General features: G+C 72.5%; 54 protein-coding genes and 3 tRNA genes (2 of these 57 cut by a window edge). 21 read left to right on the forward strand and 36 right to left on the reverse strand.

Features of this window, described 5'->3' with window-relative positions:
- The 5 genes from ACQEUX_RS18425 to ftsY all read right to left on the reverse strand — a co-directional run.
- Positions 1–1079, reverse strand: the start of a protein-coding gene (locus ACQEUX_RS18425) for a [protein-PII] uridylyltransferase (RefSeq protein ID WP_433049025.1). 1198 nt of this gene lie to the left of the window's left edge; only the first 1079 of its 2277 coding nucleotides appear in the window; its start codon is at positions 1077–1079; the stop codon falls past the left edge of the window.
- A gap of 17 nt (positions 1080–1096) precedes the next feature.
- Complete coding sequence (locus tag ACQEUX_RS18430) at positions 1097–1435, reverse strand: P-II family nitrogen regulator (RefSeq protein WP_433049966.1); 339 nt, start codon at positions 1433–1435, stop codon at positions 1097–1099.
- Between the two features lie 25 nt (positions 1436–1460).
- Entirely contained in the window at positions 1461–2873 is a 1413-nt protein-coding gene (locus ACQEUX_RS18435) for an ammonium transporter (RefSeq protein WP_433049028.1), read from the reverse strand.
- 276 nt (positions 2874–3149) lie between these two features.
- The gene (locus ACQEUX_RS18440; RefSeq protein ID WP_433049031.1) at positions 3150–4013 is read right to left on the reverse strand and encodes an aminoglycoside phosphotransferase family protein; all 864 of its coding nucleotides are present in this window, start codon (positions 4011–4013) and stop codon (positions 3150–3152) included.
- A gap of 6 nt (positions 4014–4019) precedes the next feature.
- Positions 4020–5201 (reverse strand): signal recognition particle-docking protein FtsY, encoded by a 1182-nt coding sequence (gene ftsY, locus ACQEUX_RS18445; RefSeq protein WP_433049034.1) that lies wholly within the window; start codon positions 5199–5201, stop codon positions 4020–4022.
- Between the two features lie 83 nt (positions 5202–5284).
- Between ftsY and ACQEUX_RS18450 the strand changes: the two genes are divergently transcribed.
- The 5 genes from ACQEUX_RS18450 to ACQEUX_RS18470 all read left to right on the forward strand — a co-directional run bounded on the left by ACQEUX_RS18450 (position 5285) and on the right by ACQEUX_RS18470 (position 10299).
- Positions 5285–7012: an alkaline phosphatase D family protein gene (locus ACQEUX_RS18450; protein WP_433049037.1), complete on the forward strand. Its 1728-nt coding sequence runs from the start codon at positions 5285–5287 to the stop codon at positions 7010–7012.
- Positions 7013–7022: 10 nt separating this feature from the next.
- Positions 7023–7463, forward strand: coding sequence for a MarR family winged helix-turn-helix transcriptional regulator (locus ACQEUX_RS18455; RefSeq protein WP_433049040.1), 441 nt, complete (start codon positions 7023–7025; stop codon positions 7461–7463).
- Positions 7464–7610: 147 nt separating this feature from the next.
- Complete coding sequence (locus ACQEUX_RS18460) at positions 7611–9230, forward strand: MDR family MFS transporter (RefSeq protein ID WP_433049043.1); 1620 nt, start codon at positions 7611–7613, stop codon at positions 9228–9230.
- Between the two features lie 8 nt (positions 9231–9238).
- A complete protein-coding gene (locus ACQEUX_RS18465; RefSeq protein ID WP_433049046.1) occupies positions 9239–9733 on the forward strand; it encodes a universal stress protein in 495 nt (164 codons plus the stop codon).
- Between the two features lie 44 nt (positions 9734–9777).
- Positions 9778–10299, forward strand: a complete 522-nt coding sequence (locus tag ACQEUX_RS18470; protein ID WP_433049049.1) for a DinB family protein — start codon at positions 9778–9780, stop codon at positions 10297–10299.
- A gap of 7 nt (positions 10300–10306) precedes the next feature.
- Here ACQEUX_RS18470 and ACQEUX_RS18475 read toward each other — a convergent pair whose 3' ends face one another.
- From ACQEUX_RS18475 to ACQEUX_RS18485, 3 genes are all read right to left on the reverse strand, one after another.
- Positions 10307–10927, reverse strand: a complete 621-nt coding sequence (locus ACQEUX_RS18475) for an HAD family hydrolase (protein WP_433049052.1) — start codon at positions 10925–10927, stop codon at positions 10307–10309.
- Positions 10927–14541 carry a chromosome segregation protein SMC gene (gene smc, locus ACQEUX_RS18480; protein WP_433049055.1) on the reverse strand — a complete coding sequence of 1205 codons (3615 nt, stop codon included), beginning with the start codon at positions 14539–14541 and terminating at the stop codon, positions 10927–10929. The genes ACQEUX_RS18475 and smc overlap by 1 nt, the downstream gene beginning before the upstream one ends.
- Before the next feature lie 356 nt (positions 14542–14897).
- Complete coding sequence (locus tag ACQEUX_RS18485; protein WP_007456482.1) at positions 14898–15092, reverse strand: hypothetical protein; 195 nt, start codon at positions 15090–15092, stop codon at positions 14898–14900.
- A 371-nt stretch (positions 15093–15463) separates the two neighbouring features.
- On the opposite strand from ACQEUX_RS18485, the gene ACQEUX_RS18490 reads away from it, so the two are divergent.
- Positions 15464–16639 carry a CAP domain-containing protein gene (locus ACQEUX_RS18490; protein WP_433049060.1) on the forward strand — a complete coding sequence of 392 codons (1176 nt, stop codon included), beginning with the start codon at positions 15464–15466 and terminating at the stop codon, positions 16637–16639.
- 117 nt (positions 16640–16756) lie between these two features.
- Complete coding sequence (locus ACQEUX_RS18495; RefSeq protein ID WP_433049063.1) at positions 16757–17599, forward strand: endo alpha-1,4 polygalactosaminidase; 843 nt, start codon at positions 16757–16759, stop codon at positions 17597–17599.
- Between the two features lie 55 nt (positions 17600–17654).
- Here the strand turns inward: ACQEUX_RS18495 and ACQEUX_RS18500 are convergent, their stop codons facing one another.
- The 9 genes from ACQEUX_RS18500 to rsmD all read right to left on the reverse strand — a co-directional run bounded on the left by ACQEUX_RS18500 (position 17655) and on the right by rsmD (position 25609).
- Positions 17655–19874 carry an MMPL family transporter gene (locus ACQEUX_RS18500; RefSeq protein ID WP_433049066.1) on the reverse strand — a complete coding sequence of 740 codons (2220 nt, stop codon included), beginning with the start codon at positions 19872–19874 and terminating at the stop codon, positions 17655–17657.
- A 220-nt stretch (positions 19875–20094) separates the two neighbouring features.
- The gene (mutM, locus tag ACQEUX_RS18505) at positions 20095–20952 is read right to left on the reverse strand and encodes a bifunctional DNA-formamidopyrimidine glycosylase/DNA-(apurinic or apyrimidinic site) lyase (RefSeq protein ID WP_433049069.1); all 858 of its coding nucleotides are present in this window, start codon (positions 20950–20952) and stop codon (positions 20095–20097) included.
- Positions 20945–21868, reverse strand: coding sequence for a ribonuclease III (rnc, locus tag ACQEUX_RS18510; RefSeq protein ID WP_433049072.1), 924 nt, complete (start codon positions 21866–21868; stop codon positions 20945–20947). Before rnc ends, mutM begins: the two co-directional genes overlap by 8 nt.
- On the reverse strand, positions 21865–22851 hold the full coding sequence (locus ACQEUX_RS18515; RefSeq protein ID WP_433049075.1) for a phosphate acyltransferase: 987 nt from the start codon (positions 22849–22851) through the stop codon (positions 21865–21867). The genes rnc and ACQEUX_RS18515 overlap by 4 nt, the downstream gene beginning before the upstream one ends.
- 114 nt (positions 22852–22965) lie before the next feature.
- Positions 22966–23139, reverse strand: a complete 174-nt coding sequence (gene rpmF / locus ACQEUX_RS18520; RefSeq protein ID WP_030335284.1) for a 50S ribosomal protein L32 — start codon at positions 23137–23139, stop codon at positions 22966–22968.
- A gap of 5 nt (positions 23140–23144) precedes the next feature.
- Positions 23145–23708 (reverse strand): YceD family protein, encoded by a 564-nt coding sequence (locus ACQEUX_RS18525; RefSeq protein ID WP_110562455.1) that lies wholly within the window; start codon positions 23706–23708, stop codon positions 23145–23147.
- Positions 23709–23818: 110 nt separating this feature from the next.
- Positions 23819–24316: a hypothetical protein gene (locus ACQEUX_RS18530; RefSeq protein WP_088946596.1), complete on the reverse strand. Its 498-nt coding sequence runs from the start codon at positions 24314–24316 to the stop codon at positions 23819–23821.
- 250 nt (positions 24317–24566) lie between these two features.
- The gene (gene coaD, locus ACQEUX_RS18535; protein WP_091393067.1) at positions 24567–25049 is read right to left on the reverse strand and encodes a pantetheine-phosphate adenylyltransferase; all 483 of its coding nucleotides are present in this window, start codon (positions 25047–25049) and stop codon (positions 24567–24569) included.
- On the reverse strand, positions 25046–25609 hold the full coding sequence (rsmD, locus tag ACQEUX_RS18540; RefSeq protein ID WP_433049082.1) for a 16S rRNA (guanine(966)-N(2))-methyltransferase RsmD: 564 nt from the start codon (positions 25607–25609) through the stop codon (positions 25046–25048). Before rsmD ends, coaD begins: the two co-directional genes overlap by 4 nt.
- 468 nt (positions 25610–26077) lie before the next feature.
- Between rsmD and ACQEUX_RS18545 the strand changes: the two genes are divergently transcribed.
- Entirely contained in the window at positions 26078–27220 is a 1143-nt protein-coding gene (locus ACQEUX_RS18545; protein WP_433049085.1) for an LPXTG cell wall anchor domain-containing protein, read from the forward strand.
- A gap of 176 nt (positions 27221–27396) precedes the next feature.
- Here ACQEUX_RS18545 and recG read toward each other — a convergent pair whose 3' ends face one another.
- Together recG and ACQEUX_RS18555 are read right to left on the reverse strand one after the other, a co-directional pair.
- A complete protein-coding gene (recG, locus tag ACQEUX_RS18550) occupies positions 27397–29595 on the reverse strand; it encodes an ATP-dependent DNA helicase RecG (RefSeq protein WP_433049088.1) in 2199 nt (732 codons plus the stop codon).
- On the reverse strand, positions 29592–31205 hold the full coding sequence (locus ACQEUX_RS18555; protein ID WP_433049091.1) for a DAK2 domain-containing protein: 1614 nt from the start codon (positions 31203–31205) through the stop codon (positions 29592–29594). Before ACQEUX_RS18555 ends, recG begins: the two co-directional genes overlap by 4 nt.
- A 287-nt stretch (positions 31206–31492) precedes the next feature.
- On the opposite strand from ACQEUX_RS18555, the gene rpmB reads away from it, so the two are divergent.
- A complete protein-coding gene (gene rpmB, locus ACQEUX_RS18560; RefSeq protein WP_007456456.1) occupies positions 31493–31684 on the forward strand; it encodes a 50S ribosomal protein L28 in 192 nt (63 codons plus the stop codon).
- Positions 31685–31810: 126 nt separating this feature from the next.
- On the opposite strand, the gene ACQEUX_RS18565 is transcribed toward rpmB, so the two are convergent.
- Positions 31811–32272 carry a GNAT family N-acetyltransferase gene (locus ACQEUX_RS18565; RefSeq protein ID WP_433049094.1) on the reverse strand — a complete coding sequence of 154 codons (462 nt, stop codon included), beginning with the start codon at positions 32270–32272 and terminating at the stop codon, positions 31811–31813.
- Between the two features lie 29 nt (positions 32273–32301).
- Entirely contained in the window at positions 32302–33234 is a 933-nt protein-coding gene (locus ACQEUX_RS18570) for a thiamine-phosphate kinase (protein ID WP_433049969.1), read from the reverse strand.
- A gap of 153 nt (positions 33235–33387) precedes the next feature.
- Between ACQEUX_RS18570 and ACQEUX_RS18575 the strand changes: the two genes are divergently transcribed.
- Positions 33388–33621 carry an Lrp/AsnC ligand binding domain-containing protein gene (locus tag ACQEUX_RS18575; RefSeq protein WP_007456453.1) on the forward strand — a complete coding sequence of 78 codons (234 nt, stop codon included), beginning with the start codon at positions 33388–33390 and terminating at the stop codon, positions 33619–33621.
- 9 nt (positions 33622–33630) lie between these two features.
- A complete protein-coding gene (locus ACQEUX_RS18580; RefSeq protein WP_433049098.1) occupies positions 33631–34314 on the forward strand; it encodes a DUF3515 family protein in 684 nt (227 codons plus the stop codon).
- Positions 34315–34353: 39 nt separating this feature from the next.
- Here ACQEUX_RS18580 and ACQEUX_RS18585 read toward each other — a convergent pair whose 3' ends face one another.
- Positions 34354–35454 carry a D-alanine--D-alanine ligase family protein gene (locus ACQEUX_RS18585; RefSeq protein WP_433049101.1) on the reverse strand — a complete coding sequence of 367 codons (1101 nt, stop codon included), beginning with the start codon at positions 35452–35454 and terminating at the stop codon, positions 34354–34356.
- Positions 35455–35649: 195 nt separating this feature from the next.
- Entirely contained in the window at positions 35650–35868 is a 219-nt protein-coding gene (locus tag ACQEUX_RS18590) for a hypothetical protein (RefSeq protein WP_406067078.1), read from the reverse strand.
- A gap of 276 nt (positions 35869–36144) precedes the next feature.
- Between ACQEUX_RS18590 and ACQEUX_RS18595 the strand changes: the two genes are divergently transcribed.
- Positions 36145–36990, forward strand: a complete 846-nt coding sequence (locus ACQEUX_RS18595) for a helix-turn-helix domain-containing protein (protein WP_433049104.1) — start codon at positions 36145–36147, stop codon at positions 36988–36990.
- Between the two features lie 5 nt (positions 36991–36995).
- Positions 36996–37196 (forward strand): DUF397 domain-containing protein, encoded by a 201-nt coding sequence (locus ACQEUX_RS18600; protein WP_363614075.1) that lies wholly within the window; start codon positions 36996–36998, stop codon positions 37194–37196.
- A gap of 63 nt (positions 37197–37259) precedes the next feature.
- Here ACQEUX_RS18600 and ACQEUX_RS18605 read toward each other — a convergent pair whose 3' ends face one another.
- From ACQEUX_RS18605 to ACQEUX_RS18625, 5 genes are all read right to left on the reverse strand, one after another.
- A complete protein-coding gene (locus tag ACQEUX_RS18605) occupies positions 37260–38309 on the reverse strand; it encodes an ROK family protein (RefSeq protein WP_433049107.1) in 1050 nt (349 codons plus the stop codon).
- Between the two features lie 208 nt (positions 38310–38517).
- Positions 38518–39306, reverse strand: a complete 789-nt coding sequence (locus ACQEUX_RS18610) for a putative protein N(5)-glutamine methyltransferase (protein WP_433049110.1) — start codon at positions 39304–39306, stop codon at positions 38518–38520.
- A gap of 144 nt (positions 39307–39450) precedes the next feature.
- Positions 39451–40569: a cystathionine gamma-lyase gene (locus tag ACQEUX_RS18615; protein WP_433049113.1), complete on the reverse strand. Its 1119-nt coding sequence runs from the start codon at positions 40567–40569 to the stop codon at positions 39451–39453.
- A gap of 7 nt (positions 40570–40576) precedes the next feature.
- The gene (locus ACQEUX_RS18620; protein WP_433049116.1) at positions 40577–41584 is read right to left on the reverse strand and encodes an NAD(P)H-dependent glycerol-3-phosphate dehydrogenase; all 1008 of its coding nucleotides are present in this window, start codon (positions 41582–41584) and stop codon (positions 40577–40579) included.
- A gap of 67 nt (positions 41585–41651) precedes the next feature.
- Entirely contained in the window at positions 41652–42389 is a 738-nt protein-coding gene (locus ACQEUX_RS18625) for a lysophospholipid acyltransferase family protein (protein WP_433049119.1), read from the reverse strand.
- A gap of 127 nt (positions 42390–42516) precedes the next feature.
- Here ACQEUX_RS18625 and cofC point away from each other — a divergent pair, with 127 nt between their 5' ends.
- From cofC to ACQEUX_RS18650, 5 genes are read left to right on the forward strand one after another with little or no spacing between them, the layout of a single operon-like run.
- Entirely contained in the window at positions 42517–43164 is a 648-nt protein-coding gene (gene cofC, locus ACQEUX_RS18630) for a 2-phospho-L-lactate guanylyltransferase (protein WP_433049122.1), read from the forward strand.
- 48 nt (positions 43165–43212) lie between these two features.
- Positions 43213–43410 (forward strand): cold-shock protein, encoded by a 198-nt coding sequence (locus ACQEUX_RS18635; RefSeq protein ID WP_030335323.1) that lies wholly within the window; start codon positions 43213–43215, stop codon positions 43408–43410.
- Positions 43411–43464: 54 nt separating this feature from the next.
- A complete protein-coding gene (locus ACQEUX_RS18640) occupies positions 43465–45813 on the forward strand; it encodes an RNA degradosome polyphosphate kinase (protein ID WP_433049126.1) in 2349 nt (782 codons plus the stop codon).
- A gap of 24 nt (positions 45814–45837) precedes the next feature.
- The gene (locus ACQEUX_RS18645; protein WP_433049129.1) at positions 45838–47358 is read left to right on the forward strand and encodes a CHAD domain-containing protein; all 1521 of its coding nucleotides are present in this window, start codon (positions 45838–45840) and stop codon (positions 47356–47358) included.
- Positions 47346–48224: an NUDIX hydrolase gene (locus ACQEUX_RS18650; RefSeq protein ID WP_433049132.1), complete on the forward strand. Its 879-nt coding sequence runs from the start codon at positions 47346–47348 to the stop codon at positions 48222–48224. The genes ACQEUX_RS18645 and ACQEUX_RS18650 overlap by 13 nt, the downstream gene beginning before the upstream one ends.
- 5 nt (positions 48225–48229) lie before the next feature.
- On the opposite strand, the gene ACQEUX_RS18655 is transcribed toward ACQEUX_RS18650, so the two are convergent.
- The 4 genes from ACQEUX_RS18655 to leuC form a co-directional block, all read right to left on the reverse strand.
- A complete protein-coding gene (locus ACQEUX_RS18655) occupies positions 48230–50260 on the reverse strand; it encodes an endonuclease/exonuclease/phosphatase family protein (RefSeq protein ID WP_433049135.1) in 2031 nt (676 codons plus the stop codon).
- A 141-nt stretch (positions 50261–50401) separates the two neighbouring features.
- Complete coding sequence (locus tag ACQEUX_RS18660) at positions 50402–51124, reverse strand: HU family DNA-binding protein (RefSeq protein ID WP_433049138.1); 723 nt, start codon at positions 51122–51124, stop codon at positions 50402–50404.
- Positions 51125–51296: 172 nt separating this feature from the next.
- Entirely contained in the window at positions 51297–51884 is a 588-nt protein-coding gene (gene leuD / locus ACQEUX_RS18665; protein ID WP_433049141.1) for a 3-isopropylmalate dehydratase small subunit, read from the reverse strand.
- A gap of 14 nt (positions 51885–51898) precedes the next feature.
- Positions 51899–53344, reverse strand: a complete 1446-nt coding sequence (gene leuC / locus ACQEUX_RS18670; protein WP_433049144.1) for a 3-isopropylmalate dehydratase large subunit — start codon at positions 53342–53344, stop codon at positions 51899–51901.
- 49 nt (positions 53345–53393) lie between these two features.
- Between leuC and ACQEUX_RS18675 the strand changes: the two genes are divergently transcribed.
- Entirely contained in the window at positions 53394–54080 is a 687-nt protein-coding gene (locus ACQEUX_RS18675; RefSeq protein WP_007456408.1) for an IclR family transcriptional regulator, read from the forward strand.
- A 164-nt stretch (positions 54081–54244) separates the two neighbouring features.
- Here the strand turns inward: ACQEUX_RS18675 and ACQEUX_RS18680 are convergent.
- From ACQEUX_RS18680 to ACQEUX_RS18695, 4 genes are all read right to left on the reverse strand, one after another.
- Positions 54245–54317: transfer RNA gene (locus tag ACQEUX_RS18680), tRNA-Glu, on the reverse strand.
- 162 nt (positions 54318–54479) lie between these two features.
- A tRNA-Glu gene (locus ACQEUX_RS18685) sits at positions 54480–54552 on the reverse strand.
- 134 nt (positions 54553–54686) lie between these two features.
- Positions 54687–54758, reverse strand: a tRNA-Gln gene (locus ACQEUX_RS18690).
- Between the two features lie 108 nt (positions 54759–54866).
- Positions 54867–55670: a fumarylacetoacetate hydrolase family protein gene (locus ACQEUX_RS18695; RefSeq protein WP_433049148.1), complete on the reverse strand. Its 804-nt coding sequence runs from the start codon at positions 55668–55670 to the stop codon at positions 54867–54869.
- 174 nt (positions 55671–55844) lie between these two features.
- Here ACQEUX_RS18695 and ACQEUX_RS18700 point away from each other — a divergent pair, with 174 nt between their 5' ends.
- A complete protein-coding gene (locus ACQEUX_RS18700; protein WP_433049150.1) occupies positions 55845–57275 on the forward strand; it encodes a hypothetical protein in 1431 nt (476 codons plus the stop codon).
- A gap of 34 nt (positions 57276–57309) precedes the next feature.
- Positions 57310–57671, forward strand: partial view of a 3-methyladenine DNA glycosylase gene (locus ACQEUX_RS18705; protein WP_433049153.1) — the 5' end (the start) only. It continues 505 nt past the right edge of the window; only the first 362 of its 867 coding nucleotides appear in the window; the start codon lies at positions 57310–57312; its stop codon lies off the right edge, out of view.

Here is a 57671-nt window from a genome sequence, read left to right on the forward strand (position 1 = left end):
AGCGGAGGGCAGTACGCCGCCAGCCACTCGCAGGTGGCCCGGGCGATCGGGATTCGGGTCGCGGCCGCCGCGGCGGCCATCCGCAGGGAGAGGCTCGGGTCGGGGCGTGCCCCGATCGCCGTCCGGGCGAGCACCAGTTCCCCGTCGTGTTCGACCACGTCGCGGGCCACCGGGCGGCGGGCGGGTCGACCGTTCCCGCCGCGGGACCGGCCGGAGCGCAGCCGGTCGGCGGCACGGAACGCGTCGTCCAGGGCGTGGCTGACCGTGCGCGCGTCACCGGCGACCCGACGCAGGAGGGCGTCACCGTCCTCCAGCCCGAGCAGCGTGGCCACCCCGTCGCGCTCCTGGGCCACCAGCCGGTCGACCCGGCGGCCGACCTGCCGGTGCAGGGCGTCCCGAGTGTCCAGCAGGCGCAGGTGGGCGGCGCGTACGGCGGGGCGCAGCGCGTCGGTGATGCCGGCGGCGGAGATGGCCCGCAGCAACCCCACGTCGCGCAGACCGCCGGCGGCCTCCTTGAGGTCGCCTTCGAGCAGGAAGGCCAGCTCACCGTGGGCCTGCCAGCGGGCTTCGGTGACCTCGCGCAGGCCGGGCAGATGCCGGACGGCGGTGCGCCGCCAGTGGTCGGCGGCGGTGCGGATCAGCGCGTCGGCCAACTCCCGGTCGCCCACGACCAGCCGGGCGTCGAGTAACCCGAGGGCGACCTTGACGTCGTCCTGGGCCACCGAGAGCGCCTCCGAGACGGTCCGTACCGAATGGTCGAGCCGCAGGCCGGCGTCCCAGATCGGGTACCAGACCGAGGCGGCCAACTCGTCCGTGCCCGGCACACCCGCGTGCAGCAGAACCAGGTCGAGGTCGCCGTACGGCGCGCACTGTCGCCGGCCGAGCCCACCGACGGCGATCAGCGCGACCCCCTCCCGCGCGGGCAGCAACCCGCGCAGAAAGGTGTCGTACGCGGCTGCCCGCCGCTGCCGGGCGGACTCCCCGATCCCCCCGGGAACGCCGACGACCTCGTTGATCAAGAGGTTCGCGTCGCCGTCATCGGCGTGCCCTGACGCGTTCTTCTTGATCAACGAGGTCATGTCAGTCGTGGTCGAGGTCAGAGTGCGTCGAGGCCGCGCTCGCCGGTACGCACCCGGACGACCTCGTCGACGCCGGTGACCCAGACCTTGCCGTCGCCGATCTTGCCCGTACGGGCTGCCCCGACGATGGCGTCCACCACCTTTTCCACGTCGATCTCGTCGGTGAGCACCTCGACCCGGATCTTGGGCAGGAACTCGACCGTGTACTCGGCACCCCGGTAGACCTCGGTGTGCCCCTTCTGCCGCCCGTACCCCTGGACCTCGCTGACGGTCAGCCCGGCCACCCCGAGGGCGTGCAGGGCCTCCTTCACCGCGTCCAGTTGGTACGGCTTGATGACCGCGGTCACCAGCTTCATGTCCAACCCCTCCATCCCAGGAACGTTAACCGGCGACCTTCTCGCTGACCGGCGCGGCGGGCTCCGCCTCCGGCTTGGCACCGCTCGTCGTACCGCCACCGGGGGTGCCGATGCCGGCCATCGCGAACGCGCTGCCCGCACCGCTGCCCGACGGAGACAGGTCGTATCCGCTCTCGGCGTGCTCGCCGATGTCGATGCCGTCGACCTCGGCCTCACCCTTGACGCGGAACCCGATCGTCTTCTCGATGACGAAGGCGAGCACCCAGGCGATACCGAACGACCATACGGAGACGATCAGGCCGGCGAGGGCCTGCCGCCCGAGCTGGGTCGCGCCGCCGCCGTAGAAGAGACCGTCGGAGGCACCCACCACGTCGGTGATCGCGGCGTTGACCGAGTTGGTGGCGAAGAGACCGAGCCACAGCGACCCGATCCAGCCGCCGACGAAGTGCACGCCGACCACGTCGAGGGAGTCGTCGTAGCCGAGCTTGTACTTGAGGCTGACGGCGAGCGCACACACGGCCCCGGCGACGATGCCGAGCAGGACGGACGCCCAGGGGGCGATGAAACCACAGGCCGGGGTGATCGCGACCAGGCCGGCGATGGCGCCGGACGAGGCGCCGACCATCGTCGGCTTCCGGTCCTTGATCCACTCGACCGCGATCCAGCCGAGCACCGCGGCTGCCGTGGCGAGCTGGGTGTTGATGAACGCGAGGCCGGCGACCGAGTCGACGGTCAGCTCGGAGCCCGCGTTGAAGCCGAACCACCCGAACCACAGCAGACCGGCGCCGAGCGCGACCAGCGGGATGTTGTGCGGCTTCATGCCCTCGCGCGGCCAACCGAGCCGCTTGCCGAGCACCAGCGCCACGGCCAGGGCCGCCGCACCGGCGTTGATGTGCACCGCGGTGCCACCGGCGAAGTCCAGTGCGTGGATGTCCGCGCCGATGATCCCGCCGCCCCACACCCAGTGGGCGACCGGGAAGTAGACCAGGGTGGCCCAGCCGAAGGCGAACAGCAGCCAGCCGGCGAACTTGGCCCGGTCGGCGATGGCACCGCTGATCAGCGCGACCGTGATCACCGCGAAGACCATCTGGAAGGCCATGAACACGTAGAGCGGGACCCCGATGCCGCTGGGGTTCTCCGCCGTGGCACCCCACAGATCGGTCTCGGCGAGGAAGGTCTTGGTACCGAGGTACGCGCCCGGGTCGCCCCAGAATCCGTTCACGTCGGCCCCGAAGGCGACGCTGAAGCCGTAGAACCACCACAGAATAGAGATGAGCCCGATGGCGGAGAAGCTCATCATCATCATGTTGAGTACGCCCTTGGCCCGGTTGAGGCCGCCGTAGAACAGCGCCAGTCCGGGGGTCATGAGCAGCACGAGCGCGGTCGAAACCAGCAGCCAAACGGTATTGGCGCCGTCGATCGTCGGTGCTTCAGGCACGCTGGCCTCCTAAAGGTGAATTTCCTCCTTCGCGGCTTTCCGGGGCAGCGTCGCCCGTAGGCCGGTTGCGCGGAAGCTTCGCGGCCGGCTGTTTCACCCAGGGACCCGTGCCGGTTTCCGTTTCGTGACGGGTTGTTTCGTACGTGTCACGAAGTCCGCACACTACGCGGCATGGACGGTGGTGGATCAGCCAGACGACGTACGCCGATGGCTGACCGGCCAGACACATCGACCGGCACGCTCACCGGTGCTGGCCGAGCATCGACCGGCCGGCGCTCAGCGGAGGGCGTCCTCCAGGGCGTGCCGCTCGTAGTCGAGCAGCCGCAGATCCCGCATCGGCCGGCGCAGGTGCCCCTTGTGCACGATCCGGACGAACGCCGGCTCACCGGCGGCGGCCATCCGGCGGATCCCCTCGACGTGGTCCACGATGCGCTTGCGGATGGTCCGGATGAGCCGGTGCCGATCCCGGGGGATCAGCCCGTACGCGTCGGCGAAGAGCCGCAACCGGCGCGGCCGGTCCGGGTGCTTCCAGCCCAGCGTGATCGAGTCCCGGTCCGCGAAGATCGGCACCCACGTCCAGGCCGCGTACGCCACGTCGTAGATCCGCGCTCCGGGCGAGGCGAGGTCGAAGTCGATCAGCCCGAGGGTGCCGTCCGGCCGCCAGATCACGTTGTGCGGCGCGGCGTCGTGGTGGCAGATGACCTCGGTGTCCGGTGGTGGGGGTCCGAAGGAACGCCAGACCGCCCCCGGTGCCGGAGTGAAGCCGTACTGGGCGTCGTGGAACATCCGCAGCATGGTGGCGACGGTGACCAGCGCCTCGTCGGTCACCCAGTGCGGGGCGAGCGGATACTCTCCGCACTCCCCCTCCAGGTACGACAGCACCTCACGGTTGCGCTCGTCCATCCCGAGCGCGCGGGGGGCGCCGGTGAACCCCACGTACTCCAGGTGCCGCAGCAGGGCGTGCACGGATGGTGTCCACGGCCCGGCGTTGCGGCGGACCGTGTCACCGACGCGGACAACGGTGCTCACGTTGCCGCCGTGCAGCGGGATCTCCTGCGAAGTCACGTACGGTCTCCCGAGGCGCTGCGAAGGGTGGCCGGGGTCGCGCCAGCCCGCGTACGCGCGGTTGTCACTGGTCACCCGAGACTACGCGTCCCGTCCGGTGGCCTCGGTCCCCAGCAACGCGTCAACGAACTGCGCCGGGTCGAACGGGGCCAGGTCGTCCTTGCCTTCACCGAGGCCGACCAGCTTCACGGGGATGCCGAGCTTGCGCTGCACGGCGATCACGATGCCGCCCTTGGCGGTGCCGTCGAGCTTGGTCAGCACCACGCCGGTCACGTTGACCACCTCGGTGAAGACCCGGGCCTGCTCCAGGCCGTTCTGCCCGGTTGTGGCGTCCAGGATGAGCAGTGTCTCGTCGATCGGGCCCTGCTTCTCCACCACCCGCTTGACCTTGCCCAGCTCGTCCATCAGGCCAACCTTGTTCTGCAGTCGGCCGGCGGTGTCGATGAGCACGGTGTCCACGCCGGTGTCGATGCCACGCTTGACCGCGTCGAAGGCGACGCTGGCCGGGTCGGCGGCCTCGGGCCCACGGACGGTCTCGGCGCCGACACGGGAGCCCCAGGTCTCCAGCTGGTCCGCGGCGGCGGCCCGGAAGGTGTCCGCCGCGCCGAGCAGCACGCTCCGACCGTCCGCCACCAGCACCCGGGCGATCTTGCCGCAGGTGGTGGTCTTGCCCGCGCCGTTGACGCCGACGACGAGGACCACCGCCGGCACGCCCTCCTTCGGGGCGGTCCGCAACGATCTGTCCAGGCTCGGGTCGAGCGCGTTGACCAACTCGGCGGCGAGCAGTGCGCGCAGCTCGGAGGCCGAGCGGGTGCCCAGCACCCGGGTGCGCTCGCGCAGCCGGTCGACGATGTCCCGGGTGGCATCGACGCCGACGTCGGCGGTGATCAGGCTGTCCTCGATCTCCTCCCAGGCGTCCTCGTCGAGGTGGTCGCGGGCGAGCAGACCGAGCAGACCCTTGCCGAAGACGTTCTGCGAGCGGGACAGTCGCGAGCGGAGTCGGACGAGCCGCCCGGCGGTCGGCTCGGGCACCTCAACGGGTACCTCGATCACCGGCGGCGGCTCGACCAGGACGCCGGTGGACAGATCGGACTCCGGTGCCTCGACCGGCGGGCCGGCGAGATCCTCCTCGGCCCTGGTGTCGACCTCGGTACGCGGCAGCGGGGGCTCGGGCCGCCGCCGCAATCGCGGCACGACCAGCCCGACTGTGCCGGCGATCAGCACACCGAGCAGGACCAGAGCGAGGACGAGATATTCGGCCATGCCGGAATCCTGTCAGATGCGGGCGGCGGCGTCCCAGCCACCGCACCCGGCCGGTGCCACGAACCGCCGGTAGGCTCGGCCGCATGCCCGCCGCACACCTGCTCATCGGCCCCCTGCTGCGGCGCGTGGTGGACACCAGGGCGACCGTCTGGGTGGAGACGGCGGCGCCCGCCGTGGTCACCGTCCGGACCGCCGACGGCGCCACCGGCACCGCACCCACCTTCTCGGCGTACGACCACCACTACGCCCTCGTGGTGGTGGAAGGCCTCACTCCGGACAGCGCGACCACCTACGAGGTGCTGGTCGACGATGAGTTGGTCTGGCCGGTGCCGGGCAACGGCTTCCCGCCGAGCGTGATCCGCACCCGGGCCGCCGACGACCGGGACCAGCCGGTCAACCTGATCTTCGGCTCGTGCCGGGAGACCACCCAGCACGCCACCACCCGGAAGCTGCCGCCGGACGCGCTCGACGCGTACGCCCGGCGGTTGATGGCCGACCCGGAGTCGAACCCTCTGCCTGATCTGCTGATGCTGCTCGGCGACCAGGTCTACGCCGACGTCACCTCGCCCACGGTGCGCCGGCTGCTGCGTCGGCGGCGGCGGCGTCCGAAGGACGCACCGGCCGACCAGGTGGTGAGCTTCGACGAGTACACCAAGCTCTACCTGGAGTCCTGGCGCGATCCGGAGATCCGCTGGCTGCTCTCCACCGTGCCGAGCGTGATGATCTTCGACGACCACGAGATCATCGACGACTGGAACACCTCGGCGGCGTGGCGCGCCGAGGTGCGCGAGCAGCCGTGGTGGCAGGAGCGGATCGGCAGTGGGCTCGCCTCGTACTGGGTCTACCAGCACCTGGGCAACCTCTCCCCCGACGAGATCGCCGCCGATCCGGTGTTCGCCAAGGTCGCCGCGTCCGAGGACGCCACCGGCGTGCTGCGCGAGTTCGGGCACCGGGTCGACCAGGAGTCGGACCTGGCGCACGACACCGAACGCTGGCGCGCGGTGCAGTACCAGTGGAGCTACGCACTGGACCTGGGCCGGACCCGGCTGATCATGCTGGACAACCGGTGCAGCCGGGTGCTTGATCCGGGCGGTCGGGCCCTACTGCCGCCCGGCGAGTGGTCCTGGTTCCTCGACCAGGCCCACGGGGTCTACGACCACCTGGTGGTCGGCGCCTCGCTGCCCTGGCTGCTGCCGCAGGGCATCCATCACATCGAGGCGTGGAACGAGAAGCTGGCCGACTCGCGCCACCCCTGGGTGGCACGCGGGGCGGAGAAGCTGCGCCGCGCACTGGACCTGGAGCACTGGGCGGCGTTCCGGCGCTCCTTCGAGGCGCTCGCGGAGACCTTCGCCCGGATCGGCACCGGCACTCCGGCGCGGCCGGGTGCGCGGGTCGGCGCCGGTCCGGCGTACGCCCCACCGGCGTCGATCAGCGTGCTCTCCGGGGACGTGCACCACTCGTACGTGGCCCGGGCCCGGTTCGCCGACCCGGCGGTGGTCACCCCCGTGCATCAGCTCACCTGCTCCCCGATTCACAACCAGGTGCCGGCCGGCATCCGTCCGCTGATGCGGCTCGGCTGGTCGCCCGGCCCGGCCGGTGCCACCCGGGCGCTGGCCCGCTCGGCGGGTGTGCGGCGACCGGGGGTGCGCTGGCGCAAGCTGGCCGGCCCGTACTTCGGCAACGCGGTCGCCACCCTGACCCACCAGGGGCGTGGGGCCGACGTGACCATCGAGGGCACCACGAAGGACGGCCAGCTACGCCCGGTGATGCGGCGTCGACTCTCGGGCGCCGGTAAGCCGACCTCCCCGTAGTCTCTACGCCGTGGATGAGCACCTGCCGGAGCCGATCCGGGCGGTCGAGCACGAGTTGACCGCTCTACTGCGTCGCGGACGGGCGGTTTCGTGGGAGATCGCCCGGGAGGTGCACCCGAACCTTGAGCCGAACACCTACGGGCTGTTGCTCTGGTTGCGACGCAGCGGATCGATCCGGTTGACCGAGTTGGCGGCACGGCTCGGCGTGGGCAAGGGCACGCTGAGCCGGCAGATCAATGCGCTGGAGGTCCTCGGCCTGGTCTACCGTGACCCGGATCCGAGTGACCGACGGGCCGCGCAGATCAGCCTCACCGAGGAGGGGCAACGCCGGTTCGACGTGGCCCGGGCCGCCCGGCTGGGGGAATTCGTCCGAGCTCTGGACGGCTGGCCGGACCGGGACGTCGAGGAGTTCGCCCGGCTGCTCGGCCGGTTCAACGACTCCTGGCAGTAACGCCGCACGGCGGGGAATAGGGGCCCGGTTCCCACAAGTTGTTGCTTAAGGCAACTAAGGCATACGGTTGCCTCAGGCAACTCTCAGGCGGCCAGCGCCCACCAGCCCTCCGCCGCTCCACCTCGACTCCTCCCGGAGGCAGCAACGATGAGCCAGGCGACAGCGCCCTCGCGGGCGACCGGCGTCGACATGACCCACCGGCAGATCCTGGAGGCCCTCTCCGGCCTGCTGCTGGGCATGTTCGTCGCGATCCTCTCCTCCACGGTCGTCTCGAACGCGCTGCCGAGGATCATCACCGAGTTGCACGGCGGCCAGTCCGCGTACACCTGGGTGGTCACCTCGGCCCTGCTCGCGACCACCGCGACCACCCCCATCTGGGGCAAGCTCGCAGACCTGACCAGTAAGAAGATGCTGGTCCAGCTCTCCCTGGGGATCTATGTCCTGGGCTCGGTGCTGGCCGGCGCCGCGCAGGGCACCGGTGAGCTGATCGCCTGTCGGGTGCTCCAGGGCATCGGCGCCGGCGGCCTCACCGCGCTGGCTCAGGTGATCATGGCGACCATGATCGCGCCGCGCGAGCGGGGCCGCTACAGCGGCTACCTCGGCGCCGTGATGGCCGTCGGCACCATCGGCGGCCCGCTGATCGGCGGCGTGATCGTCGACACCTCGTGGCTCGGCTGGCGCTGGTGCTTCTACGTCGGGGTGCCCTTCGCCATCGCCGCGCTGGTCGTGCTCCAGAAGACCCTGCACCTGCCGGTGGTGAAGCGGAAGGCGCAGATCGACTGGTGGGGCGCCACCCTGATCACCGCTGCCGTCTCGGTGCTGCTGATCTGGGTCTCGCTCGCGGGTAACCAGTTCGACTGGCTCTCCTGGCAGTCCGCCGTCATGGTGATCGGCGCCCTGGTGCTCGGCGCGCTGGCGATCCGGGTGGAGACCCGGGCCGCCGAGCCGATGATCCCGCCGCGACTGTTCCGCAACCGCACCATCACCCTGGCCGTCGTCGCCAGCATCGCGGTCGGCGTGGGAATGTTCGGCGCCTCGGTCTTCCTCGGCCAGTACTTCCAGATCAGCCGCGGGCAGAGCCCGACCATGTCCGGCCTGATGACCCTGCCGATGATCCTCGGCCTGCTGGTCTCCTCCACGCTGAGCGGTCGGATCATCACCAGGACCGGCCGCTGGAAGCGGTTCCTGGTGGCCGGTTCGGCGCTGCTCACCGTCGGCTTCGCGCTGATGGGCACGCTGCGGGCGGACACCAGCTTCACCCTGCTCAGCGTCTACATGGCGGTGATCGGCATCGGCCTGGGCATGACCATGCAGAACCTGGTCCTCGCGGTGCAGAACACCGTCGGCCCGCACGAGCTCGGTGCGGCCAGCTCGGTGGTGGCGTTCTTCCGCAGCCTGGGTGGCGCCATCGGCGTCTCGGCCCTCGGCGCGGTCCTCGCCCACAAGGTCAAGGACTACCTGGCCGAGGGCCTGGCCCAGCTCGGCATCCCCGCGTCCAGCGCGGGTAGCGGTGGCACTCTGCCCGACGTGCACACCCTGCCCGGCCCGCTGCGCGCGGTGGTGGAGAGCGCGTACGGCCACGGAGCCGGTGACATCTTCCTGGCCGCCGCCCCCTTCGCGTTGATCGCGCTGATCGCGGTGAGCTTCATCAAGGAGGTGCCGCTGCGGCAGCACAACGGCGATCCGGTTTCCGACGAGGTCGAGCGGGAATCGACAGTCGCTGCCGGCGCTGGCGCAGCGGTGGTCCGGACCGGCGAGCAGAGGTGAGGTGAGGCATGGGGGTGGGAGCACCGGACCGCGAGGAGTACGGCCCCCGGACCCGACCGTTGCCCTTCGAGCGTGGCACGGACGGTCCTCGGGTGATCATGGTCGGCGTCGACGGCACCCGAACCTCCGAGCGGGCCGGCTCCTACGCCGCCGGCCTGGCCCGCCGGCAGGGCGCCGCCCTGGTGGTGGTCTTCGTCAGCTCGGCGAGCGGGCTGACCGCCCTGGTACCCGGGATGGACGCGGGCGCGGTCCAGCGCAGCCACGACGAGTTGGCCGACGAGCTGCGCCGGGAGTGCCGGCGAGGGGCCGAGCAGTGGGGCATTCCGGTGACCTTCGTGTGCCGGCGCGGCGACGCGTACGGCGAGTTGTGCGCGGCGGCCGACGAGTTCCAGGCGGACATGGTGCTCGTGGGCGCCTCCGAGCAGGCCGGTCACCGGCTGGTCGGCTCGGTCGCCACCCGCCTGGTCCGCACCGGCCGCTGGCCCGTCGTCGTCGTGCCCTGATAACCCCTCGCGACGGGTCCGGTGTGCCGGGCAGGATGCGCGGCATGACCTGGATCGCACCGGAGATCACCCGGACCCCCGAACCGTACGTCGGCAACGAGCGCACCATGCTCGAAGGCTGGCTCGACTACCACCGGCAGACCCTGCTGCTCAAGTGCGCCGGTTTGACCGAGGAGCAGCTGCGCACCCCGAGCGTCCCGCCCTCCGGGCTGACGCTGCTCGGTCTGGTCCGGCACCTGGCCGAGGTCGAGGCCTGGTGGTTCCGGGAGAACTTCGCCGGCGAGCGGGTCGACTACCCGTACTTCACCCCGGAGACGCCGGACGCCGACCACGACGTCAGCGCCGCCGACGCCGAGACCGACTTCGCCATCTTCCACCGCGAGGTGGCGCTGGCCCGGGAGGCCGCCGCCGGCCGCTCTCTCGACGAGACGTTCACCGAGGTCAGCGCGAAGAAGCGCACCTTCAACCTGCGCTGGGTGTACGTGCACATGATCGAGGAGTACGCCCGGCACAACGGGCACGCCGACCTGATCCGGGAAGGCATCGACGGCGTCACCGGCGAGTGACCGGCGTTCAGTAGTTCAGGGCCGCCCGCAGGTAGCGGAGGTCGGCGTGGCCGCCCCAGCGGTGCGCCGACAGCCCCGCGGACCGGGCGCCCCGTACGGCCCAGTCCTCGTCGTCGACGAAGAGCACCCGGGCCGGCGGGGTCGCCAGGGCCACGCAGGCGGCCTGGAAGTACTCCGGGGCCGGCTTGTGCACCCCGAGCGTCGAGGAGTTGACCACCACGTCCAGCTCGCCGACGAGGCCGAGCGCGGCCAGGTCGGCGTCGAGCAGGTCGGTGGCGTTCGTGGCCAGGCCGACCGTGATCCCGCCGGCCCGTGCCTCCCGGACGAAGTCGAGCACCTCGGTGTCCACCTCGCCCCGGTAGCGCTGCCACTGCTCCACCGCCGCCCGGGCCCGGTCCCGCCCGCCCGCCCGCTCGGCGAGCGCGTCGGCCACGCTTTCCACCCAGTCGGCGTGGTTGACCTGGCCGGTGAGCACCGGCTGGAGCCGACCCCACTGCATGGCGATCTCGGTGAGCACCCCGTCGGCGAGGCCGTAATCACGCTCCACCCCGGCGGCGACCGCCGGGTCGAACCGGCGCAGTACGCCGTCCAGGTCCAGCAGGAGCGCCGTCGCGCGTTCCCGAGCCACTACCCGTTCTCCTCGCCGCGGCCGTGCCGCTGGTCGTCCTCGTCGGCTCGATTGAGCCGTTGGCTGATCACCTGGGTGACCCCGCTGCGCATGGTCACTCCGTACAGCGCGTCGGCGATCTCCATCGTCCGCTTCTGGTGCGTGATGACGATCAGCTGACTCTTCTCCCGCAACTGTGCCAGCAACATGATCAGCCGGCCCAGGTTGACGTCGTCCAGGGCCGCCTCCACCTCGTCCATGATGTAGAACGGGCTGGGCCGGGCGCGGAAGATCGCCACCAGCATGGCCACCGCGGTCAGTGATCGCTCGCCACCGGAGAGCAGGGACAGCCGCTTGATCTTCTTGCCCGGCGGCCGGGCCTCCACCTCGACGCCGGTGGTGAGCAGGTCCTCCGGGTCGGTGAGGATCAGCCGGCCCTCGCCGCCGGGGAACAGGACGGTGAACACCTGCTCGAACTCGCGCGCAGTGTCCTCGAACGCGCTGGCGAAGACCTCCAGGATCCGCTCGTCCACGTCCTTGACCACGGTGAGCAGGTCCCGACGGGTGGCCTTGAGATCCTCCAACTGCTCGGAGAGGAACTTGTAGCGCTCCTCCAGCGCGGCGAACTCCTCCAGCGCGAGCGGGTTGACCTTGCCGAGCAGGGTCAGTTCGCGTTCCGCCTTCGCGGCGCGCTTCTCCTGCACCGGCCGCTCGTAGCGGACCGGTTCGGGCACCGGCAGGCCGTCGCGTTCGGCCGTCGCGACGTCGACCTGGGTCGGCGGGACGGGCTGAGTGGGGCCGTACTCGGCGACCAGGGTCTCCACGTCCAACCCGAAGTCCTCGGCGGCCTTCGCCTCCAGTTGCTCGATGCGCAGCCGTTGCTCCGCACGGGCGACCTCGTCGCGGTGCACCTGGCTGGTCAGCCGCTCCAACTCGGCGCCGAGCCGCTTGGCCGCCCCGCGTACCTCCTGAAGCTCTGCCTCGCGGGCGGCGCGTTCCCGGGCGACCGCGTCGCGGTGCTCCTCGGCGGTCGCGATCGAGACCGTGAGCCGGGTGAGGGCCTCCCGGGCGCCGCCGGCGACGGCCCGGGCGATGCCCGCGCCCCGGGTGCGCGCGGCACGCCGGGCCGCGGCACGTTCCCGGGCGGCCCGCTCCGCGGTGGCCTGCCGGGCCAGTGAGTCGGCCCGGCCCGCGATCGAGGAGACACGCTCCTCGGCGGTACGCACCGCGAGCCGGACCTCCATCTCGTTCTGCCGGGCCTGCGGCACCATCGCGGCGAGCTGGTCCCGCTCCTCGGTGGAGGGTTCGGCGTCGACCGGGGTCTCCTCGGCCAGCCGCAGCCGCTCCTCCAACTCGTCGAGCGTGGTGAGGTCCCGCTGTCGGGCCGCCTCGGCGCGGGCCCGGGACTCGCCGAGGCGGTCGGTTTCCGCCTTCGCGGAGCGGGCCGCCGCGCCCAGCTCCGCCAGCCGGCGGGCGGCGGCGTTGCGGTGGCTCTCCGCCTCACGCTTCTCGGCGGCGGCGTGCTGCACGGCCTCCTTGGCGGCGGCCACCTCGGCGCGTGCCTCGACGAGCTGGTCACGCAGCTCCGCGCCAGCGCGCTCGGCGGTGAGCCGGTTGGCGCGGGCCTCCTCGACGGCCGCCTGCACCTCGATGTAGCTGGGAGCCTTGGCCGACCCACCAGCCGCCGCGTACGCCCCGACCACGTCACCGTCCGGCGTGACCGCCCGCAGCTCGGGGTTGCCGGCGACCAACTCGGCGGCGGCGGCGAGATCGTCGACGAGCGCCACGTCACGCAACGCCCGGTGCACCGCCGGACGCAGCTCGGCACCGCACTCCACCAGGTCGGGGGCCCACCGGGCGCCGTCGGGCAGCTTCGGGCGCAGCGCGTCGGCGGAACCGGTCATGCCGGGCCCCGCCGGGCTGCCGACCAACAGGCCGGCCCGGCCGGCGTCGGAGATCTTCAGCAGCCGCATCGCCTCGACGGCTTCGTCCACCCCACTGATGGCGACCGCGTCGGCGAGGCCACCGAGCGCGGCGGCCAGCGCGGCCTCGTGGCCCGGCGCGACGGTGAGCAGCCCGGCGAGGCTGCCGAGCAGGCCGGGCACATCGCCGGCGCGGGCGAGCAACGCCCCAGCGCCGTCCTTGCGCCGCAGGCCCAGGGCGAGCGCCTCCTCCCGGGCCTTCCAGGTGGCGGCGTCCTTCTCCGCTGCCCGCTCGGCGTCGGCCAGCGATCGCACGGTGGCCTGCGCCCGCTCCTGTGCGGCGACCGCCTCGGCGTGCCGGGCGTCCAGGTCCGCGTTGTCCCGGTCCGCCTCGGTGGACTGGGCGGCGACCGCGTCCAGCTCAGCCTGCGCCTGCTCGGCGCGGCCCAGCGCGTCGGCGTGCGCGACGGCGAGCCGTTCGATCTCCTCGCCGGCGCTGGTGGTCCGGGCACGTGCCGAGTTGACCTGGCCGGTGAGTCGGGCCATCCCCTCGCGCCGGTCGGCAATGGCCTTGGCCGCAACGACCAGCTCCCGCTCGGCGGCGGCGAGCTGACGTTCCAGTTCCTGGCGGCGCTCCACCGCCTCGGCCAGCCGGATCTGGTCGTCAGTGAGCGCGGCGCGTAGCTCCTCCTCCTGCTCGCGGACCCGCTCCGCCTCGGCCTCCAGCTGGTCCGGGTCGCGGCCGGGCCGCTCGTCGTCGCCGCTGGCGCTGAGGTGCCGCAGCCGCTCCCGGGCCAATTGTTCGATCGATCGGAAGCGTTCCTGCAAAGCGGACAACTTGTACCAGGTGTCCTGGGCAGCGGCGAGCAGCGGAGCGTCCTCGGCCAGCGCGGCCTCCAGCTCGCCGAGCCGGCCCTGCACCTCGGCGTGCTCGCCCTCGATCTGCTCGCGCCGCTCCCGCAGCGCCGTCTCGTCGGCGATCTCCCGGTCGAGGGTGGTCCGCAGGGTGGCCAGGTCGTCGGCGAGCAGGCGCAGCCGGGCGTCGCGCAGGTTGGCCTGGATGGCGGCGGCGCGCCGGGCCACCTCCGCCTGCCGGCCCAGCGGCTTGAGCTGACGGCGCAGCTCGGCGGTGAGGTCGCTGAGACGGTTGAGGTTGGTCTGCATCGCGTCGAGCTTGCGCAGGGCCTTTTCCTTGCGCTTGCGGTGCTTGAGGACGCCGGCCGCCTCCTCGATGAACGCCCGGCGGTCCTCCGGCTTGGCGTGCAGCATGCCGTCGAGTCGCCCCTGCCCGACAATGATGTGCATCTCCCGGCCGATGCCGGAGTCGGACAGCAGCTCCTGGATGTCGAGCAAGCGGCAGGAGTTGCCGTTGATCTCGTACTCGCTCTCGCCGGAGCGGAACATCCGGCGGGTGATGGAGACCTCGGTGTACTCGATCGGCAGCGCGCCGTCGGTGTTGTCGATGGTGAGGGTGACCTCGGCGCGACCCAGCGGCGCCCGGCCGGCGGTGCCGGCGAAGATGACGTCCTCCATCTTGCCGCCGCGAAGGGCCTTGGCGCCCTGCTCGCCGAGGACCCACGCGATGGCGTCGACGACGTTGGACTTGCCGGAGCCGTTCGGGCCCACCACGCAGGTGATCCCGGGCTCCAGCTTCAACGTCGTGGCGGAGGCGAAGGATTTGAACCCCTTCACCGTCAGGCTCTTGAGATACACCTTCTCGATCCTCGTCCGGTGGCCGCCGTACCGTCGCCGGCTGCGGGGACCTGGGTGAACTCGCAGACTAACCCGGTGGTGGGAGCGGGCCGGCACGCGACCCGCCCCGGCCGTGGGCGTCGAGGGCGTGGGACGCGAACGCGCTGTTGTTCCGGCGGTCGCGATAAAGACAAGGACCGTTCATGATCGGCGTATCCGTCGACGCGCTTTTCGGAACCGCCGACACCGTTCCAGCGCGACCAACCGCAAGATCACAAATCGTCGGCCACGAAAGGGACCGGACAGCGTTGCGCGCCGGCACAGGGGTGTCGGCGCGCATTTTTGCGATGGTGCGATTCAGTTTTTCGACGCGAAGATCAGGTCAGCGCCGGCTCGGCCAGCCGGAGCAGATCGTCCGCCTCCGCCGCAGCCGCCGCGAGCCGATCATTGTCGGCACGCAGACGCGTGATCTCGAACTCCAGTGCCTGAACCCTGGCACGCAGTCGGGTGACCTCGTCGAGCAGACGCCGGTCGGGCGCTGCACCTACGTGGCCGTAGAGGGCCTTCGCCATGCTGACTCCTTGATATGCGCTGCCGGAAAGGCCGGCCAACGCGCGCCCATTCGTACGCGGCTGTCATTCCAGGCTGTATCTGGGCATGACCGGGCGCGACTGGCGACACCTATATATTGAGCCGCAAACCCCTCCTTCGTCAAGTTCTCGCAGGCCGTAGATCATCTCCACGTCGACCTGTCCACTTGTCGGGGGGCTGCCTCAAGGCACGGACACGCTCTGTCCGGACGCCTTTACTGTACGCCTGGATTCCCGGAAGTCCGCCCCTTGGCGTCCGACTTCCCCTTAACTCTTCCTTAGCCACGTTGCCGCAGGTCGCGGGCGCGCCGTAGCGTCACCCCGGCCCGTAATCGACCCCTGGAGGCATAGGCGTGTACGGCTGGACCGACCCGATGGACCCGAACGGCGCCCCCCGGCGCGCCGATCGGCCGACCGACGAGCCGGCCTGGCTGCACGACCGCCCGGAGCCCCGTTCGTCCTACCTGTTCGGTGACGACCCCGACCAGCCCGGTGACGAGTGGCACCGGGAGCAGCCCACCGCCGATCGGCAGTCAGACCGGCCGGACCCCTCGGGGGCGTTCGACGCGCGCACCGCCGCCTGGCCGGCCCAGCAGCCGAATGGCGAGACCGGCGGCTGGAACGACAACCGCCCGGTCGAGGACAGCCCGGGCGGCTGGCACACCGACGTGGACGCGGCGACCACCGGAGGCTGGCACACCGACGCCGACCCGGAGGCGAGCGACGGCTGGCGCGCGGACGCCGCCGCGACCGGCCGGACCGGCGAGGGGCGGCACCGCTCCCCGCGCCGCTGGCGCCAGCCGCTGATGATCGGTGGCGCCGCCGCGGCGGCCACCCTCGTGGTGAGCTTCGGCGTCGGCGCGCTCGGGTTGCCCGGCGGCGACGGCGGGGGCAGTCGGCCGACGGCCGTCGACGACACGTTCGCCGCGTCGGCGGTGCCGACCGAGGAGCCCGCCCTCGACGCACTCGCCGCCCCCTCCCCGTCCGCCACACCCAGCCCGGCGCGGCCCAGCCCGTCGCCGAGCAAGGTCGTCAAGCCCACCCCGGCGGCGTCGCGGACCACCGCCGCGTCGCGACGCGGCGTCGAGCGCAGCAGCGCGCCGAGCACGACCAGCAGCTCGGGTTCCGGCGGCTCCAGCGGCACCGTCAGCGCCCAGGCGCGCGAGGTGGTGGACCTGGTCAACGCCGAGCGGGCCAAGGCGGGCTGCAAGGCGCTGAGCATCGACGACAAGCTGATGACCGCCGCACAGCGGCACAGCCAGGATCAGGCCGACCACGAGAACATGTCACACACCGGCAGTGACGGCAGCAACGCCGGTGTCCGGCTCGACCGCGTCGGCTACGCCTGGCGCACGTACGGCGAGAACGTGGCCTGGAACCAGAAGACCCCGGCTGCGGTGATGGACGCCTGGATGAACAGCTCCGGCCACCGGGCCAACATCCTGAACTGCGCGTTCACCGAGATCGGCGTCGGCATCGCCAGCAGCAACGGGCCGTACTGGACGCAGGTCTTCGCGGCGCCGCGCTGACCGCGCGTCGTTCCCGCCCCCGCGCTCGTTTGACCCGGTGAGGTACGCCGGGCCGGAGCGTGGAGGCGGCGTACCGGTGGGGACGGCGACAGGCCGTCCGGGACCCGGGAGCTGCCGATGCGGATCCGGCCGCGGCGACACGCCGCCGTACGCCCACTGCACCGCGTCCTGTCGGCCGGCGTCGCACTCGCCCTGGTGGTGCCGGCGTACGGGTGTCGAGCCGAACTGGTCCCGCCCGGCGCGCCCACCCCGTGGCCGGCCGCGCAGGCCCGCCACTGGCAGTGGCAGTGGCAGCTCAGCGGGCCGCTCGACCCGGCGGTGGACGCGGATGTCTTCCTGCTCGACCCGGTGGCCACCACCGCCGCGCAGACCGCCGAGCTGCGCTCCCGGGACCGCCGACTGATCTGCCAGGTGCACGTCGGGTCGGTCGGCTCCACCGACCCGGACGCGAGCCGGTTCCCCGACGGCGTACAGGGCTCGGCCGGGCGTCGTCCCGACAGCCGATGGCTGGACGTACGGGCCTGGGACGCGCTCGAGCCGGTGCTGGCCGACCGGTTCCGGCTCTGCCGGGGCAAGGGCTTCGGCGCGGTGGCGCTCGCCGACGCCGACGGGTACGTGTCGCGCACCGGCTTCCCACTCGACTTCGACGACCAGTTGTTGTTCAACCGCCGGCTGGCCCAACTGGCCCGCTCACTGAGCCTCTCCCCCGGGCTGGTCAACGACGTGCCGCAACTGGCCGCGCTGGCCCCGGACTTCGACTTCGCGGTCAACGAGGAGTGTGTCCGGCTGGACCAGTGCGCCAAGCTGCTGCCGTTCGCCGACGCCGGCAAACCGGTCTTCCACGTCGAGTACACCGGCTCGACCAACGACTTCTGCGTCACCACCGTCGGCTACGGCTTCGCGTCGATCCGCAAGGACCGCACGTTGGATGCGTGGCGGGAAGCCTGCCCACTGTCCTGAGACCCCGGAAACACCACTGGGCCGGCCCCGGTCGAGGGCCGGCCCAGCACGTGGTTCAGGACACCGGCACCAGCTCCGGGGCGGGTGCGGGCGGATCGGTGACGGCGGGTGCCGGGCGAGGGCGCAGGAAACGCGGAGTCCACCAGTTGGCGTCGCCCAGCATGGTCATCAGCGCCGGCAGCACCACCCCCCGGATGATCGTGGCATCCAGCAGGATCGCCGCCGCCAGGCCGATGCCGAGCTGCTTCATGTCGATCGTGCTCAGCGTGGCGAAGATCGAGAACACCCCGACCATCACGATCGCCGCGCTGGTCACCACCCCGGCCGACGACGTGATCCCGTACGACACGGCGTCGCGGTTGGGCATGCCGGCCCGGATCCCCTCGCGGATCCGACTGACCACGAAGACGTGGTAGTCCATCGAGAGGCCGAAGAGCACCACGAAGAGGAACAGCGGCAGCCAGGACACGATCGCGCCCATCGACGTGAAACCGAGCAGCCCTTCGGCCCACTCGCCCTGGAAGACCAGCACCAGCAGCCCGTACGCGGCACCGGCGGAGAGCAGGTTCAGCGCGATCGAGCTCGCCGCGATCACCACCGACCGGAAGGTGAGCACCATGACCAGGAAGGTCAGCACCAGCACGAACCCCATCACCAGCGGCAACTTGTCCCGGACGTGAGACGCGTAGTCCTCACTGTCGGCCACGCTGCCGCCGACCGCGTACTCGATGCCAGGGATGCCCCGCAGCTCGGCCGGGACCAGGTCCCCTCGCAACTTTTCCAACGACTGCACCGACCGGTCGTCCCGACTGGCGTACGGGGTGGCGACGTCCAGCACCGACACCCGCCGGTCGGCCGACACCTCGATCTTCGGGCCGTCCGCCTCGGCCGGGGCGAACAGCGGATCACCGGCGGCCCGGGTGGACAGGTCGATGAGGGCGGCGCGGACCCGGTCGGCCTGCTCGGCCGGCGCCTGGACGGCCACCACATGGTTGGTGCCGGTGCTCGGAAAGGCGGCGGTGAGCCGGTCGTACGCCTGCATGGCCGGAGTCGTGCGCGGCAGGTCCTCCATGCCGGGGAACTTCAGCTTCATGCCGAGCGCCGGCGCGGCCAGCGCGAGCAGCAGCCCGACCGAGATGACCAGCGTCGCCACCGGGGCGCGCAACGCGGGCCGGAGCACCGCCGGCCAGAGCCGGGGCGGGCGCGGGCCGCCGTGCCGATTGGTGCGCGGCGCGGTCAGCCGCCAGAGCAGCGGCACCCGCGGGCGGTCGACCCAGCGGCCGAGCTTGGCCAGCAGGGCCGGCAGCACGGTCAGCGAACCGGTCACCGCGACGGCGACCACGAGGATCGAGCCGACCGCGAGGGACGAGAAGACCACGTCGCCGGCGAGCAGCAGCCCGGCCATCGAGATGATCACCGCGAAGCCGGAGACCACCACGGCGTGTCCGGAGGTCTCCGCCGCGATCTCCACCGCGTCGAGGCCGGATCGGCCCTTGGCGCGTTCCTCCCGCTCCCGACGGATGTAGAACAGCGAGTAGTCGACCCCGACCGCCATGCCGATCAGCAGGATCACCGGGCCCGTGGTGTCGGTGGCCGGCACCAGGTGCGAGGCGAGGGTGGACAGACCCATCGCGGCGGCTACCGAGGAGAGCGCCAGCAGCACCGGCACGCTGGCCGCGATCAGCGCGCCGAACGCGATGATCAGAATCGCCAGGGTGACCGGCAGGCTGAGCAGCTCGGCGCGCTTGAAGTCCTTGCCCAGGGTGTCGTCGAGGGCCTGGCCGATCGACGGCCCGCCAACCTGCTCAACGCGTAACTGCGGGTGCGCGGCCTGCACGCTGGCAGTGGCGTCCCGCAACGGCTGCACCCGCTCCGAGGCGGTCTCCGGGTCGCCGGACATGGTGATCGGCAGCAGCAGCGCCGAGCCGTCCCGCGCGGTGACCGGCTGGCCCACCTCGGCCACCCCGGTGACCGTACGCAGCCGGGCCGACGCGTCGTCGGCCGCCGCCTTCGCCGCCGCCTGGTCCAGCGCACCGCCCCGAGAGGTGATCAGGACGTTGTCCACGGCCGGGTCGTCGAAGTCGCCGGCGTCCACGATCAGGCTGGCGCGCCCCGCCTCGCCGATCGCCTGGTCGCCGCTGGTGGCCTCGTTGAGGCCTGCGGCGTTGCCGCCGACGAAGCACACCGCCACGAACACGGCCCACAGCGCGATCGCCCGCCACGGGTGCTCGGCACTCCACCGCGCCAGACGCACCGTCACCGGTCTTGCCGCCATCTCGTGTCCCCCTGTCACGTCAACCCCCTGTCAACGGTGCTGACGCTAGGGGCGTGACGAGACGGTCACATCGGGGATCAGCCCCGGCCCACCCCGGAACCGCTGCCCCGCGGGCGGGGGTCGTCCGGCGGGCGTCGACCCGCGATCCGGACGTACGCTGGGGTCCAGCCCGGAGCGGCCCGCCGCGACCCGCCGGCACCGCCCCGGAGCCGACTCCGGGTCATCCCCGAAGGGAACCCCGAGGTCGGGGCTGGCAGTGCGGGCAGCTGTACGAGGACCGGTTCATGAACGCCTCGCGACGGATCGGCGCGCCACACCGGCGGCACGGCTCGCCCTCGCGGCCGTAGGCGTTGAGCGCCCGGTCGAAGTAGCCGCTCTCTCCGTTGACGTTGACGTAGAGGGCGTCGAAGCTGGTGCCGCCCTCGCTGATCGCCTCGGCCAACACGTCGCGGACGTGACCGAGCAGGCGCTGCGCGGCCGGGCCGGTCAGGGCGTCGGTGGGTCGTCCGCCGTGCAGCCCGGCGCGCCAGAGCGCCTCGTCGGCGTAGATGTTGCCCACCCCGGAGATCAGGGTCTGGTCGAGCAGGGCCCGCTTCACCTCGGTGTGCCGGCGGCGCAGCGCCGCGACGAACGCCGCGTCGGAGAACTCCGGATCCATCGGGTCGCGGGCGATGTGCGCGATCTCGGCGGGCAGCTCGGCGCCGCCCTCGCTCACCGAGAGCCCACCGAACGTGCGCTGGTCGACGAAGCGCAGCTCCGGGCCGTCGTCGGTGAACCGGAACCGGACCCGCAGATGGGTCTCGTCCGGGGTGCCGGGCGGCTGGAGCAGCAACTGGCCGGACATACCGAGGTGCCCGATGATGGCGTCGCCGCTGTCCAGCGGCAACCACAGGTACTTGCCGCGACGGCGGACGTCGAGCACGGTCCGGCCGGCGAGCACGTCGGCGAAGTGCACACCGCCCGGGACGTGCCGGCGGACCGCGCGCGGGTGACGGACCTCGACCGAGGCGATCCGGCGGCCGATGACCCACTGGGCCAGACCCTGCCGGACGGTCTCCACCTCGGGCAGCTCAGGCACCCCGCGACCCCGTCTCGTGGCCGTCGACGCCCCCGGCCGGCAGGGCCTGCGCCAGGTGGTCGGCCTGCTCGGCCTGGGCCGCCCGCTCGGCGCGCTCCAGCGGCCCGAACGGCTCATCCCGGTCGGCCGAGTCGTCGGAGTCAGTTGGCTGGTCCCGGCGATCGTCGCCGGTCCGCCCGTCCTGGCCGTCGTCGCCGTCCTGGCCGTTCTGCTCGGCGAGCGTCCGCCAGGCGGCCTCGGCGGCCCGCTGCTCGGCCTCCTTCTTGCTGCGCCCCTCGGCGCCGCCGTACCGGTTGCCGGCCACCACCACCCAGGCGGTGAACGTCTTGAGATGGTCCGGGCCGGTGCCCTCGATCCGGTACTCCGGAACGCCGAGCCCGAGCGCCGCAGTCAGCTCCTGCAGGCTGGTCTTCCAGTCCAGTGCGGCGCCCCGACCAGCCGATTCGGCCATCAGCGGGTCGAAGAGCCGGTGGATGACGATCCCCGTGGTGTCCAACCCGTACTGGAGGTAGATCGCGCCGAGCAGCGCCTCCAGCGTGTCGGCCAGGATGCTCGCCTTGTCCCGGCCGCCGGTGGTCTCCTCGCCCTTGCCGAGCAGCAGGTACGCGCCGAGGCCGTCCGGGCCCAGGCCACGGGCCACGTCGGCGAGCGCCCGCATGTTGACCACGCTCGCGCGCAGCTTGGCCAACTGCCCCTCGGGCAGGTCCGGATGGTTGTGGAAGAGCGCCGTGGTGATCACCACGCCGAGCACCGAGTCGCCGAGGAACTCCAGCCGCTCGTTGGTGGGCAGCCCGCCGTTCTCGTAGGCGTACGAGCGGTGGGTCAGCGCACGCTGCAGCAGCTCGGGTTCCAGGCTCACGCCGAACGCGGCTTCCAGGTGACCGACGGACGCCCGCCGCCGCTTGTCGTTGCTCATGATGTGCGTACCTCGGTGTCGGTGGAGCGGTCGGTGCGGTCCTTGGTGGCGTCGCCGTCGAGCAACGCGGAGACCAGTTCGGTGGCGCGTCGCCGCCACAGGTGGGCGGCGAGGGCCAGGCCGGAGGCGATGTCGTCGGCACGGGCGGAACCGTGGCAGATGACCACCGTCCCCGCGACGCCCAGCAGGGCGGCCGCGCGGGGCGCGCCGCCCTCGGCCGGTGGGCCGCCGGCCATCGCGTACGCGCCCTCGATGGCCTTGAGCAGCACGTTACCGGTGAAGCCGTCGGTGACGACCACGTCGGCGCGCGCGCCGAGGGTCACGTCGTACCCCTCGACCAGGCCGACGTAGCGCGCCCCGCCGGGCAGCGGCTCGACGGCGAGCAACGGGTCGGTGGCCCGGCGGACCCGGTCGCCCTTGCCGGCCTCGGTGCCGACCGAGAGCAGCCCGACCCGCGGCGCGGCGATCGAGTGCGCCACCGAGGCGTACGCGGCGCCGAGCACGGCGTGGCGGGCGAGGGTGGCCGGGCGGGGCTCCAGGGAGCCGCCGACGTCGAGCAGCACGACCGGCCCGGCCACGGCGGGCAGGGTGGCGACCAGGGCGGGTTGGCGGATCTCCGGCCAGCGGCCGAGGCCGAGCACGGCAGCGGTGACGGTGGCACCGGTGGCACCGGCGGAGAGCAGAGCGTCGGCGGTCCCGTCGCGGACGGCGGTGACCGCGGCCCGGACGGTGCTCTCCGCGCGGGCGGCGCTGGGATGGTCGGCCATGCCGACGACATCACGGACGGGCCGCACCGTGATCCGGACACGGTGCACCGGATCGAGGGCAGCGATCAACTCGTCGGCGACCTCGGTCGGGCCGACGAGGAGCAGATGCAGGTCAGGGTCGGCACGCATGGCCCGCAGAGCGCCGTCAACCACGACGGCGGGAGCGTCGTCCCCGCCGAGGAGGTCAACGGCGATCCGCGCGGTGCCCGGCTCCACCGGAACGCCGGCCGGAGCAGACCGGCCGGCGTTGGAGGGAGCCGGGGCACCGGGCGAATGCCAGGGTGCGCGTGCCGCCCGACCTGAGGTCGGGGGCGTCACTCGGCGTCCAGGTCAGACCTCGAGAACCTGGCGGCCGTTGTAGGTGCCGCAGACGGAGCAGGCGGCGTGCGGCAGCTTCGGGGACTTGCACTGCGGGCACGCAACGGTCGCGACCACGGTCGCCTTCCAGTTCGCCCGGCGGGACCGGGTGTTGCTGCGCGACATCTTGCGCTTCGGGACGGCCACGGTTCTTACTCCTCTGTAACGGTCAGTTGCGACAGGCCCGCCCAACGCGGGTCGATCTGCTGGTGACTGTGGTCGGCCGGCAGATCGTCCCAGTGCGCCCCGCATTCGGGGCACAACCCTGGGCAGTCCTCCCGGCAGAGCGGGTTGGTCGGCAGCGTGAGCACCAACGCGTCCCGCAGCGCCGGCTCCAGGTCGATCAGATCGCCCTGCATCCGGCCCACCTCGTCCTCGTCGGTCGTGGCGTCCGTGGTGCTGTCCTCGTACGCGTACAGCTCCTGGATCGTCACGCCCATCGAGTCGTTGATCTCGCGCAGGCAACGGCCGCACTCACCCCGGACGGGACCGGTGATGGTCCCCGAGACGAGCACGCCCTCGGACACCGACTGCAACCTCAGATCGAGGTCGAGGTCCGCGCCCTCCGGCACGCCGATCAACTCCACACCGAGGTCCGCCGGTGCCGGCACGACCCGCTGGACCTCACGCAACGCGCCAGGTCGGCGCGGCAGGTCCCTCGTGTCGAGGACCAGCGGCGACCTGGGGTTGAGTGTCGATGGCGAGTGCTTGGGCATAGTTAGACTCCGGCCGGTGAGAGGCCGACAAAAAAGGTTACCTGGGCGACCGCCGGACCGTCGAACCGGGGGCGACGCCCGCCTGAGAATGTCGGCTGGTGAGGTGCCGCTCAGAAGGGTAGCGGGCGTTCCGCCTCATCCCCAGCGAAGGTGCCGATCTCGCGCAGTGCGTGCATCTTGTCCCGGCCGCGCTCTATCGAGGCCAGCGCCCGGGTGAGGAACTGCTCGAAGTTGGCCAGCGCGGTGTCGACGTAGTCGTCGACCTCCTCACGTAGGCGCTGCGCCTCGGCCCGGGCCTCGGCGATGATCCGGGCGCCCTCGTGCTCGGCCGACACGGTGATCTCGTTCACCGACACCAGGCGGGCGTGTTCCGCCTCACCCTCGCTGATGATCCGGTCCGCCTCGCGCTTGCCGGCTTCCATGATCTTGTCGCGCTCCTCGAGGAGCGCGGCGGCGCGACGCAGGTCGGCGGGGAGGTCGGCGCGCATCTCGTCGAGGGCCGCGATCATCTCACCCCGGTCGACCATGCAGTTGTTGCGCGACATCGGGACGGAGCGGGCCTGCTCCACCATGGCGATCAGTTCGTCGATGCGATCGAGCGGGTCCACCGGTACCTCACTCCTGTCGTTCGTCGGCCGACCTCCATGATGCGGGCTACGGCCGGTTCCCCGCTCTACCAATCATGTCCTGCCCGCCCCACACGCGCCCCATCCACCCCAACCCGGCGCGTCGCGACATCGTCACCCCGCGCTGATCTTGCAGCCCCACTCCTCGCCGATCTTGCACTTGCTGTCGCACCAAACCGCCCCGAAAGGGGCGATCCGGCAACCAAAAGTGCAAGATCGCGGGGGTGAGGGGTTAAGGGCGGGGGCCGAGGCGGGCCTGGAGGGCCTCGCGGACCGGGTCGGGCACGTGGGCGGAGATGTCGCCGCCCCACTTGGCCACGTCCTTGACCAGGCTCGAAGAGAGGAACGAGTAGAGCGGGTTGGTCGGCATGAAGAGCGTCTCGACGCCGGCCAGCCCGATGTTCATCTGGGCCATCTGCAACTCGTAGTCGAAGTCGCTGACCGCCCGCAGGCCCTTGATCAGCACACTCGCCTGCTGGGCCCGGCAGAAGTCCACCAGCAGCCCTCGGAACGACTCGACCCGCACGTTCCCGTACGACGAGGTCACCTCGCGGAGCATCTCGATCCGCTCCTCGACGGTGAACAGGCCACTCTTCGACTGGTTCACCAGCACGCCGACGATCACCTCGTCGAAGAGCCGGCTGGCCCGCCCGATGATGTCGAGGTGTCCGTTGGTGACCGGATCGAACGAACCGGGGCACACCGCACGTCTCATGATCGGCGACCGTACCAAAGGGTGGTCTCGCCGTAACGGCGACTGCGGTCGGCCGTGATTCCGTCCACCCAGTCGACCGGGCCGGTGCGGCTCGACCGCTCCACCACCACCATGGCGTCGCTGACCAGCCAGCCACCGTCGACCAGCGCGGCCAGCAGCGCGGTGATCTCGGCGTCCGGCACCGCGTACGGCGGGTCGGCGAAGACCACGTCGTACGGCTCACCGCCCGGACCGGCGGCCAGCACCGTCGCCACCTTGCCGGTGACCAGGCGGGCCGCCGGGCCGGCGCGCAGGGCCGCCACGTTCTCCCGGATCACCCGGGCCGCCCGCGGGTCGGACTCGACCAGCAGCACGTGCCGGGCGCCCCGGGAGAGCGCCTCCAGTCCGACGGCGCCCGAGCCGGCGTACAGGTCGGCGAAGCGGGCGCCGTCGAGGTCGACCTCGGCCTGGACGGCGCTGAACAACGCCTCGCGCACCCGGTCGGAGGTGGGTCGGGTACCGGCGCCGGGAGGCGCGGCGATCCGCCGGCCACCGAGCGTCCCGGCCACGATCCGGGTCACCGTCTCCTCCTGCTCATGCCCGCGACGCTACGCGATGGGGCACGGGGCCGGTCACCACGGCGCGTATCCGAGGAACCGACCGGCCGGCGGTCGCGCGCTGGCTCCGCTCGCCCCGGGGGCGGACCGCAGGGCACCGCCGTCGGCGGCGCGCCGCCGTCTGGTCCGGGGAGTGCGTGAGCAGCCCGGGGGGGCTTGCCATCCACGGTGGAGCCTCCGGAGGCGAACGGTCCCTCGTGATCGAACCGACACCTTCGGTATATCAAAGATCACGAATCAACTACATTGCCAGATGGCAATGATCTGAACTCCCCTCATTAACCACCCATCAGTACAGTCACCCCCTGTCCCCGCTTTTGCCGCGGGAACACCACCGCGTCGCACGGTGCCCCGGTGAGCAGGTGACCCCCCGGTCACGATGCCTCCCGGCCTCCCGCCACGCGATCCGTACCCCCCTCATCAGGAGCAGGCGTGAACCCTCCCAAGTCTCCGTTCCGGCGCCTCGCGGCCATCGCCGCGGGCGCGCTGATCGGCATCGCCGGCGTCGTGACGTTCGCCGCACCCGCCAGCGCCCACCACAGCGAGATCAAGGTCGTCGCCGACTGTGACACCGCCACCGGCGAGTGGGTCGTCAACTGGACCGTGAACAGCTACGCCCCGGGCGGCGTGAACAACTACAAGTTCAGCGAGGTCTCGGCGAAGACGTACGTCGGTGAGGTCGCCAGCGACGCCACCATCGTCGGTATCGCGGTCACCGAGGGCGACACGTACCCGCACGCCGTCAGCGAGGCCGTGAAGGCCACCCAGCGCCTGGACGCGAAGACCACCAAGGCCAGCCTGTCGGTGCGGGCCATGTGGGACAACAAGTTCGAGGACGACCAGCTGCGCTCGAAGTCGATCGAGTTCAGTGGGACCTGCGCCAAGGAGCAGCCGCCGGTGCCGGCGACCCCCAAGCCGACCGCCAACGTGTCCTCGGACTGTGACGGCGACGTCGTGGTGAAGCTCGAGAACGCCGAGGACGCCACCGCTCCGGCGAAGTTCACCATCACCGGTTCGGACGGCTTCACCGAGCGCGCCACCGTCAAGGTCGGCAAGAACGAGTCGGTCAAGGTGCCCGCCAAGAACGCCGCCACCATCAAGGTCGTCGCCGACGGTCTGGACAAGCCGCTCTTCGACGGCGTACCCGCCGCCGCTGAGAACTGCGTCGAGCCCGGCGAGCCGGCCGGCAGTTACAAGTCGACCTGCACCGAGCTGATCTTCGACATCGCCAACCCGGCCGACGGCAAGCCGGTCACGATCACCTTCACCCCGAACAAGGGCAAGGCCCAGACGCTGACCGTCGAGCCCGGCAAGAGCGGCACCGTCACCTTCCCGGCCCAGGAGGGCCTGACCGTGACGCCGGCCGCCGAGGGCCTCGATGACAGCAGCCCGATCGCCTGGGAGAAGCCGGCCAACTGCACCCCGGGTCAGGGTGGCGGCGACAAGGACGAGCCGACGCTGCCGCTGACCGGTGCCGCCACCGGCGGCATCATCGCCGGTGCCGTGGTGCTGCTCGCCGCCGGTGCCGCCCTGTTCGTGGTGGCCCGTCGTCGTCGGGTGCGCTTCACCGCCTGAGACAACCCGCTCTGACGACTGAGGGCGCGTCGACCATCCGGTCGGCGCGCCCTCAGTCGTGTGTGGTGTGTGATCGACTCGCGGTCAGTGGAACCGGGGTATCCCGTGCACGGGATACCCCGGTTTCAGTGGAACTGGAGTGGATCACCGGGCTGGCGCCCGGTATCCCAGCGGGCTCAGCCCTTTTCCAGGTACTCCGCGCGGTCCTCGTCCACCAGCGCGGCCACCGAGGCGGCCAGCGCCGGATTGCGGGTCAGCTCCGGATCATCCTCGACCAGGGTGATCGCCTCGGCGCGGGCGTCGCGGATCAGGTCGGCGTCGCGTCGCAGGGACAGCAGCCGAAGGTGCGAGCGGTGCCCGGACTGGGTGGCACCCAGCACGTCACCCTCACGGCGCTGCTCCAGATCCAGTTCGGCGAGCTTGAAACCGTCGCTCGTGGACGCCACCGCGTCCAGCCGCTCCCGCGCCGATGAACCCTCGGCCGCTTCGCTGACCAGCAGGCAGAGCCCGGCGGCGGCGCCCCGGCCGACCCGACCACGGAGCTGGTGCAGTTGGGAGACGCCGAACCGGTCGGCGTCCAGCACGATCATCACGGTGGCGTTCGGCACGTCCACGCCGACCTCGATCACAGTGGTCGCCACCAGCACGTCCAGATCGCCGGCGGCGAAGGAGCGCATCACCGCGTCCTTCTCGTCGGCCGGCAGGCGACCGTGCAGCACCCCGATCCGCAGGCCGTGCAGCGGCCCCTCGGCCAGCAGCGGTGCCACCTCGGTCACCGCCAGCGGCGGACGACGGCCGTTGTCGTCCACCGGCGGGGGTTCCTCCTCCGACGCCGGACCATCACCGATTCGCGGACAGACCACGTACGCCTGATGGCCGGCGGCCACCTCCTCGCGCAGCCGACGCCAGGCCCGATCCAGGTAGGCCGGCTTCTCGGCGGCCGGCACCACGTGCGAGGCGATCGGCGACCGGCCCCGGGGCAGCTGGGAGAGGGTGGAGACCTCCAGGTCGCCGTAGACGGTCATCGCCACCGTGCGCGGGATCGGGGTGGCCGTCATCACCAGCACGTGCGGCGGTTGGTCGGCCTTGGCCCGCAGAGCGTCGCGCTGCTCCACCCCGAAGCGGTGCTGCTCGTCGACGACCACCAGGCCGAGATCGGCGAAGTCGACCCCCTCGTAGAGCAGAGCGTGGGTGCCGAGCACGATGCCGGCGGCGCCGCTGGCCACCTCGGCGAGCGCGCGCCGTCGGGCCGCCGCGCCCAGTGAGCCGGTGACCAGCTCGACCCGGGTGGCGTGCTCGGCGGAACCCAGCTCACCGGCCCGTCCGAGCGGCCCGAGCAGGTCGAGCATGCCGCGGTGGTGCTGAGCGGCCAGCACCTCGGTCGGCGCCAGCAGCGCCGCCTGCCCGCCCGCGTCGACCACCTGGAGCATCGCCCGCAATGCCACCACCGTCTTGCCCGAGCCCACCTCGCCCTGCAACAACCGGTGCATCGGGTGCGGGGTGGCCAGATCCGCGGCGATCTCCACGCCGACGTCACGCTGACCGGCCGTCAACTCGTACGGAAGTCGGGCGTCGAAGGCGTCCAGCAGCCCGCCCGGGCGAGCCGGACGCGGCCGGGCCGGCCAGTCGGCCGCCCGGTGCTTGCGCTGCACCAGGGTCAACTGGACGGCGAACGCCTCGTCCCACTTGAGCCGCCGCCGTGCCCGGTGCAGCTCCTCCTTGCTGGACGGCCGGTGGATCTCCGTCAACGCGGTGCCCAGCCCGACCAGCTTGCGGCTGGCCCGCACGGTGCCCGGCAGCGGATCGTCCGGCGGGGTGAACGTGTCCAGCACGACCCGCACGCAACGGGCGATCACCCAGGTCGGCACGGCCGCAGCGGCCGGGTAGACGGGAATCAGCGCACCGGCGAACTCCTCGATCTCGTCGCTGACCGCGGCCTCGCCGTCACCACCCTCACCGAGCAGGACGTACTCCGGGCCGTTGAGCTGGCGCTTGCCCCGGAACTCGGTGACCTTGCCGGCGAACAACCCCCACCGGCCGGGACGCAGCTCCCGCTCGCGCCACGCCTGGTTGCCGAAGAAGGTCAACGTCAACACCCCGCCGGAGCCGTCGCCGACGGTCACCTCCAACAGGTTGCCCCGCCGCTGACGCATCGGGCGCACCGCGGTGCGCTGCACCTGGGCCAGCACGGTGACCTGCTCGCCGACGTCCAGCGAACGGATGTCGGTGTGCTCGCCGCGCTCGTCGTAGCGACGGGGGAAGTGGTAGACCAGGTCACCCGCGGTGTGCAGATCGAGGTGCGCGGCGAGCGCCTTGGCCGTCTTGTCCCCGACCAGCTTCTTCAGCGGAGTGTCCACGGTGGCTGGTTCGCTCATTCGATCCCTACCAGGAGCGGGTAAAACGGCTGACCACCCGGGTACGTGTGCACCTCGACGAACGGCCAGCGCCGCGCGACGTGCGCGCGGACGGCATCGGTGAGCCCGGTCGGAGCGTCCGCCCCGGCCAGCAGGGTGACCATCTCGCCACCACCGCCGAGCATCCGGTCGACCACCGCCGCGCAGGTGTCGGTCAGGTCGGTGCCGATCAGGTGCACCTCCCCCTCGACCAGCGCCAGCACGTCGCCGGGTCGGCACGGGCCGGCCACGGTCAGCGCCTCGCGGCTGGCATGGCAGACCTCGGCGTACCGGCAGGCGCCGGCCGCCTCGGCCATCGCGATCACGTCGTCCTCGAAGCGGCGGTCGTCGTCGCGGACCGCGAGGGCGGCCAGCGCCTGCACGGGCGAGCGGGTCGGCACCACGCTCACCTTGATGCCGTATCGATGTGCCTCGCGGGCCGCCGCGCTCGCCACCGCCTCCGTGTTGGCGTCGTTGGGCAGCACCACCACCCGGGCCGCACCGGTGCTGCGGACGGCGTCCAGCAGCTCTCCCGTGGACGGGTTGGCCGGCACCACGGTGGCCCCCTCCGCGGCGAACAACTCGGCGATGCCACCGCCGGTGGCCACCACCACCGCGGCCCGGCCGGCCGCCACCGGGCCGGAGGGCGGCTCCGGCTGATCGGCGAAACGGGTCACCGAGATCCGGTACGGGCGGCCGGCGCTGACGCCCGCCTCGACCGCCGCGCCCACGTCGTTGACGTGCACGTGCACGTTCCAGGTGCCCTCCGGCTCACGCCCGTCGCCGACGACGACGAGCGAATCCCCCAGTGCGTCCAGCGTCTGTCGCATCCCGGCCACCGCCTCGGCCCGGGCGTCGAGCAGGAACTGCACCTCGTACGCGTACTCGTCGGAACCGGTCTCCCGTGCGACGGTCGCCGCCGGACGGGCGGCGCGCGGCGTCGGCGCGGGCCGGGCGGCAGCCTCCCCGGTGAGCACCTCGACCAGGGCGTCGAGCAGCAGGCAGAGCCCTCGGCCGCCCGCGTCGACCACGCCCGCGCGGGCCAGCGCCGGCAACTGTTCCGGGGTCCGGGAGAGCGCCTCGGCCGCCGCCCGGGCCGCGACGCGGGCGACCGCCGGCAGGTCGTCGCTGTCCGCCCGTTCGGCCGCTGCGGCGGCCGCCGCGACCACGGTGAGCAGGGTGCCCTCCACCGGCCGGGCGACCGCCGTGTACGCGGCGGCGGTGCCGGACCGCAGCGCGGCTGCCAACGCCCGGCCGTGCACCGCCGGCACCACGGCGACCTCGTCGGCGAAACCCCGCAGAATCTGCGAGAGGATCACCCCGGAGTTGCCGCGAGCGCCCAGCAGCGCCCCCTGGGCCATCAGCCGGAGCGCGTGCCCGTGTGCGGTCGGCCCACTGTCGGGGAGAGTGTCCAGATCCATCGCGAGTGCCTGCTGGGCCGATGTGAGGGTGAGCACCAGGTTGGTGCCGGTGTCACCGTCGGGCACCGGATAGACGTTGAGCTGGTCGATCTCGCCCTGGTGGCGCTTGAGCGCGGCCAACCCACTCGCGCACCAGCGGCGGACCGCGGCGGCGTCGAGGGTGTCCAGCACGGCCAGAAGCCTACTGGCGCGCACCGACACCCGTCGGACTCGTCCGGCGTGTCCGCCTCGGGCCGGTCCGGCGGTGAGCGCGGCGCGGCGGGCCGCCTCCGGTACCCTTGCCGCCGGGCCAGCCCACCGTCGGGCGGGCGGGCCCGTGACCAGGCGGGAGCCGGAGCACGGCCAACCGCCGGACCAGGCCGGTTGGCCGGGTCGGCGAGTCATCGGGTAACCTGACCAGGTTGCCCGGGCAGCACCTGCCGGCGACCCCATGAACGTATCAATCCCAGGAGTATCCCGTGGCTAGCGTGTGCGACGTCTGTGGCAAGGGACCGGGCTTCGGCCACAACGTGTCCCACTCGCACCGGCGGACCAACCGCCGCTGGAACCCGAACATCCAGTCGGTGCGTACCCCGGCCGGTGGCGGCAACACCAAGAAGTTGCAGGTCTGCACCTCGTGCATCAAGGCCGGCAAGGTCACCCGCGCCTGACGCGGTAGCACCCACCTTCTCGTACGGCTCAGCCGGCGGACCCTGAGGTCCGCCGGCTCTGTCGTGTCCGCGCCACACTTCGTGCGCGGTGCCGCCCGCTGCGCCGCGGGCGGCCGAAACCGCAGGTCAGAGGGTGCGGCCGAAGGAGACGCAGCCCTCCGCGTCCTTGTAGAAGCCGAAGTTCGGGATCCGCTCGTAACCGGCGGAGCCGTACATGGCGATCGCCTCGGGCTGCTTGTCGCCGCACTCCAGGACCATTCGCTTGCGGCCCTGTTCGCGGGCCGAGCGCTCGACGGCCGCGAGCACCGTGCGGGCCACGCCCCGCCCACGCGCTGCCGGCGCCGTGTACATCCGCTTCAGCTCCGCGGTGTCCGCGCCGTGGCTGCGCCAGCCACCGCAGCCGACCGGCTCGCCGGCCAGGTAGGCGACGAGGAACGCGCCGTCGGGCGGCTCGAACTCGGTCGCGTCCACCGGGGTGTCGTCGCCGGAGCCGCCGTAGCGGGCACCGAGGTCGGCCAGTGCGGCACGGATCAGTTGCTGCGCCACGGGTGCGTCGAACCGCACCACCCGGATCTCGATCTCACTCACGGTATCCAGGGTACGGCGGGCGTCGGGCCTCACCGGAAGTGGTCCCAGCCGGCCGGGCCGTCGTGCGGCGCGCCGTCGACCGTCACCCCGGCACCATCGCTGACCAGGCCGATCGGCCGCCACTCCGGAGGCAGCACCACCGCCGGGGGGAAGGTCGCAGCCAGCGCGTGGTCGTCGCCACCGGCGAGGATCCAGGTGTACGGGTCGACGCCGAGCGCCTGCGCCGCGTCGGCCATCTGTCGAGGCACCTCGAACGCGTTGCGGCGTACGTCGATCGCCACCCCGCTCGCCGCCGACACGTGCCCGAGATCGGCCAGCAGCCCGTCGGACACGTCGATCATCGAGGTGGCGCCGAGCCGGGCCGCCTGCGGGCCGGCCTGGTACGGCACCTGCGGCCGCCGGTACGCCTCGACCAACAGCCGAGGGGTGCGGAAGCCCCGGGTGAGCACGGTCAGCCCGGCTGCCGCGTACCCGGTGCGCCCGGCCAGCGCGAGCACATCCCCGGGACGGGCACCCGAGCGCAGCACGGGCGCACGGCCCTCCAGGTCGCCCAGCGCGGTGACCGCGACGGTCAGGGTGGGGCTGGCCGACATGTCCCCGCCGACGACGCTCGCGCCGACCGTGGCCGCCTCGGCGGCCAGCCCGTCGGCCAGTTCCTCCGCCCAACCGGTCTCCAGGTCCGCCGGCATGCAGAGGGCGACCAGCAGTGCGGTCGGCGTGGCACCCATCGCCGCGATGTCGGCCAGGTTGGCCGCCGCCGCCCGGTGCCCGACGTCGCGGGCCGAGGACCAGTCCCGCCGAAAGTGCCGCCCGTCGACCAGCACGTCGGTGGAGGCCGCCACCCGCCCGTCCGGTGCGGCCACCACCGCCGCGTCGTCACCCGGGCCGAGGAGGGTCGTCGGCCCGAACGACAGCCGGGCGGTGATCTTCCCGATCAGCCCGAACTCCCCGATCCCGGACACACTGGTGCCAGCGCCGGCCTTCCGCCCGCCTTGCCCGGCTCCGCCGTGCTCGCTCACCGCTGCTCCTTGACCACCGATAGGGATCAGACCTGGTCCGTAAGGTACTTTCACCCTTCGGGCCGCTCCCGGGCGGCGACGGACGGAGGTCGAGTCGTGGTACAGGCGTACATCCTCATCCAGACCGAGGTCGGCCGCGCACGTGACGTGGCGGGTCTCATCGCGGACATCGCCGGCGTGGTACGCGTCGATGCCGTCACCGGGCCGTACGACGTGGTCGTCCTCACCGAGGCGAACACCGTCGACGAGCTCGGCAAACTCATCGTCAGCAAGGTGCAGATGGTGCCCGGCATCACTCGCACCCTCACGTGTTCGGTGGTGCGGCTGTAGGTGGACGAGATGACGACCTCCTCCGCTGCTCTGGACGACGACGGGGAACGCGGCGCGGCCGACGGGACGGGCGAGCCGGCTGACGGTATCCGCGAGCCGGCCGAGCCGGTTGCCGACGCGCCGGACGGCCGGGACCGGACCATTCGCGGCGCCGCCCTGCTGGCCACGCTGATCGCGCTGCCGATCACGTTGCTGGTGGCCGTGCTGGCCTTCACCAAGCTCACACCGGACGCGCCGGCCGCCGCGCCGACACCCTCCGCGACCAGCGCCCGGGTGCAGTCCACCACCCCGGTGGAGATGGCCGCTCCGGCTCTGGCCGCCCGCCCGGCCACGGTCTGCCGGGCGCTGCTCTCCCAACTGCCGGCGAGCATCCGCGACCTGGCCCAGCGGCCGGTCACCGCCGGCCCGGAGCAGAACGCCGCGTACGGCGACCCGGCGCTCACCGTCGCCTGTGGCGGCACCGAGCAGGCATTCCCCGACACCGACGAGGTCTGGACGGTCAACCGGGTCTGTTGGCACCTGGCCGAACAGGCCGACGAGACCGTGCTCACCACCGTCGACCGGGAGACGCTGATCACCGTGCGTGTCCCGCGCTCCTACGAGCAGCCGTTGCAGTGGGTGCCGTCCATCTCCAGCACGATCGTGGCGACCGTACCCTCCGGCGGCGCCGTCCCGTCCGGCTGCCAGCGCTGATCCGGCCCTGCGCCGGCTGCCGGCGCGGGGCCGGATGGCTCAGTGCAGGCCGACGCCGCGCCGCTGGGCGGTACGGATCAGCCGGTTGACCAGCTTCGGATACTCCAGGCCGGAGGCCGCCCACATCCGCGGGAACATCGACGTCGGGGTGAACCCGGGCATCGTGTTGATCTCGTTGAGGTAGACGTCCAGCTCGGGGGTGACGAAGAAGTCGGCCCGGGCCAGGCCGGCGCAGTCCAGCGCGGTGAACGCGCGGACCGCGTACTCCTGCACCTGGCGGGTCACCTTCTCCGGCAGGCCGGCCGGGATGTCGTACTCGCAGGAGTCGTCGAGGTACTTCGCCTCGAAGTCGTAGAAGTCGTGGTCGGCGACGACGCGCACCTCGGCCAGCACGGACGCCTCAGGCGCACCACCGGCCTCACCCTCCAGCACGCCGCACTCGACCTCACGGCCGACGATCGCGGCCTCGATGATGACCTTCGGGTCGAACTGCCGGGCGGCGGCGACCGCCGCGTCCAGCTGCGCCCAGTCGGTGACCCGGCTGACGCCGAACGACGACCCGGCCCGGGACGGCTTGACGAAGACCGGCAGACCGAGCCGTTCCTTGTCCTGCTCGCTGAGCGTCATCCCGCTGCGCAGGACCGCGTACGAGCCGACCGGGATGCCCTCGACGGCGCAGAGCTTCTTGGTGAACTCCTTGTCCATCGCCGCGGCGGAGGCGAACACGTTCGCCCCGACGTAGGGGATGCCGGCCATCTCCAGCATTCCCTGGATGGTGCCGTCCTCGCCGTACGTGCCGTGCAGCACCGGGAAGACCACGTCCACGTCGGCCAGCGCGCGGGGCCCCTCGGTCGGGTCGAGCACCATCAGGCCGTTGCCGGTGGGGTCGGCGCGCAGCACGATGTCGTCGCCGGAGTCGGCGGTGATCTCCGGCAACTGCCGGGCGTTGATCGCGAGCTCGGCGGGATCTCCGTTGGTCAGCACCCACTGGCCGGCCCGGGTGATGCCGACCGGCACCACCTCGAACTCGTCGGGGTCGAGCGCGCCGAACACGCTGCCGGCGCTGACACAGGAGATGCCGTGCTCCGGGCTGCGGCCGCCGAAGACGATCGCCACGCGGGTCTTGCCTGGGGTGGTCACTCCGGTCACCTCTTCGTACGCGACTGCGGCTGGTCGTGCTCGCCGGTGGCGCTCACCCGGTTGACCTTACTGTGCGTGGCGGTAAGGCGAGGCGATACCCGGCGAGCCACGGCACGACACGGCAAACGGTCATCAGAGGATATACGGTGCGTGACGGGACTGTTGCTGTGCCGCAGACCGGTGACCTGGGTCTGCTCAGTCCCGGGCGTGCCGGCGGCCGACCGCGATCACCTTCACCCGCTGCCGACCGGCCCGCACCATGCCCAGTGCCATGAACGCTCCGGCGATCCGGTCGGCGGCCTCCCGACTGCTGGCGCCGACCACCTGCCTGCGCCGCTCCGGCGCGGTGCGCTCGTTGCGGTCGATGCCCTCGACGGGACGCACGTCGGTGAGCACCACGAGGAAACGGGTCATCGAAGGCCGTCCGGGTGCACGGCGGGGGGCTCCAGAGGGGTACGCACGTCGTCTCCTTCCGGCGGGCCGGGATGGCGGCGGCACGCGACGATCGGGTACGGGGGAGAAACCCGATCGCCGCGCGCCCCATCCCCTCCGGTCGCTCACCACCACCGTCGCCACGACAACCGGCGGTGAGGACGCGATGACAGATTGACACGTGTAGAGCCGTGAATGCAACTCTCATCGACGTTCTCTCATGCAGACGTTCCCACAAATGTATGCGACCATCGATGCATGGCCCCGAAGACCGCCCGCGCCCGCCGGCTCGGCATCGCCCTGCGCCACCACCGGGAAGCCGCCGGGCTGACGCTGGAAACCGCGGCAGACGAGATCAACAGCACCCGCAGCACCCTCTCCCGGTACGAGAACGCCCAGACCCTGATCACCCCGGCCACGGTGCGCGCCCTGCTCACGTCGTACGGGGTGGGTGCCGAGGAGGTAGCCGCGGCCGTGCAGCTCGCCAAGGACGCCCGCAAACCGGGCTGGTGGGTTTCGTACTCCTACCTGCTGGATCCGCGCACCATCGACTTCATCGCGCTGGAGGCCGAGGCGACCGCCATCGCCAACTTCGAGCCCTCGGTGGTGCCCGGCCTGCTGCAGACCGCCGACTACATCCGTGGCGTGATGCGCGGCGGGCCGCACACCCTCGGCGACGACCTGGTGGAGCAACGGGTCAAGGTCCGGCTCGACCGGCAGCAGCGGCTCACCGGCGACGGCCCGCCCATCCTCGACGCGATCATCGACGAGGGCGCGCTGCTGCGCCCGGTCGGCGACCAGTCGGTGATGGACGGGCAACTGCGCCACCTGGTCAAGATGGCCGAGTTGCCGAACATCACCGTCCAGGTGATCCCACTCTCCGCCGGCTACCACCGGGGCACCCGGGGTTCACTGCACATCCTCGAATTCGCCGACCCGGAGGATCCGATCATCGCCTCGGTGGAGACCGTCGCAGGGCAGATGATCCTCGACCGGGCTGGCGAGACGCGTACCTGCACCAAAATCATGGAGCATCTCCGGAGCGTGGCGCTCAGTCCGGCGGACAGTCGCGAGATGCTCCTGTCAGTCCTGAAGGGACGGTAGGACCGATGACACCGACGATCACAGCGGCCTTGGCCGCGGCGGCGTGGCGCAAGAGCAGCCGCAGCGGCGACGAGGGTGCCTGCGTGGAGGTGGCCGCGATCCCGCGGCTGGTGGCCGTCCGCGACTCCAAGGACCCGGCCGGGCCGGCGCTGCTGTTCCCACCGGCCGCCTGGGCCACCTTCGCCCAGGCACCACCCCGCCGCTGACCAGGCGCACGAACCTGCCGCCCCGCCCCGCCACCGACCAGGACGGCGGGGCGGGGTCAGGGCTCAGGCAACCAGCGGACTGGGCTCCGGGACGGCACGTAGCGCCTCCAGCGCGGCGATGGCCACGCCCCGGGCACCGGCCATGTCCCGCTCCGGGACCAGCGCGAAGGTCGCCACCGCCGCCTGCTCCTCGCGGAGCACGGTGTGCTCGCGGACCGTCGCCAGGAACCAGTCACGGAACTCCGGTGCCGCCTCCACCACCCCGCCACCGACGAAGTAGGCGTGCGGGTCGGTGAAGTTCGCCGCCACGGTGAACAGCCGCCCCAACGCCATCGCCTGCTGCGTGAAGAGGTCCCGCGCGAGGGTGTCCCCCCGCTCGCCGTACCCACGGACCAGCTTGGCTGCCCGGGCCAGGGGCTCGGCGGCGAGCGGGTGGTCGGGATACCGGGTCAGCCAGTACGGCAGCAGGTTGCGCTCGATGCCGGTCAGCGAGGCGACGCTCTCGACGTCCCCGGCGAAACCGCAGGCGCAGGTCGGCTCCGGCTGCCCCGGGCCGAGCAGCCCGGTCAGCGGGATGTGCACGTGACCAAGCTCCCCAGCCATCCCGGCCGCACCGGCGATCACCCGACCGCTCTCGACCACGCCGCCACCGAGGCCGGTGCCGACGATCGCGGAGACCGACGAACGGTTCATCGCGTCGGCGCCGAAGAAGACGTGGTGGGCGTAGAGCGCGGCCGCGTTGCCGTCGTTGTGGTAGACCACGGGCAGGCCGAGCCGCCGCTCCAGCGCGCCCCGCACGTCGAAGCCCCGCCAGGCCGGCTGGGAGAAGTTGGTCGAGCCCCGCGACGAGATGACGCCGTCGGCGCTGGCCGGGCCGGGCGTGTCCAGCCCGACCGCCCGCACCAGCTCGCGCGGCACGCCGGTCTGTGCCAGGGCACCGTCCAGCGCCTGGGCCAGTGCCTCGATCGCCGCCTCCGGCCCGGACCGCACCTCGCTGGGGATCTCCAACAGCCCGTCCACCAGGAACCGGCCGTCCACCGTCAGCACGGTGGCGTTGTTGCTGGTGCCGCCGTTGTCCAGCCCGACGACCACCGGCACCCCTGCGCTGCCCACCGAAAACCGCCTCCTGCCGTCGTGGATGTGAGCCGAGGCTAGTGCCAAGCCCGCTCCCCCGCCACGCCCGGCCACCCCGGCCGGGTCCGGCCGGGGTCGCGAACCGGCCAGCTAGGCGGTTTCTCGGGCAAACAGCCGCACCAGCGCTGGGTTTGTCCGCTGCGATGGGATACGGCGACGCGACGGTCAACCAGCCGCGGCGGCAGGCTCAGTCGGGGCGGTAGGCGGTCACCGCGGTGGCGTCCAAATCCTCGTCGTGCCGCACGGCCGGCACCAGCCCGGCCGCGCTGAACGCGTCACAGAGCGCGTCCACCTGCGTGGTGCCGGCCTCGACGACCAGGTGTCCACCGGGAGCCAGCCAACGGGCCGCGTCGACACCCACCCGGCGCAGCACGGTGAGCCCGTCCGGCCCGCCGTCGAGCGCCACCGGGGCCTCGTGCAGCCGCGCCTCGGCCGGCATCAGCGCCACCGCGTCGGTCGGCACGTACGGGGCGTTGGCGACCACCAGGTCCAGCCGACCCCGCCACTGCCCGGGCAGCGGCGCGAAGAGGTCACCCTCGTACACCTCGGCGTCCAACCCGGCGAGGTTGCGGCGCGCACACGCCACGGCCGTCGGGTCGATGTCGGCGGCGGCCAGCCAGCGCGGCGCGAGCCGGTGTGCCAGCGCGACCGTGGTGGCGCCGGATCCGCAGCAGAGGTCGACCACGGCCGGCGCCGGGCCGGTCACCACGGCAGCGGCCTCGACCAGCAGGGCGGTCCGGGCACGTGGAACGAAGACCCCGGCGTCGACGGCGATCCGCAGGCCGCAGAACTCCGCCCAGCCGAGCAGGTGCTCCAGCGGTTCGCCGGCCACCCGACGGTCGGCCAGGTCGGCCAACGTCGCCGGACTGTCCGCTGCGGCCAGCAGCAGGTCCGCCTCGTCCTCGGCGTAGACGCAGCCGGCGGTGCGCAGTCGGCGCACGAGGGCAGGGCGGTCGGTGGGGAACGGTGGTGCCATGGGAATCCTCCGGGAAACGCTCGCCGGCGCTCCCGCGGCCGCTATCGCGGCAGGGACACGGGAGGAAGCGCCGGTCCGGTCTGTTGACGGATCGGACTCACCTCCTCCGGTCGGGGCCGCCGGTGCGGCCGCCGACACCCTAACTCAGACCGGCCCGGCCGCGTCCAGGGCGGCGGCGATGTCGGCCACCAGGTCGGCGGTGTCCTCCGCCCCACAGGAGAGCCGGACGAAGCCGGGGGCCGTGTCGTCGCCCCACTGCGCCCGCCGGTCCGCCGTCGTGTGCAGGCCACCGAAGGAGGTGGCCGCCGCCACCAGCCGGGCGGCGTCGATGAAACGGGCCACCCGGTCGGCATCGCCCAGGTCGAACGAGAGCACACCGGGCATCCGGCGCATCTGCCCCGACGCCACCGGGTACGCGGGGTCCTCCGGCCGCCCCGGCCAACGCAGGCCGGTCACGTCCCGTCGACCGGCGAGCAGCTCGACGACGGCGGCGGCGTTCGCGCTCTGCCGGGCCAGCCGCAGGTCGAGAGTCGCCAGCGACCGGTGCGCCAGCCAGGCGTCGAACGCGCCCGGCACCGACCCGGTGGTGGTACGCCAGGTGGTCACCGCCTCGATCAGCTCGGTGGACCGGCTGGCCAGGTAGCCCAGCAGCAGGTCGGAGTGGCCGGTGAGCGCCTTCGTGCCGGAGGCGACCACCAGGTCGGCACCGAGGTCCAGCGGGCGCTGACCGAGCGGGGTGGCCGTGGTGTTGTCGACCGCGAGCAGCGCGCCGGCGGCGTGGGCCTGCTCGGCCAGGGCTGCCACGTCGACCACGTCCAGGCCCGGGTTGGCCGGCGTCTCCACCAGCACCAGCCGGACGCCCGCGAATGAGGGGTACGGCCCGACGGTCGGCACGAAGAGCACCCGGACGCCGATCGCCTCCAGTACGTCGGTGGCGAACGCCCGGACCGGGAAGTATCCGTCGCTGGGCAGCACCACGGTGTCCCCGGGCCGCAGCAGGGTGAGCAGCAGACCGGTGATGGCCGCCTGACCGGTGGCGAAGACGCGGCAGTCACCGCCTTCCAACTCGCCCACGGCCGCTTCCAGCAGTCGCCGGGTCGGGTTGTCGGGACGGCCGTAGCCGTTCGGCGACGTGCCCTGCCCCTGCCACGGGTCGAGGTGGTACGGCGCGGCGAAGACCGGCCCGGGCAGGAACGGGTCCCCCGGTGCCGCCTCGGGCAGGCCAGCCCGTACGCAGCGGGTGCCGTCTCCCAGCTCGCTCATCGGATCCTCACTCGTACGACTCGGGTTTGGCGGTGCGGCTCATCAGAGTCTCCACGGCGAGGCGCGGGTCCATGCCCTCGTGGCAGATCCGCTCGACGTGCTCGGTGATCGGCATCTCCACGCCGTGCGCCCGGGCCAGGTCGCGGATCGCCAGGCAGCTCTTCACGCCCTCGGCGGTCTGCCGGGTGGCCGCCTGGGCCTGCTCCAGCGTCTCGCCCCGACCCAGGTGCTCCCCGAAGGTGCGGTTGCGGGCCAGCGGGGACGAGCAGGAGGCGACCAGGTCACCCATGCCGGCCAGGCCGGCGAAGGTGATCGGGTCGGCGCCGAGCGCCACGCCCAGGCGGGCCGTCTCGGCCAGCCCCCGGGTCATCAGCATGGCCCGGGTGTTGTCGCCGAAGCCCATCGCGGTGGCGATGCCGTACGACAGGGCGATCACGTTCTTGACCGCTCCGCCCAGCTCACAGCCGATCACGTCGTCGTTGGTGTACGGACGCAGGTACGGCGTCCGGATCGACGCCTGCACGAGTGCGGTGCGGTGGCTGTTCGTCCCGGCGACCACGGTCGCGGCGGGCTGCTCGGCGGCGATCTCCGGAGCCAGGTTCGGACCGGACACGACGACCACCCGGTCCGCGGCGACCCCGGCGGTCTCCACGATGACCTCGCTCATCCGCTTGGTCGTGCCGAGCTCGATGCCCTTCATCAGTGACACCAGGGTGGAGTCCGGGTGCAGGTGCCCGGCCCATTCGGCGAGGTTGCCGCGCAGGGTCTGCGACGGCACGGCCAGCACCACCACCTCGGCGCCGGTGATCGCCTCGGCGGCGTCGGCGGTGGCGGTGACCCGGGCCGGCAACAGCAGATCGGGCAGGTACTCCGGGTTGCGGTGCTCGGTCCGGATGCTCTCGGCGACCGGCGCCCGACGGGCCCACACCGTCACGTCCCGCCCAGCGTCAGCGAGGATCTTGGCGAACGCGGTACCCCAGGAACCGGCACCGAGCACGGCGACGTGCCCGTTCACGCCACCGCTCCGCTGTGCTCCGTGAGGGCCTGAACGGCGCCGCCGCTGAGCCTGATGGTTCGCTCGCTCACGCCTGGTCGCCCTGTCGCTCGCGCCGGACGGAGGACCGAACCGGTCGCTCCCACAGCGGCGGCGGGGTGCCGCCACGGGCCTCGGCGAGCATGTCCCGCAGCCGCAACATGATGGTGTCCGTCATCTCCTCGAGGGTCGCCCGGGTCGGCTGGGCGTCCGCCCACCGGCTCAGGTCAATCGGTTCCCCGGCGACGACGGTCACCGGGATCCGGGGGCGCAGGTTGACGCGGGCGGTCCGTGGGTCGAAGATCCGCTCCGGCCCCCACATCACCACGGGTACGACAGGGGCTCCGGTGGCCAGCGCCAGCCGGGCGGCACCGGTCTTGGCCTTCATCGGCCACAGCTCCGGCTGTCGGGTGGTGGTGCCCTCCGGGTAGATCACCACGGCGCCGCCCTCGTCGAGCGCGGCGACCATCTTGTCCAGCGAGCGGACCGCGTCCACGCTGCCGCGCTCCACCGGGATCTGCCGGCAGCGGTGCAGGATCCAGCCGACCACCGGCACCCGGAACACGCTGGCCTTGCCCAGGTACTGCGGCCACCGCCCGGAGTCGTAGATGAAGTGCGCGGAGACCAGCGGGTCGGCGTGCGAGATGTGGTTCGCCACGATGATCATGCCGCCGTCCCGGCGGAGGTGCTCCTGGCCACGCCAGGTACGCCGGGTCCAGACGGTCATCACCGGCTTCACCAGCCCCACGGCGAACCGTTGCCAGAACCCCAGCCTCCGCCGTGCCACTGTGCCTCCTCGTCGCGCCCCGACCCGGCCGCGGAACTCGTCCGCGACACCCGCAGCGGAAATCATGCCTGCTCGTCCCCGGTACGGCCAGCGAGGGTCCCGCCGTACGGCTGGCAGGATTGCGGGCGTGAGTCAGCCGAGGTGGGCCGTGGTGGTGCCGGTGAAGCGTCTGTCCGCCGCGAAGAGCCGGCTGCGGGGCGCGCTGCCCGGCGTACCGCACGAGGAGCTGGCGCTGGCCCTGGCGGCCGACACGCTCCGCGCGGTGCTGGCCTGCCCGGCGGTCGCCGAGGCCCTGGTGGTCACGGACGACCCCCGGGTGACGGCGATGGCGCGGGCCGCCGGCGCGCGGGTGCTGCCCGACGGGCCGGGCGCCGGGCTGAACGCCGCGTTCCGGCACGGCGCGGCGGGCCGCGTCGCCGGGTGGGTGGCCGGGCTCACCGCCGACCTGCCAGCCCTGCGCCCGGCCGAGCTGGCCGGCGCGCTGCTGACGGCACAGAACGGCCGAGCGGAGGTGCCCAGGTTCGTGCCGGACGCACCCGGCGACGGCACGGTGCTGCTCACCGCCCCGCCGGGCGTACCGCTGGATCCCCACTTCGGGGTGAACTCGGCGGTCGCGCACACGGCGAGCGGGGCGCTGCCGCTGACCGGCGACTGGCCCAGCCTGCGCCGGGACGTCGACACCGCCGCGGACCTGACCACCGCCGCCCGGCTCGGGCTGGGGCCGCGCACCGCCGCCCTCGTCGCCGCCGACCGCCCGGCCCGCTCCGCGGGCTGACCGGTCCGGCCCGCTCCGCCGGCTGACCCCCGGGTGTACGGTGCCAACATGCAGGGCACGGTGGCCAGCTACGACGCTGCGACGCGCAGCGGTGTCCTGCTGCTCGACGACGGCACCGAGATGCGCTTCCCGGCCCGGGCGTTCGATGCCTCCGGGCTGCGGTTGCTCCGGCTCGGCCAGCGAGTTCGCATCGACACGGATCCCGACGGCGAGGTCGTCCGGGTGACATTGCCGACGATGATCTGAGCCGGCGAGGCCAAGTTCATTTTGCGTTAACCGGAATCGGGTGATTATGAGCGGGTGAGCACCCCTCGCGAGCACCCCGCCCGACCGACCGCCACCGACCCCCGCAACGGCTCCCGCGTACGCGGCACCGACGGCCGCTTCCGCCCCTCCCGTGCCGAACGGGCCGGCGCCGCCCGCGCCGACACCCTGGCCGACGATCCGGGTGCCGCCTCCTCCGGCCTGGACGAGGTCGTCGACCCCGTGCCACCCACCGAGACGGACGGCCCGGCCACCGGTGACGTCCGTCCGATCCTGCCGAGCGGCGCCGGGGAGGATGACGACGAACCGCCGGCGGCCCCGCCGCTGCCGGAGGACCGGTTCCTCAACCGGGAGCTCTCCTGGCTCGACTTCAACGCCCGGGTGCTCACCCTGGCCGAGGATCAGCGCACCCCGTTGCTGGAACGGGCCAAGTTCCTGGCGATCTTCGCCAGCAACCTCGACGAGTTCTACATGGTGCGGATCGCCGGGCTGAAGCGACGGCTCTCCGCCGGCCTGCCGGTTCGTGGTGGGGACCGACTGCCCCTGCGTACCCAGTTGGAGCTGATCGCCGAACGGACCGCCGCGCTGGTCGCCCGGCACGCCGCCTGTTTCGTCGACGACGTGCTGCCGAAGCTGGCCGACGAGGGCATCCGCATACTGCGCTGGGGCGAGCTGGGCGACCCCGAGCGGGAGCGGTTGCGCACCTACTTCCGGGAACACATCTTCCCGGTGCTGACCCCGCTCGCGGTGGACCCGGCGCACCCGTTCCCGTACATCTCGGGGCGATCGTTGAACCTGGCGGTGGCGGTCCGCGATCCGGACGGCGGTTCCGAGCTGTTCGCGCGGGTGAAGGTGCCGAACAACGTCCCCCGTTTCGTCCGGGTGGACCGGGACCAGCCGGGCGTACGGATGCTGCCGGTGGAGGATCTGATCTCGGTACACCTGGGCCAGTTGTTCAGCGGCATGCAGGTGGTCGAGTGCCACCTGTTCCGGGTCACCCGCAACGCCGAGGTGGAGGTCGACGAGGACCGCGACGAGGACCTGCTCCAGGCCCTGGAGCGGGAGCTGGCCCGGCGTCGGTTCGGCCCGCCGGTCCGTCTGGAGGCGGCCGCGTCCATCTCCGACCACATGCTGGAGCTGCTCGTCCGCGAGCTGGACATGGACGACCAGGACGTGCTGCGGGTGCCCGGGCTGCTGGACCTGTCCGCGCTGTGGCAGGTCTACGGCGAGGCTGATCGGCCGGACCTCAAGGACCCGCCGTTCGTCCCGGCCACCCATCCCCGGCTCGCCGAGGGCGAGGTGCCCCGCAGCGTCTTCGCCACCCTGCGCGACGGGGACATCCTGGTGCACCACCCGTACCACTCGTTCGCCACCAGCGTGCAGCGCTTCATCGAGCAGGCCGCCGCCGACCCGAACGTGCTGGCCATCAAGCAGACCCTCTACCGCACCAGCGGTGACTCGCCGATCGTCGACGCGCTGGTCGACGCGGCCGCCGCCGGCAAACAGGTGGTGGTGCTGGTGGAGGTGAAGGCTCGTTTCGACGAGGTGGCCAACATCGGTTGGGCCCGCACGCTGGAACGCGCCGGCTGCCACGTGGTGTACGGCCTGGTCGGCCTGAAGACGCACTGCAAGACCGCGCTGGTGGTCCGCCAGGAGGGCAACCAGATCCGCCGGTACTGCCACATCGGCACCGGCAACTACCACCCGAAGACGGCCCGGCTGTACGAGGACTTCGGCATGCTCACCGCCGACCCGGAGATCGGCGCCGACCTCACCGACCTGTTCAACGTGCTCACCGGGTACAGCCGGCAGACCGCGTTCCGGCGGTTGCTGGTCGCACCGCAGGGCATCCGCAGCGGCCTGATCGAGCGGATCGAGCGGGAGATCTCGCACGTCCGGCTGGGGATGCCCGGCCTGGTCCAGTTCAAGGTCAACTCGCTGGTCGACGAGGGGGTGACCGACGCGCTGTACCGGGCCTCCCAGGCCGGCGTGCACGTCGACCTGCTCATCCGGGGTATGTGCACACTCCGCCCGGGGGTGCCGGGGCTGTCGGAGAACATCCGGGTCCGCTCGATCCTCGGCCGTTTCCTGGAGCACTCCCGGGTCTTCCGGTTCGGCAACAACGGCGAGGCCGAGTTCTGGATGGGCTCGGCCGACCTGATGCACCGCAACCTCGACCGCCGGGTGGAGGCGCTGGTGCGGGTGAGCGACCCGATCGCCCGCGCCGAGCTGGACCAGGTGCTGACCATCGCGATGAGCCCCGACGTGGACGCGTTCGAGCTGGCCGGTGACGGCACCTGGACCCGGCGTACCAGCGGTGACGACACGGCCCGGGCCCATCTGCAGGAACTGCTGCTGCGCCGCGTCGGTGGCACGGCCAGCTGACCGATCAGCGCATAGGCTGAGCTGATGGTCGAGGAGGAGCGGAAGTACGAGGTGGACGACACCTTCGTGCTGCCGGACCTGGCCGCCACCTCCCCGGCCGGGGGTCGGGTCCGGGCGCTGCCACCGGTGACGCTGGTCGCCCGCTACCTCGACACGGTCGACCTGCGGCTGGCCCGCGCCGGTGCCTCGCTGCGCCACCGCCGGGGCGACGAGCTGCCCTGGACGGTGAAGCTGCCGACCGGGACGCCGGGCGTCCGGCACGAGATCTCCCGCCCCGGGCCGGTGGGGCAGCCGCCGCCGGAGCTGGTGGAGTTGGTCACCGTCCTGCACAGAGGAGCGCCGTTGGCCCCGGTGACGGTGGTGCGGACCCTCCGGCACGCGTACGAGGTGTGTGACCGGGCCGGCACGGTGCTCGCCGAGGTGGTGGACGACCGGGTGACCGTGCTCGACGACGCCGGCGCCACCACCGGCGCGTTCCGCGAGCTGGAGGTGGAGCTCAAGGCCGGCGACCGGAAGCTGCTCGACCAGGTCGGCGCGGTGCTGCGCGAGGCTGGCGCCGAGGAGGGGTCGTTCACCCCGAAGCACGTACGGGCGTTGGGCGCGGCGGCGCAGGCCGATCCGGATTTGGTTGCGCCGGCCGGGCTGGGCGCCGAGCCGAGCGCCGGTGACGTCGTGACCGAGGAGCTCCGCAAGGAGATCCGGCGGCTGCTGGCGCACGATCCGCTGGTCCGGCTGCGTGCCCCGGCCGCCGGTGGCGACACCGCCGTGCATCAGATGCGGGTGGCCTGTCGCCGCCTCCGCAGTGATCTGCGCACCTTCAAGCCGCTCGTCCGCAAGACCTGGTCCCGTTCGCTGCGCACCGAGTTGCGCTGGCTGGCCGGTGTTTTCGGCGCCGCCCGCGACGCCGAGGTGCTTCGCGAGCGGCTACGCCGCACCGCGAGCGCCGACCCGCTCAGCCCCCTGGACCAGGCCGCGGTGGATCGGCTGGACGAGGTGCTCGCCGAACGGCAGCGGCAGGCGCTCGCCGCCATCGACGAGGCGCTGCGCTCCGCGCGCTACCTGGCCCTGGTCGACACCCTGGTGCTGGCCGCCCGCGCGCCCAGGCTCACCCGCGGGTCCGCGGCCCCGGCGGCGGAGGCACTGCCCGCGCTGGTGGCCCGGCCCTGGGGGCGGCTGACCGGGCCGGAGGGCGTCGACGGGCTCGACGCGCAGTCGCCGGACGAACGCTGGCACGCCGTCCGCAAGGAGGGCAAGCAGGCCCGGTACGCGGTCAAGGCGGTGGCGCCGATGGTCGGCAAGGGTGCACGCCGGCTGTCCCGCGCCCTTGCCCGAGTGCAGGACGTGCTCGGCGAGCACCAGGATGCGGCCGTGGCGGCGGACACCTGGCTGGAGATCGCCGCCCAGCGGCCGGACGACCACGAGCTGGCGGTCACCGCCGGGCGGCTGGCCGAGCGGGAACGCGAGTCGGTACGCCGGATGCGGGGTCTCCTCCCGGCGGCCTGGCACCGGGCCACCCGGCGGCGGCGGACCAGTTGGCTGCCGTGACCGGCATCCGCGCGGCGGGCGGGGTGGCCTGGCGGCCGTCCGCTGACGGCGTACGCGTCTGCGTCGTACACCGTCCCCGCTACGGCGACTGGACGCTGCCGAAGGGCAAGCTGGAGCCGGGCGAGCATGCTCTTGCGGCGGCGGTCCGCGAGGTGGCCGAGGAGGCCGACGTGCGGGGCGTGCCACAGGTCCGCCTACCGTCGGTGCGGTACCGCAGCGAGGGGCAGGCCAAGCTGGTCGACTACTGGTCGATGCTCGCGGTGGACAGCGGCGGTTTCCAACCGGGCACCGAGGTGGACGACATCCGCTGGCTGGCGGTGGACGACGCGATCCGGTTGGTCAGCTACCCACACGACGCCGAGGTCCTGGCCGCGTTCGCCGCGCTGCCGTCGGTGACCGCCACGGTCGCGCTGGTTCGGCACGCGCATGCCGGCAAGCGGGCCACCTGGTCCGGCCCGGACATCGGGCGGCCCCTGGACGCCGAGGGGTGGGCTCAGGCGACCGCGCTGGGCGCGCTGGTCGCCCTGATCCGCCCGGCCCGGTTGCTGTCGGCGTCACCGCGACGGTGTGTGCAGACACTGGACCCGGCCGCCGCGCTGCTCGACCTGCCGATCGAGATCTGCGGCGACCTGGACGAGCCACAGCCCGGCCAGCAGAGCGACGAACAGATCCTGGCCACCGCCGCCCGCCTGCTGGAACTGGCCGGCGCCGGTGGGCAGGTGGCGGTGTGCAGCCAGGGCAAGGTGCTGCCGGGCGCGTTGGAGCGGCTGACCGGCAACACCGACGAGGACTTCACCACCCCCAAGGGCGGTGGTTGGCTGCTCGCCTTCACCGCCGACCGGCTGCTGGCCGCCGACCGCCTGTAGCGTCCTCAGCGGGGCGGAAGGGTCAGGGTCACCGCGACCGGCAGGTGGTCGCTGGCCGTGCTGCGCGGCGCGACCGGGTCGCTGGGGATCAGGCCGGGCGAGACGAGGATGTGGTCGATCTGCTCGCGTGGGTCGTCCGCCGGGCTGGTGGCGAGGGGGCGGGCAGCCGCCAACGCGTCGACCAGGCCCGCGGTGGTGAACTGCCCGAACGCCTCGTCGCCCGGCTCCGTGTTCAGGTCACCTGCCACCACCAGGGGCCGACCGGCCGCGTACCCGGTGGCGAAGTCGGCGACCGCGCGGGCCTGGACCACCGGCCGCCGCCCGGGCGGAGGTTGCAGGTGGGTGCTGACCACCGCGGTACGGACGCCGTCACCGAGGTCCAGCGTGACGGCGAGCGCCTGCGCGCCGGTGGGTGCCCCGACGGCCGGCAGCGGGAGGGTCCGCGGATCGCTCACCGGCCAACGGCTGAGCACCGCGTCACCCCAGACGGGGTCGGCGGCCGGCCCGAAGACGTACGGCATACCGAGCCGGTCGGCCAGCAGGTCCAGGGTGTCGTGCCCGCCGTTGAGCAGCCAGGCCCGGTCCACCTCGCTGAGCAGCACCACGTCGGGCCGTTGCCGGTCGACGGCCTTGGTGAGCCCGGTCAGGTCGAACCGGCCGTCCAGCCCGAAGCCCATCCGGATGTTGTACGCCACCACGGTCAGCCGCTCCGGCGGGCCGTCCCGGTTGCTGGCCACCGGCACCTCGTCGGCGAGCACCGGTGCCAGCAGGGCCAGCGCGGTGACCGTGGCGGCGGCCCGTAACGGCGGAAACGGCCCCGGCACCCGGTGTACGCCGGGACGGGCGGCCAGGGCCACGGCCGCCACCAGCCCGGCGACCACGACCGGCACCGCCGCGTTGGGGTAGCCGAGGTCGTAGGCGGAGTAGTACCCGACCGCCCCCACCGCGAAGACGAGCATGCCGGCGGCGACCGCGTACCCCCGTCGGACCGCCGACCGCCTGCCGTCCACGGTGTCGCTGCCGCCGTCCGTGTCTGGGCGGCTGGCTTCGGCGCCGTGACGGGTGGTTTCGCCGTCTGGGCGGGTGGCTTCGGCGCCGTGACGGGTGGCTTCGGCTTCGTCGGTCAGGGCGAGGCAGGCGCCCAGGCCGACGGCGGCGAGCAGGACGGCCGGGAGGAGCAGGTCGCCCCGGTCGAGGGCGAACAGCACCGCGCCGGCCAGCAGCGCCACCGGCCCGTACGCTCGGCCCCACCCGCGGGGAGGCTGGGTCAACGCGGCGAGCAGGAACCCGGCGACCGCCACCGGCACCGGCGCCAGGCCGAACAACGGCGAACGAGCCACGCCGTCCCCGGCGACCAGGTACGACATCCCGCTCAGGGCCAGCGCCGGGGAGAGCGCCACCGTTCCGGCCAGCAGCAGCGCCGGCCCGGCCAGGAGCCAGGCTCGGGCGCCACCGGCGCCGGCCCGGCTACCGGGCTGTGCCGCGCCGAACTGTGCCGTGCCGGGCTGTGCTGTGCCGGGCTGCGCCGTGCCGGGCTGCGCCGTGCCCAGCAGGAACAGCGCCACCGCAACGGAGCTGAGCAGCCACGCGACCCAGTCGCCGCGCCAGACGAGGTCGACGGTGTCCAGCACCGCGTGCAGGGCCGCGTTGACCGCGAGCCCCAACGCCAGCCCCGGAACCGGTCGGTCGGTGTCGGCCGCGACGCCGACCAGCCAGACCAGCCCGGCGAGCAGACCGGCGGTGGCCAACCAGAGCTGCGTACGCCCGCCAGGAGCGGCGGTGAGCGTGAGCCGGGCGACGGCGAGCACGACGGCGGCGACGAGCGTGACCGGGCGTGCCCCGACCCGGCGGACCACTGCGGGTGCGCCCGTCGCGAGCACGAACCAGCCGAGGGCGAACGCGCCCATCAGCTCGGCCGGGGTGGACGCCGCCTGACCGAAGATGGTGATGATGCCGGGCAGCCAGACCCGCAGCACGTCGATCAGGAGGACAACGCCCAGCGCGAGCGTCCCGGTGGTGAGCTGGCGGTAGCGCACCGGCGCCCCCACTTCCCGTTGACGGGCCGGCGGAGGGAGGCCGGCACGGCGATTCTGCGGGAGCGAACCGACCGGGTCAACGGGTCCCCGTACGCGGAAAGGGCGCCCACCCACGGGTGGACGCCCTTTCGCGGAGGCCGGTCAGCGCTTGCTGGCCGCCTTCTTGGCCGGAGCCTTCTTCGCCGGCGCCTTCTTCGCCGCCGTCTTGCTCGCCGCCGCGGTGGTCTTCTTGGCCGCGGTCGACCTGGTCGCCGCGGTGGTCTTCGCCGCGGTGGCCTTCTTGCTGGCGACCGTCTTGGTCGCCGTGGTGCTCTTGCCCGCCTTGGCCGGGGCGGTCTTCTTGCTGGCGGCCGTCTTGGTCGCCGTGGCGGTCTTGCTCGCCTTGGCCGGGGCCGTCTTCTTGGTGGCCGCCTTGGCCGCGGTCGCCTTGGTGCCAGCCGCCTTGGTGCCAGCGGCCTTGGCGCCAGCCGCCTTCGTGCCAGCCGCCTTGGTGCCCACGGCCTTGGTCCCGGTCGCCTTGGTGCCCGCCGCCTTGGCCGTGGCGGTGGTGGTGGCGGCCTTCTTCGTCGCCACCGTGGCCTTCGGCACCTTGCCGCTGGCCACCATCTCCTTGAACCCGGCGCCGGGGCGGAAGGTCGGGACAGATGTCTTCTTGACCTTCACCGCCTCGCCGGTACGCGGGTTGCGCGCTGTTCGCGCGCCACGCACACGCTTTTCGAATGCTCCGAATCCGGTGATCGCCACCTTCTCGCCCTTGGTGACCGCCGCCTGGACCTCGGTGAGGACCGCCTCGAGGGCGTTCGTCGCCGTCTTCCGGTCCCCCAGGCGAACGGCGAGCGCCTCGATGAGCTCGGCCTTGTTCACGACTTCCTCCCGATTGTGCAACTGACTCGTCGCGAGCCATTCTGCGCGCACGGTATGCCCTGTGCTGCCGGGACACAAACATTCGGCAGAAAAAAGCCCTTGTGTCGTAACGGATTCACCCCCACCGGTTGGACCGATGGGGGTGGAATCCGCTGCGCGATCGGGCGTACGGCTATGCCACGGAGGGCAGGAACGGCAGTCGCCGCGCCTCGTAGGAGTCGATGTCGGCGGCGTGCCGGAGGGTGAGTCCAATGTCGTCGAGGCCCTCCAGCAGCCGCCAGCGGCTGAAGTCGTCGAGCGGGAACGACCAGTTGGCGTCCCCGGCCCGGAGCTGACGAGCGGTCAGGTCGACGGTCACCGGAGTGGTCGGATCAGCCTCGACCAGGTCCCACAATTCTTCGACGGCTTTCAATTCCAACTCGACCGGCAACAGACCTTCCTTGAGGGCGTTGCCGCGGAAGATGTCGCCGAAGCGCGGAGCCACCACCGCGCGGAAGCCCCAGTCCCGCAGTGCCCAGACGGCGTGCTCCCGGGAGGAGCCGGTGCCGAACTCCGGGCCGGCGATGAGGATCGACGCCCCGGAATAGGTTTCATCGTTGAGCACGAATGCGGGATCTTCCCGCCAGGCGCTGAACAGCCCGTCGGCGAAACCCGTCCGGGTCACCCGCTTGAGGTACACGGCGGGGATGATCTGGTCGGTGTCCACGTTGGACCGCCGCAGCGGCACGGCGGTGCCGGTGTGGGTGGTGAACTTGTCCATCTGCTCGGTCCCTTCTACAGGTCGGCGGGGGCGGCCAGCCGGCCGATCACGGCGGTGGCGGCGGCGACCGGCGGGGAGACCAGGTGGGTCCGTCCACCACGGCCCTGACGGCCCTCGAAGTTGCGGTTTGAGGTGGAGGCGGAGCGCTCGCCCGGCTTCAGCGTGTCGGGGTTCATCCCCAGGCACATGGAACAGCCGGCGAACCGCCACTCGGCTCCGGCGTCGACGAAGACCTTGTCCAGCCCTTCGGCCTCGGCGGCCTCCCGCACGGCGGCGGAGCCGGGCACCACGAGCATCCGGACCCCGTCGGCGACCTGGTGGCCACGCAGCACGTCGGCGGCGGCCCGCAGGTCCTCCAGTCGGCCGTTCGTGCAGGAGCCGACGAAGACCACGTCGATGGGCAGCTCCCGCAGCGGGGTACCGGGGCGCAGGTCCATGTACTCCAGCGCGCGGCGGGCGGCGGTGCGCTCCGAGTCCGTCGCGAACTCCTCCGGGTCCGGCACGGGCGCGCTGAGCGGCGCACCCTGCCCGGGGTTGGTGCCCCAGGTGACGAACGGGGTGATCCGGCTGGCGTCCAGGGTCACCTCGGCGTCGAAGCGCGCACCCTCGTCGGTGGGCAGCGTCCGCCACCACGCCAACGCCGCGTCCCAGTCCGCGCCCTGGGGCGCGTTCGGCCGACCCTTGAGGTACGCGAAGGTGGTCTCGTCCGGCGCGATCATGCCGGCCTTGGCGCCCCACTCGATGGACATGTTGGCGATCGTCATCCGCCCCTCCATGGAGAGGGCCCGGATCGCCTCGCCGCGGTACTCGACGATGTGGCCGCGACCCCCGCCGGTGCCGACCTGGGCGATCAGCGCGAGCACCAGGTCCTTGGCGGTGACGCCGGGGGCGAGACGGCCGGTGACGTTCACGGCCATCGTCTTCGGCCGGCTCTGCGGCAGCGTCTGGGTGGCCAGCACGTGCTCCACCTCGCTGGTGCCGATGCCGAAGGCGAGCGCGCCGAACGCGCCGTGGGTGGCGGTGTGCGAGTCGCCGCAGACGATCGTCATGCCCGGCTGGGTGAGGCCGAGCTGCGGGCCGATCACGTGCACGATGCCCTGGTTGTCGTCACCGAGCGGGTGCAGCCGCACCCCGAACTCGGCGCAGTTGCGGCGCAGCGTCTCGATCTGCGTACGCGACGTGGGGTCCGCGATGGTGAGCAGGTCACCACGGCGAAGGCGGAACGCCGGGTCGGCGTACCCGGTCGGGGTGTTGTGGTCCTCGGTCGCGAGGGTCAGGTCGGTACGACGCACCCGGCGCCCGGCGAGCCGCAGCCCGTCGAACGCCTGCGGGCTGGTCACCTCGTGCAGCAGGTGCAGGTCGATGAAGAGCAGGTCCGGCTCACCAGCGGCGGACCGTACGACGTGCGCGTCCCAGACCTTCTCGGCCAGGGTCCTCGGCTCAGGAGTGACTCCCACCATCTGGACATCCTAAATTCTGGGAGGTAAGTTTCGGCTTGTGGGACACAGTATGAGCGGTGTCGGCGTTCTCGACAAGGCGGTGGTCATCCTGGCCGCCTGCGTGGACGGCGCCAGCCTGGCCGAACTCGTTGAACGCACGAAGCTGCCGCGTGCCACCGCACATCGGCTGGCCCAGGCACTGGAGATTCACCGGATGCTGGTCCGGGACACCCAGGGCAGGTGGCGTCCCGGCCCCCGTCTGGGCGAGCTGGCCAACGCCGCTCCGGACGTTCTGCTGACCGCCGCCGAGCCGTTGCTGGCCGCGCTGCGAGACGCCACCGGTGAGAGCGCGCAGCTCTACCTGCGCCGTGCGGACGAGCGGATCTGCGTGGCGGCGGCAGAACGCGCCAGCGGCCTGCGGGACACCGTCCCGGTCGGCTCGGTGCTGCCGATGACCGCCGGCTCCGCGGCCCAGATCCTGCTCGCCTGGGAGCCACCGGAGGCGGTGATGCCGCTGCTGCCGCGCAGCAAGTTCACCGGCCGCACCCTGGCGGAGGTACGCCGCCGCGGCTGGGCGCAGAGCGTCGCCGAGCGGGAGGCCGGTGTGGCGAGTGTCTCCGCGCCCATCCGCGACCGCACCGGCCGTGTGATCGCCTCGGTCAGCATCTCCGGACCGATCGAGCGCCTGGGCCGCCGCCCCGGCGAACGCCACGCCATGGCGGTAGTGCGAGCCGGCCAACGCCTATCCGGCCTCTAACCCACCCCCACCCCACCCCACCCCCACCCGACCTCCCCAGTGATCAAGAGGTTTGCGTCACGCCAGGCGAGACTGGTGACGCAAAGCTCTTGATCACCGTGGCAAGGGGGTGGGGGTACGCAAAAGCCCGTCCTGCCGGAGGCGGGACGGGCTTTTGGTTGTTGTAGCCCCGACCGGATTCGAACCGGCGCTACCGCCTTGAGAGGGCGGCGTCCTGGGCCACTAGACGACGGGGCCAGAACTTTCCTGTTCACCGCCCTCGCGAGCGGTGCGGCTGTAGTCTAGCGGCACCGTCCGTTGACGTGAGCACGGGGTGCGGGGGCCGCCGCGGGGCGGCCGTGGCCGGGCAACAGACACGAAACAGCCCGCCTCACCAGGTGAGACGGGCTGTGCACAATGTAGCCCCGACCGGATTCGAACCGGCGCTACCGCCTTGAGAGGGCGGCGTCCTGGGCCACTAGACGACGGGGCCAGAACCACTTCTGCTCCCCCACCCTTACAGGCGGAGGAGCTGCACTCTACCAGAGACCACCCTCCGCCCCCGGAAGGGCGGAGGGGAACTCCGTCAGAATCCAGCGTCTGGAATTCTCACGAATTCCAGCAGCGCTGGGGTACCAGGACTCGAACCTAGACTAACTGAACCAGAATCAGTCGGGCTGCCAATTACCCCATACCCCATTGGCCCCTTGCGGCGCCGGGAGTGAACTTTACCCTCCCGGTGCCGGCAGGCCAAATCCGATCCCCCCGAACCGCCTGTGAGCTGCGGAAACAGGGGCATCCGACGGATCAGGCGACGGGGACCACCGGGTTGGTGAGCTCGCCGATGCCCTCAATCCGCACGGTGACCGTATCCCCCTCGAGGAGCGGGCTAACCCCGGCCGGAGTGCCGGTGAGAACGACGTCGCCGGGCAGCAGCGTCATCACGTGCGAGATGTACGACACCAGGCCCGCCACGTCGAAGACCATGTCCTTCGTCCGGCCGAGCTGGCGTACCTCCATCTCCTCCGGGTTGCGACCCACCTCACACCGGATCTCCAGGTCGGAGACGTCCAGACCGGTGGTGATCCACGGGCCGATGGGGCAGAACGAGTCGAAGCCCTTGGCCCGGGTCCACTGCCCGTCGGAGCGCTGGAGGTCCCGAGCGGTGACGTCGTTGGCACAGGTGTAGCCGAAGATGGCGCGTTCGGCGGCGGCGCGGTCGGCCCGGCGCGCGCCCGGCGCCCCGATCACGACCGCCAACTCCGCCTCGTGCTCGACCTGCTTGGAGAAGATGGGCAGTCGGATGGCGTCCCGGGGGCCGATCACCGAGGTGGACGGCTTGAGGAAGAGCAGCGGCTCCTTGGGCACGTCGTTGCCGAGTTCGGCGGCGTGGTCGGCGTAGTTGCGACCGACGCAAACCACCTTGCTGGGCAGGATCGGCGAGAGCAGCCGGACGTCGGAGAGGGCCCAGCGGGCCCCACTGAAGGAGAGTTTGCCGAACGGGTGGCCTTCGATCTCGGCGATGGTCAGGCCCTGCGGCCCGGCCTCCGGCTCGCCTTCGACGGCACCGAACGACATTCCCTTGGCATGGGCGAAACGAGCGATACGCACCTGGCCAATCTAGCCCCGCCGACACCTCGACCGGCCAGGACCAGCCGTCGAGTGTGCTCAACCCGTCAACGCGCGGCACCCTATCGGAGCAGGAGGTGACCGGGGCCGGCTTCGCGACTTCGTACCCGCACGGAGGGGGCCCGCCCCTAGCGTCGGCTCCGGAGGTTCGTTCGTATGCCTGCATCGACACGACACCACAGAGCCCTCGCAGTGTTCGTGCACTGCCTCGGCATCCTCGCCGCCGTGCCGGCCCTGCCGGCGGCGGCCCCGGAGGCGGCGGCCGCACCACGACCACCGGCCGCCACATCACGGCCACCTTCGGCCACGCCACAGCCAACGGCCGGAGCGCCGACCGCCCTGCCGTCAACGGCCACGCAGCCGCCGGTTGCGGTCGCGGCGCGGGTGACCGCGGCTCCCACCCCACCCTCGGCGCCCCCGGCGATGGCGCCACCCTCCCGGGCACCGGCGTCGGCGCCCCCGCAACAGGTCACGGTGGCGGTCGCCCCGGAGAGCAGCCCGGCGCCCCGGTACCGGATCCAGGTGCGCAACGTGGGCAACGCGCCGGTGGACACCACCGTGCGCCAGGAACTGCCGCCCGGCTCCTCGCCGACGGCGATCAGCGCCGGCGGACGGTCCACCCGGGCTGGCGGGTCCACCACCGAGGTGACCTGGCGGTTGCGGCTCCCGGCACACAGCACCACCACGCTGGGCACGGCGCTCGCCGCGACCGCCCCTGGCCAGCCGCTGACCGCGCCGGCGTGCGCGTTCACCAGTGACGGCAGCCGCCCGTACGACTGCGGCACGGCCACCTGGATGGCGGCGGCGGCACCGGCGGCCGAGGTCACCCAGACCCCGCCCTGGCGCCGGTACCCGGTGCTGCTCGCCGGGTTGGCCGTTCTCCTGCTGGTCAGCGCCGCCCTGCTGTGGGTGTGGCGACGTCGGCGCGGGCGTCGGGTGACGGCTGCCGCACTGGCCAGCAGCGGCGAGCCCGGTGGCCGCGGGACGATCTATCCCCGCCCGGCGGCACCGATCCCGGCGAGGCGTCGGCGCACCCCGCCGGTCTGGCTGTTGGTGGGCGCTGCCGTGGTGGTGCTGGCCGGCGTCGTCGGCACCGCGGGGTGGACGGCGACCCGGCGGGTCTCGGCGATCGACACGCAGAAGCAGCCCACCAGCGGAGCGTGGATGGGCACCGGGGTCACCGGGCCGGTGGGCGTGCCGCTGCGCGAGTCGGCGTTCGAGTTCACCGTGTACCGGATGTCCTGCGGCGCGCCCGGCACCGCCGGGAAGGCTGATGGCGGCGGTGCCCCACCGGCCAACGGTCGACGCTGCCAGGCCACCGTGGGTGTGCGCAACGTCACCGGCGACCACCAACCGTGGCACAGCCAGCTACAACGGGCGTACCTGCCCGGCGGGCGCTGGGTGAGCACCGACGAGCCGGCCACGCGGGCGGCCAACCTGGGTCGGGATGTCTTCGCCGACCCGATGGCAGCGGGCACTCGGGTGGTGCTTCCACTGGTCTTCACCGTCGACGGGCGGGATCCGCCCCAGCAGCTGGAGCTGCGCAGCGGGGTGTTCTCCGCCGGCGTCCGGGTGCACATGCCCTGATCGGTGGGCGGGCGGCGGTCGTACCCTGGGGTGCGTGACCGCCGCCCTCGCCCCCGCCGTGCTCGACGTGGCGGCCTGGCAGGCTCGCCGCCGGGCCCACGAGGAGCGGGTGGACGTCTGGCTGACCCCCCACCTGGCCCGCCGACGGCGCGGGGAGCGGCATCCGGTGGCCGACTTCCTGTTCACCTACTACTCACACCGCCCGGCGCAGCTGCGGCGCTGGCATCCGGGGGCCGGGGTCGAGCTGCGCGACGCCGACCCGGCCGAGTTCGGCCGGGACTACCGCGCCACCACCGCCGGGGTCACCCTCGACACCGAGGCGGTACGCGCGCGGCGCGGCGAGTCGATCGCCTGGATCCGTTCACTGCTGGCGGCCACGGCCGGGCGGGCGCCGCA

The organism is Micromonospora sp. CA-259024 (assembly GCF_050936255.1).
In the GTDB taxonomy this organism is placed as follows: Bacteria; Actinomycetota; Actinomycetes; order Mycobacteriales; family Micromonosporaceae; genus Micromonospora.

Bases quoted from the DNA above. Each gene is read 5' to 3' on its own strand.
- ACQEUX_RS18430 (WP_433049966.1), bottom strand. From the start codon at position 1,435: ATGAAGCTGGTGACCGCGGTCATCAAGCCGTACCAACTGGACGCGGTG.
- ftsY (WP_433049034.1), bottom strand. From the start codon at position 5,201: ATGGCCGAATATCTCGTCCTCGCTCTGGTCCTGCTCGGTGTGCTGATC.
- ACQEUX_RS18450 (WP_433049037.1), top strand. From the start codon at position 5,285: ATGCCCGCCGCACACCTGCTCATCGGCCCCCTGCTGCGGCGCGTGGTG.
- ACQEUX_RS18460 (WP_433049043.1), top strand. From the start codon at position 7,611: ATGAGCCAGGCGACAGCGCCCTCGCGGGCGACCGGCGTCGACATGACC.
- ACQEUX_RS18465 (WP_433049046.1), top strand. From the start codon at position 9,239: ATGGGGGTGGGAGCACCGGACCGCGAGGAGTACGGCCCCCGGACCCGA.
- ACQEUX_RS18470 (WP_433049049.1), top strand. From the start codon at position 9,778: ATGACCTGGATCGCACCGGAGATCACCCGGACCCCCGAACCGTACGTC.
- ACQEUX_RS18485 (WP_007456482.1), bottom strand. From the start codon at position 15,092: ATGGCGAAGGCCCTCTACGGCCACGTAGGTGCAGCGCCCGACCGGCGT.
- ACQEUX_RS18495 (WP_433049063.1), top strand. From the start codon at position 16,757: ATGCGGATCCGGCCGCGGCGACACGCCGCCGTACGCCCACTGCACCGC.
- ACQEUX_RS18500 (WP_433049066.1), bottom strand. From the start codon at position 19,874: ATGGCGGCAAGACCGGTGACGGTGCGTCTGGCGCGGTGGAGTGCCGAG.
- rnc (WP_433049072.1), bottom strand. From the start codon at position 21,868: ATGAGCAACGACAAGCGGCGGCGGGCGTCCGTCGGTCACCTGGAAGCC.
- ACQEUX_RS18525 (WP_110562455.1), bottom strand. From the start codon at position 23,708: ATGCCCAAGCACTCGCCATCGACACTCAACCCCAGGTCGCCGCTGGTC.
- coaD (WP_091393067.1), bottom strand. From the start codon at position 25,049: ATGAGACGTGCGGTGTGCCCCGGTTCGTTCGATCCGGTCACCAACGGA.
- recG (WP_433049088.1), bottom strand. From the start codon at position 29,595: ATGAGCGAACCAGCCACCGTGGACACTCCGCTGAAGAAGCTGGTCGGG.
- ACQEUX_RS18580 (WP_433049098.1), top strand. From the start codon at position 33,631: ATGACGACCTCCTCCGCTGCTCTGGACGACGACGGGGAACGCGGCGCG.
- ACQEUX_RS18590 (WP_406067078.1), bottom strand. From the start codon at position 35,868: ATGACCCGTTTCCTCGTGGTGCTCACCGACGTGCGTCCCGTCGAGGGC.
- ACQEUX_RS18595 (WP_433049104.1), top strand. From the start codon at position 36,145: ATGGCCCCGAAGACCGCCCGCGCCCGCCGGCTCGGCATCGCCCTGCGC.
- ACQEUX_RS18600 (WP_363614075.1), top strand. From the start codon at position 36,996: ATGACACCGACGATCACAGCGGCCTTGGCCGCGGCGGCGTGGCGCAAG.
- ACQEUX_RS18610 (WP_433049110.1), bottom strand. From the start codon at position 39,306: ATGGCACCACCGTTCCCCACCGACCGCCCTGCCCTCGTGCGCCGACTG.
- ACQEUX_RS18615 (WP_433049113.1), bottom strand. From the start codon at position 40,569: ATGAGCGAGCTGGGAGACGGCACCCGCTGCGTACGGGCTGGCCTGCCC.
- ACQEUX_RS18635 (WP_030335323.1), top strand. From the start codon at position 43,213: ATGCAGGGCACGGTGGCCAGCTACGACGCTGCGACGCGCAGCGGTGTC.
- ACQEUX_RS18645 (WP_433049129.1), top strand. From the start codon at position 45,838: ATGGTCGAGGAGGAGCGGAAGTACGAGGTGGACGACACCTTCGTGCTG.
- leuD (WP_433049141.1), bottom strand. From the start codon at position 51,884: ATGGACAAGTTCACCACCCACACCGGCACCGCCGTGCCGCTGCGGCGG.
- leuC (WP_433049144.1), bottom strand. From the start codon at position 53,344: ATGGTGGGAGTCACTCCTGAGCCGAGGACCCTGGCCGAGAAGGTCTGG.
- ACQEUX_RS18675 (WP_007456408.1), top strand. From the start codon at position 53,394: ATGAGCGGTGTCGGCGTTCTCGACAAGGCGGTGGTCATCCTGGCCGCC.
- ACQEUX_RS18700 (WP_433049150.1), top strand. From the start codon at position 55,845: ATGCCTGCATCGACACGACACCACAGAGCCCTCGCAGTGTTCGTGCAC.